This is a genomic window from Salipiger bermudensis, from assembly GCF_017309175.1.
GTDB lineage: Bacteria > Pseudomonadota > Alphaproteobacteria > Rhodobacterales > Rhodobacteraceae > Salipiger > Salipiger bermudensis.
In genome coordinates this window covers 1-56,638 of record NZ_JAEKJV010000003.1, presented here as the reverse complement: position 1 = coordinate 56,638, position 56,638 = coordinate 1, and the positions used below count along the sequence as shown (strand labels likewise).

At 64.8% G+C, this 56,638-nt stretch carries 53 protein-coding genes (1 of these 53 cut by a window edge); 27 read left to right on the top strand and 26 right to left on the bottom strand.

The genetic code is table 11. The annotated features are described in order from the left end of the window. The 5 genes from JF542_RS05115 to JF542_RS05095 all read right to left on the bottom strand — a co-directional run. Positions 1-207, bottom strand: the 5' portion of a protein-coding gene (locus JF542_RS05115) for a helix-turn-helix domain-containing protein (protein ID WP_207074988.1). 60 nt of this gene lie to the left of the window's left edge; 207 of the gene's 267 nt are visible here — the first part of the coding sequence; its start codon is at positions 205-207; its stop codon lies beyond the left edge, outside the window. Between the two features lie 259 nt (positions 208-466). Then, entirely contained in the window at positions 467-1,684 is a 1,218-nt protein-coding gene (gene argE, locus JF542_RS05110) for an acetylornithine deacetylase (RefSeq protein WP_207074987.1), read from the bottom strand. Beyond that, positions 1,681-3,171, bottom strand: coding sequence for a tripartite tricarboxylate transporter permease (locus JF542_RS05105; RefSeq protein WP_007803039.1), 1,491 nt, complete (start codon positions 3,169-3,171; stop codon positions 1,681-1,683). The genes argE and JF542_RS05105 overlap by 4 nt, the downstream gene beginning before the upstream one ends. A 12-nt stretch (positions 3,172-3,183) precedes the next feature. Then, positions 3,184-3,678 carry a tripartite tricarboxylate transporter TctB family protein gene (locus JF542_RS05100; protein ID WP_007803040.1) on the bottom strand — a complete coding sequence of 165 codons (495 nt, stop codon included), beginning with the start codon at positions 3,676-3,678 and terminating at the stop codon, positions 3,184-3,186. Positions 3,679-3,799: 121 nt separating this feature from the next. After that, entirely contained in the window at positions 3,800-4,771 is a 972-nt protein-coding gene (locus JF542_RS05095) for a Bug family tripartite tricarboxylate transporter substrate binding protein (RefSeq protein WP_207074986.1), read from the bottom strand. A gap of 121 nt (positions 4,772-4,892) precedes the next feature. On the opposite strand from JF542_RS05095, the gene JF542_RS05090 reads away from it, so the two are divergent. Then, a complete protein-coding gene (locus tag JF542_RS05090) occupies positions 4,893-5,804 on the top strand; it encodes a LysR family transcriptional regulator (RefSeq protein WP_007803042.1) in 912 nt (303 codons plus the stop codon). A gap of 65 nt (positions 5,805-5,869) precedes the next feature. Here JF542_RS05090 and JF542_RS05085 read toward each other — a convergent pair whose 3' ends face one another. The 10 genes from JF542_RS05085 to JF542_RS05040 all read right to left on the bottom strand — a co-directional run bounded on the left by JF542_RS05085 (position 5,870) and on the right by JF542_RS05040 (position 15,906). Next, positions 5,870-6,550, bottom strand: coding sequence for a GntR family transcriptional regulator (locus JF542_RS05085; protein WP_207074985.1), 681 nt, complete (start codon positions 6,548-6,550; stop codon positions 5,870-5,872). A gap of 43 nt (positions 6,551-6,593) precedes the next feature. Then, positions 6,594-7,202 (bottom strand): hypothetical protein, encoded by a 609-nt coding sequence (locus JF542_RS05080; protein WP_207074984.1) that lies wholly within the window; start codon positions 7,200-7,202, stop codon positions 6,594-6,596. Between the two features lie 18 nt (positions 7,203-7,220). After that, positions 7,221-8,465 (bottom strand): TRAP transporter large permease, encoded by a 1,245-nt coding sequence (locus JF542_RS05075; RefSeq protein WP_207074983.1) that lies wholly within the window; start codon positions 8,463-8,465, stop codon positions 7,221-7,223. A 12-nt stretch (positions 8,466-8,477) separates the two neighbouring features. Further along, positions 8,478-8,945, bottom strand: a complete 468-nt coding sequence (locus JF542_RS05070; protein ID WP_207074982.1) for a TRAP transporter small permease — start codon at positions 8,943-8,945, stop codon at positions 8,478-8,480. A 10-nt stretch (positions 8,946-8,955) separates the two neighbouring features. Continuing rightward, the gene (locus JF542_RS05065) at positions 8,956-9,924 is read right to left on the bottom strand and encodes a TRAP transporter substrate-binding protein (RefSeq protein ID WP_207074981.1); all 969 of its coding nucleotides are present in this window, start codon (positions 9,922-9,924) and stop codon (positions 8,956-8,958) included. Between the two features lie 52 nt (positions 9,925-9,976). Next, positions 9,977-10,666: an isochorismatase family protein gene (locus tag JF542_RS05060; RefSeq protein WP_242533593.1), complete on the bottom strand. Its 690-nt coding sequence runs from the start codon at positions 10,664-10,666 to the stop codon at positions 9,977-9,979. A 472-nt stretch (positions 10,667-11,138) separates the two neighbouring features. Beyond that, complete coding sequence (locus JF542_RS05055; RefSeq protein WP_242533613.1) at positions 11,139-11,870, bottom strand: GntR family transcriptional regulator; 732 nt, start codon at positions 11,868-11,870, stop codon at positions 11,139-11,141. A gap of 61 nt (positions 11,871-11,931) precedes the next feature. Continuing rightward, positions 11,932-13,644, bottom strand: coding sequence for an amidase (locus JF542_RS05050; RefSeq protein ID WP_207074978.1), 1,713 nt, complete (start codon positions 13,642-13,644; stop codon positions 11,932-11,934). Beyond that, positions 13,641-14,861 (bottom strand): CaiB/BaiF CoA transferase family protein, encoded by a 1,221-nt coding sequence (locus tag JF542_RS05045; protein ID WP_242533592.1) that lies wholly within the window; start codon positions 14,859-14,861, stop codon positions 13,641-13,643. The genes JF542_RS05050 and JF542_RS05045 overlap by 4 nt, the downstream gene beginning before the upstream one ends. A gap of 85 nt (positions 14,862-14,946) precedes the next feature. Beyond that, the gene (locus tag JF542_RS05040) at positions 14,947-15,906 is read right to left on the bottom strand and encodes a Bug family tripartite tricarboxylate transporter substrate binding protein (RefSeq protein ID WP_207074977.1); all 960 of its coding nucleotides are present in this window, start codon (positions 15,904-15,906) and stop codon (positions 14,947-14,949) included. A 167-nt stretch (positions 15,907-16,073) separates the two neighbouring features. Between JF542_RS05040 and JF542_RS05035 the strand changes: the two genes are divergently transcribed. From JF542_RS05035 to JF542_RS05015, 5 genes are all read left to right on the top strand, one after another. Beyond that, positions 16,074-16,937 carry an HpcH/HpaI aldolase/citrate lyase family protein gene (locus JF542_RS05035; protein WP_207074976.1) on the top strand — a complete coding sequence of 288 codons (864 nt, stop codon included), beginning with the start codon at positions 16,074-16,076 and terminating at the stop codon, positions 16,935-16,937. 59 nt (positions 16,938-16,996) lie between these two features. Continuing rightward, positions 16,997-17,446, top strand: coding sequence for a tripartite tricarboxylate transporter TctB family protein (locus JF542_RS05030; protein ID WP_007803057.1), 450 nt, complete (start codon positions 16,997-16,999; stop codon positions 17,444-17,446). 14 nt (positions 17,447-17,460) lie between these two features. Next, complete coding sequence (locus JF542_RS05025; RefSeq protein ID WP_207074975.1) at positions 17,461-18,972, top strand: tripartite tricarboxylate transporter permease; 1,512 nt, start codon at positions 17,461-17,463, stop codon at positions 18,970-18,972. A gap of 531 nt (positions 18,973-19,503) precedes the next feature. Then, positions 19,504-19,914 carry a dihydrodipicolinate synthase family protein gene (locus JF542_RS05020; protein ID WP_207074974.1) on the top strand — a complete coding sequence of 137 codons (411 nt, stop codon included), beginning with the start codon at positions 19,504-19,506 and terminating at the stop codon, positions 19,912-19,914. 5 nt (positions 19,915-19,919) lie between these two features. Next, positions 19,920-21,209 carry an NAD(P)/FAD-dependent oxidoreductase gene (locus tag JF542_RS05015; RefSeq protein WP_207074973.1) on the top strand — a complete coding sequence of 430 codons (1,290 nt, stop codon included), beginning with the start codon at positions 19,920-19,922 and terminating at the stop codon, positions 21,207-21,209. A gap of 314 nt (positions 21,210-21,523) precedes the next feature. On the opposite strand, the gene JF542_RS05010 is transcribed toward JF542_RS05015, so the two are convergent. The 6 genes from JF542_RS05010 to JF542_RS04985 form a co-directional block, all read right to left on the bottom strand. Further along, entirely contained in the window at positions 21,524-22,300 is a 777-nt protein-coding gene (locus JF542_RS05010; RefSeq protein WP_207074972.1) for an SDR family NAD(P)-dependent oxidoreductase, read from the bottom strand. Continuing rightward, complete coding sequence (locus JF542_RS05005; RefSeq protein ID WP_207074971.1) at positions 22,297-23,253, bottom strand: NAD-dependent epimerase/dehydratase family protein; 957 nt, start codon at positions 23,251-23,253, stop codon at positions 22,297-22,299. Before JF542_RS05005 ends, JF542_RS05010 begins: the two co-directional genes overlap by 4 nt. After that, positions 23,250-24,692, bottom strand: a complete 1,443-nt coding sequence (locus JF542_RS05000) for an amidohydrolase family protein (RefSeq protein WP_207074970.1) — start codon at positions 24,690-24,692, stop codon at positions 23,250-23,252. The genes JF542_RS05005 and JF542_RS05000 overlap by 4 nt, the downstream gene beginning before the upstream one ends. A gap of 2 nt (positions 24,693-24,694) precedes the next feature. After that, on the bottom strand, positions 24,695-25,996 hold the full coding sequence (locus JF542_RS04995) for a TRAP transporter large permease (RefSeq protein WP_207074969.1): 1,302 nt from the start codon (positions 25,994-25,996) through the stop codon (positions 24,695-24,697). Next, positions 25,993-26,583 (bottom strand): TRAP transporter small permease subunit, encoded by a 591-nt coding sequence (locus JF542_RS04990; RefSeq protein WP_224885899.1) that lies wholly within the window; start codon positions 26,581-26,583, stop codon positions 25,993-25,995. Before JF542_RS04990 ends, JF542_RS04995 begins: the two co-directional genes overlap by 4 nt. An 82-nt stretch (positions 26,584-26,665) precedes the next feature. After that, positions 26,666-27,709 carry a TRAP transporter substrate-binding protein gene (locus JF542_RS04985; protein WP_207074968.1) on the bottom strand — a complete coding sequence of 348 codons (1,044 nt, stop codon included), beginning with the start codon at positions 27,707-27,709 and terminating at the stop codon, positions 26,666-26,668. A 303-nt stretch (positions 27,710-28,012) separates the two neighbouring features. On the opposite strand from JF542_RS04985, the gene JF542_RS04980 reads away from it, so the two are divergent. Both JF542_RS04980 and JF542_RS04975 read left to right on the top strand, forming a co-directional pair. Further along, positions 28,013-28,753 (top strand): maleate cis-trans isomerase family protein, encoded by a 741-nt coding sequence (locus JF542_RS04980; protein WP_207074967.1) that lies wholly within the window; start codon positions 28,013-28,015, stop codon positions 28,751-28,753. Between the two features lie 25 nt (positions 28,754-28,778). Continuing rightward, positions 28,779-29,468, top strand: coding sequence for a GntR family transcriptional regulator (locus tag JF542_RS04975; RefSeq protein WP_207074966.1), 690 nt, complete (start codon positions 28,779-28,781; stop codon positions 29,466-29,468). 72 nt (positions 29,469-29,540) lie between these two features. Here JF542_RS04975 and JF542_RS04970 read toward each other — a convergent pair whose 3' ends face one another. Then, positions 29,541-29,696 (bottom strand): hypothetical protein, encoded by a 156-nt coding sequence (locus JF542_RS04970; protein ID WP_207074965.1) that lies wholly within the window; start codon positions 29,694-29,696, stop codon positions 29,541-29,543. Between the two features lie 283 nt (positions 29,697-29,979). Between JF542_RS04970 and JF542_RS04965 the strand changes: the two genes are divergently transcribed. The 9 genes from JF542_RS04965 to JF542_RS04925 all read left to right on the top strand — a co-directional run bounded on the left by JF542_RS04965 (position 29,980) and on the right by JF542_RS04925 (position 39,699). Then, positions 29,980-31,773 carry a sensor histidine kinase gene (locus JF542_RS04965; protein WP_207074964.1) on the top strand — a complete coding sequence of 598 codons (1,794 nt, stop codon included), beginning with the start codon at positions 29,980-29,982 and terminating at the stop codon, positions 31,771-31,773. Beyond that, positions 31,770-32,399: a response regulator transcription factor gene (locus JF542_RS04960; RefSeq protein WP_207074963.1), complete on the top strand. Its 630-nt coding sequence runs from the start codon at positions 31,770-31,772 to the stop codon at positions 32,397-32,399. Before JF542_RS04965 ends, JF542_RS04960 begins: the two co-directional genes overlap by 4 nt. A 477-nt stretch (positions 32,400-32,876) precedes the next feature. Continuing rightward, positions 32,877-33,392, top strand: coding sequence for a nuclear transport factor 2 family protein (locus JF542_RS04955; RefSeq protein ID WP_007803074.1), 516 nt, complete (start codon positions 32,877-32,879; stop codon positions 33,390-33,392). Positions 33,393-33,464: 72 nt separating this feature from the next. Further along, entirely contained in the window at positions 33,465-34,538 is a 1,074-nt protein-coding gene (locus JF542_RS04950; protein WP_207074962.1) for a sugar ABC transporter substrate-binding protein, read from the top strand. Positions 34,539-34,610: 72 nt separating this feature from the next. Beyond that, positions 34,611-36,152 carry a sugar ABC transporter ATP-binding protein gene (locus tag JF542_RS04945; protein ID WP_207074961.1) on the top strand — a complete coding sequence of 514 codons (1,542 nt, stop codon included), beginning with the start codon at positions 34,611-34,613 and terminating at the stop codon, positions 36,150-36,152. After that, on the top strand, positions 36,152-37,129 hold the full coding sequence (locus tag JF542_RS04940; protein ID WP_207074960.1) for an ABC transporter permease: 978 nt from the start codon (positions 36,152-36,154) through the stop codon (positions 37,127-37,129). Before JF542_RS04945 ends, JF542_RS04940 begins: the two co-directional genes overlap by 1 nt. Before the next feature lie 4 nt (positions 37,130-37,133). Continuing rightward, a complete protein-coding gene (locus JF542_RS04935; protein ID WP_207074959.1) occupies positions 37,134-38,108 on the top strand; it encodes an ABC transporter permease in 975 nt (324 codons plus the stop codon). Between the two features lie 33 nt (positions 38,109-38,141). Then, on the top strand, positions 38,142-38,918 hold the full coding sequence (locus JF542_RS04930; RefSeq protein WP_207074958.1) for an SDR family NAD(P)-dependent oxidoreductase: 777 nt from the start codon (positions 38,142-38,144) through the stop codon (positions 38,916-38,918). A gap of 31 nt (positions 38,919-38,949) precedes the next feature. Next, entirely contained in the window at positions 38,950-39,699 is a 750-nt protein-coding gene (locus JF542_RS04925) for an SDR family NAD(P)-dependent oxidoreductase (protein WP_207074957.1), read from the top strand. A 97-nt stretch (positions 39,700-39,796) separates the two neighbouring features. Here the strand turns inward: JF542_RS04925 and JF542_RS04920 are convergent, their stop codons facing one another. Then, positions 39,797-40,276, bottom strand: a complete 480-nt coding sequence (locus JF542_RS04920; RefSeq protein ID WP_207074956.1) for a nuclear transport factor 2 family protein — start codon at positions 40,274-40,276, stop codon at positions 39,797-39,799. A gap of 476 nt (positions 40,277-40,752) precedes the next feature. Between JF542_RS04920 and JF542_RS04915 the strand changes: the two genes are divergently transcribed. Continuing rightward, complete coding sequence (locus JF542_RS04915) at positions 40,753-41,850, top strand: alkene reductase (RefSeq protein WP_207074955.1); 1,098 nt, start codon at positions 40,753-40,755, stop codon at positions 41,848-41,850. Positions 41,851-42,012: 162 nt separating this feature from the next. Here the strand turns inward: JF542_RS04915 and JF542_RS04910 are convergent, their stop codons facing one another. Together JF542_RS04910 and JF542_RS04905 are read right to left on the bottom strand one after the other, a co-directional pair. Further along, positions 42,013-42,828 carry an IclR family transcriptional regulator gene (locus JF542_RS04910; RefSeq protein ID WP_207074954.1) on the bottom strand — a complete coding sequence of 272 codons (816 nt, stop codon included), beginning with the start codon at positions 42,826-42,828 and terminating at the stop codon, positions 42,013-42,015. Positions 42,829-42,832: 4 nt separating this feature from the next. Beyond that, positions 42,833-43,651 carry an IclR family transcriptional regulator gene (locus JF542_RS04905; protein ID WP_207074953.1) on the bottom strand — a complete coding sequence of 273 codons (819 nt, stop codon included), beginning with the start codon at positions 43,649-43,651 and terminating at the stop codon, positions 42,833-42,835. A gap of 462 nt (positions 43,652-44,113) precedes the next feature. On the opposite strand from JF542_RS04905, the gene JF542_RS04900 reads away from it, so the two are divergent. From JF542_RS04900 to JF542_RS04885, 4 genes are all read left to right on the top strand, one after another. Then, positions 44,114-45,700 carry a GMC family oxidoreductase gene (locus JF542_RS04900; protein WP_007803086.1) on the top strand — a complete coding sequence of 529 codons (1,587 nt, stop codon included), beginning with the start codon at positions 44,114-44,116 and terminating at the stop codon, positions 45,698-45,700. A gap of 94 nt (positions 45,701-45,794) precedes the next feature. Continuing rightward, a complete protein-coding gene (locus JF542_RS04895) occupies positions 45,795-46,901 on the top strand; it encodes a substrate-binding domain-containing protein (RefSeq protein WP_207074952.1) in 1,107 nt (368 codons plus the stop codon). Positions 46,902-46,969: 68 nt separating this feature from the next. Continuing rightward, on the top strand, positions 46,970-48,478 hold the full coding sequence (locus JF542_RS04890) for an aldehyde dehydrogenase family protein (protein ID WP_207074951.1): 1,509 nt from the start codon (positions 46,970-46,972) through the stop codon (positions 48,476-48,478). A gap of 101 nt (positions 48,479-48,579) precedes the next feature. After that, positions 48,580-49,668 carry a substrate-binding domain-containing protein gene (locus tag JF542_RS04885; RefSeq protein ID WP_207074950.1) on the top strand — a complete coding sequence of 363 codons (1,089 nt, stop codon included), beginning with the start codon at positions 48,580-48,582 and terminating at the stop codon, positions 49,666-49,668. Positions 49,669-49,687: 19 nt separating this feature from the next. Here JF542_RS04885 and JF542_RS04880 read toward each other — a convergent pair whose 3' ends face one another. Continuing rightward, positions 49,688-50,173, bottom strand: coding sequence for a MarR family winged helix-turn-helix transcriptional regulator (locus JF542_RS04880; protein WP_207074949.1), 486 nt, complete (start codon positions 50,171-50,173; stop codon positions 49,688-49,690). Between the two features lie 182 nt (positions 50,174-50,355). Between JF542_RS04880 and hmgA the strand changes: the two genes are divergently transcribed. From hmgA to JF542_RS04855, 5 genes are all read left to right on the top strand, one after another. After that, positions 50,356-51,723, top strand: coding sequence for a homogentisate 1,2-dioxygenase (hmgA, locus tag JF542_RS04875; protein ID WP_207074948.1), 1,368 nt, complete (start codon positions 50,356-50,358; stop codon positions 51,721-51,723). 80 nt (positions 51,724-51,803) lie between these two features. Further along, positions 51,804-53,045 carry a fumarylacetoacetase gene (gene fahA / locus JF542_RS04870; protein WP_207074947.1) on the top strand — a complete coding sequence of 414 codons (1,242 nt, stop codon included), beginning with the start codon at positions 51,804-51,806 and terminating at the stop codon, positions 53,043-53,045. Positions 53,046-53,062: 17 nt separating this feature from the next. Beyond that, positions 53,063-54,031 (top strand): MBL fold metallo-hydrolase, encoded by a 969-nt coding sequence (locus JF542_RS04865; protein ID WP_007803098.1) that lies wholly within the window; start codon positions 53,063-53,065, stop codon positions 54,029-54,031. A 229-nt stretch (positions 54,032-54,260) separates the two neighbouring features. Continuing rightward, the gene (gene maiA, locus JF542_RS04860; RefSeq protein ID WP_207074946.1) at positions 54,261-54,890 is read left to right on the top strand and encodes a maleylacetoacetate isomerase; all 630 of its coding nucleotides are present in this window, start codon (positions 54,261-54,263) and stop codon (positions 54,888-54,890) included. Positions 54,891-55,315: 425 nt separating this feature from the next. After that, positions 55,316-56,524 carry a helix-turn-helix domain-containing protein gene (locus tag JF542_RS04855; RefSeq protein ID WP_207074945.1) on the top strand — a complete coding sequence of 403 codons (1,209 nt, stop codon included), beginning with the start codon at positions 55,316-55,318 and terminating at the stop codon, positions 56,522-56,524. Positions 56,525-56,638 lie beyond the last annotated feature (114 nt).

Below are 56,638 nucleotides of genomic sequence, written 5' to 3'. Positions count from 1 at the left end.
GAGAGCGAGGTCGAGTTCCAGCGCGGCGACGACCGCCAGCAGGAGGCTCAGTTTCGGCTCATGCGCGGCGGTTTCGATCCGCGAGACCTGCCGCGCATCGGTGCCGGCAAGGCGCGCCAGATCCGCCTGCGACCAGCCCTTCGCCTTGCGGAGGCGGCGGATCGCGTGACCAAGCGATGTCGCGTCGCGGAATGTGGTCGCATCCATGGGACACCCTTATGCCATCCGTGTAGGAGCTTCAGGATATGCCATTCTTGTAGTAAATGCAATATACAACACGTATGTTGTATTTGTCGGATATGCCAGAGATGGCAACTTCCGGCTGCGCGCGCGAGCCAGTGCCCAGCCGCGCGAAGGTGCTCCGGACCCGCGCAACAAACCTGCGATCCCGGCTCTTCACCGCCGACTTGGGCGTCAGGGCTGCGCCGGGGTCGCGGAATTCGCCACCCCGGCCCGCTGTTTCAGGTCAGCTCTGCGCCTCGGTCGGGGCGGTGCTGAGTTCCGCGACGACACCTTCTAGGAAGGCGACGCAAGCGTCGAGCTGGTCAAGCGCCACGAACTCGTTGGGCTTGTGCGCCTGCTCGATCGAGCCCGGCCCCACGATTACCGAGGGGATGCCGCCGATCAGCTCGAAGATCCCGCCCTCGGAGCCGTAGGAGACCTTGCCGCCCCACGCCTCCGGCATCAGCCGGGCGTAGCGGGCAAAGCCCGCGGTGTTGCGCGCCTCGCCCATCGGAGGGTAGGAGAAAATCTTTTCGAAGGCGATGCCGGTTCCGGCGGTCTTGGCGGACATCTCGGCGCTGACCTCGGCCTCGATCCGCCCGAGCAGCTCGGCCATGTCGGCTTCCGGGTCCATGCCGGCGATCGAGCGCAGCTCGAAGGTGAAGCTGCAGCTGTCCGGCGTGACGTTGGTCGCGACCCCGCCCTCGATCATCGTGGCCAGCATGGTCGCGTGCGGCACGGTGAAATCGCGGTCGAACGGACCCTCGGTCTCATACCGCTTGCCGCGCTCCGAGATCATCGCGATGGCGCGGGCGGCGTATTCGACCGCGTTGACGTGTTCGGGGGCGAAGGACGAGTGCCCCGATGTGCCGGTGACATGCGCGCGCATGGCGATCTTGCCCTTCTGGCCGGTCACCAGCTCCATCATCGACGGCTCGCCGATGATGGCGAACTCGGGCGGCACCGGCAGCGCTGCCAGATGCCGCGCGATCGCCGGCGCCCCGAGGCAGCCGACCTCTTCGTCATAGGAGAAGCAGAAATACACCGGGCGCGAGAGCTGCGCGGCCGCCAGCTGCGGTGCGACCGCCATGGCGCAGGCGGCAAATCCCTTCATGTCGCAGGCGCCGCGCCCGTAAAGCTTGCCGTCGCGGATCTCGGCGGTGAAGGGGTCGCTCTGCCACTCGGGCTCGTCCGCCGGAACCACGTCGGTATGGCCCGACCAGACCACGCCCGCGACCCCTTCGGGCCCGAAGGCTGCGACGAGGTTGGCCTTGGTGCCGGTCTCGTCGGGAAGGATGGTGATCCGCGCCCCCAGCCCTTCGAGAAAGGCGGCCATGTGGTCGATCAGCGGACGGTTGCCGTTGCGGGACACCGTGTCGAAGCCGATCAGGTCCGAGAGGTGCTGCGCGGCGCTGGCCTGCCGGTCTTGGGCGGCGGGCTGTGTCTCGCTCTGCAGGGTCATTGGGCTACTCGTCTTTCTGTCTTGGATTTCAGGATTTCGCGGCGCACCGTGATGAACAGGACGAACACGATGAGCGCGGCAAACACCCAGGTGATTGGCGACGACAGTAGCACTGCCGGCTCCCCGCGCGAGATCGCAAGTGCGCGACGAAGATTTTCTTCCAGCATCGGGCCGAGGATGAACGCGATGAGGAACGGCGCTGCCGGGATATTCAGCAGGAACATCCCGAAGCCCACCACGCCCATGACCAGCAGCACCGCCACGTCGAAGGGGCTCGAGGCGATCGAGTAGATGCCGAAGATGCACAGCAGCAGGACCAGCGGCGTCAGCAGCGTCTGCGGGATGTGCGAGACCTTGGCGAACATCCGCATCGTCGCCTTGCCGGCGAAGAACAGCAGCACCGACGAGACCAGCATGCCGATCAGGAGCATGTAGACCTCGTGGATGTTGGTCTGGAACAGCAGCGGCCCGGGCGTCAGGCCCTGGATCATGAAGGCGCCCAGCATGACCCCGGTGATCACGTCGCCGGGCACACCGAGGGCCAGCAGCGGGATCATCGTGGCACCGCAGGCCCCGTTATTGGCGGATTCCGACGCAGCGATGCCCTCGAGCTCGCCCTTGCCGAAATTGGCGCCGTTCTTCGAGCTGCGCTGCGCCTCGCCATAGGAGAAGAAGGCCGCCGAGGACGGCCCGATGCCGGGAATGGCGCCCAGAACGGAGCCGATCACCGACCCCTTGAGGATGCTCTTGAGCGAGCCCATGAACTCTGCGCGTGTCACGTGCTGCGCGCCGAGGGTGGCGGCCTCTTCCTTCTTGGCGGCACGCATCACCACCAGCTTGATCAACTCGGGCAGGGCGAAGAGGCCAATGAGCACCGGCGCGATCGACAGGCCCGCCTGCATGTCCGGGGTGAAGGCGAAACGGAACGAGCCGTACATGTCCTCGCCCACGGTCGCCAGCAGCAGACCCAGCGCCGCCGAGACCAGCCCCATCAGCAGCGAGCTGCCCGAGACGCCGGCCACGGTGGTCAGCGCGAACAGCATCAGCATGAAGAACTCGGGCGGGCCGATGCGCAGCGCCAGAACGGCGAGCGGCGCGGCGAAGAAGATCAGCGACAGGTTGGAGATGAAGTCGCCGGTGACCGACGAATAGAGCGCCATGTTGAGCGCCTTGCCAGCCTTGCCCTGCTGCGCCAGCGGGTAGCCGTCGAGCGCGGTGCAGGCGGCCGAGGCGGTGCCCGGCGTCTTGATCAGGATCGCCGAGACCGAGCCGCCATAGGTCGAGCCCTTGTAGAGCGCGACCAGCAGCAGGATCGAGGGCACCGGGTCCATGTAGAAGGTGAAGGGCAGCGCGAGGGTCACGGCCATGGTGCCGGTCATGCCGGGGATGGCGCCGACGATGACGCCGCCCCAGATGCCCGCGACCATGATCAGCAGGTTCTGCAGCGTCGCCACGGCGACCAGCGCGGAGAGGATTTCATTGAGCATGGGGATCTCCGATCAGAAGCCGAAGGGCTTCGTCAGCACGCCCTTGGGAAACTGGGTGCCGAGCGCGGAATTGAAGAACAGCTGCAGCAGGATCGGCGCGCCGAAGGCGAGCAGGGCGATCCAGATGCGGTGGCCGCGCTCGCCGGTCATCAGCACGATGCAGAGCGTGAGCAGCATCGTCGAGACCAGGAAGCCGAGCAGCGGAATGGCCACGAGGAACAGCACGAAGGCCAGCATCAGCCCGGCGAAACGGCCCGTCATGCGGGCGGGGCTGCTGCCATCCGTCTCAAGAGGCGGCTCGTCGGCCTGCGGGCGGGTGACGGCGAAGAGCAGCGCCAGGGCGCCAAGCGCGATGCCAGCGAGCGAGACGGTGCGCGGCCACATGTCCGGCGGCGGGGCGAAGCCGGGAATGAAGGCGGGGCGCGGCACGAAGGCCGGAACGAGGACGAAGGCGGTCAGCGCGAAGAAGGCGACAATGATCAGCCCCCGCAGGACGGGCTTGGGCATGCGACACTCCGGGAAAGAGGGGGCCCCGGTGGCGCGGGGCGGAACGGTGGCGCGGCCCGTCTTGTCGGGGCCGCGCCGATCGGTCGTCAGGTCAGCCGGGCCGCGGCGCGGCCCGGGGCGCTCAGTTCGACAGGTAGCCGAAATCCTGCGCCAGGCCGTGGAACAGCTCGTACTGGCTCTGGGCGTAGTCGCTCATGTCGACATCGCCGATGGTCGAGATCGAGCCGCGGCGCGCCGCGAGGTCGAGCCATTTCTCGTCGGTGGCGACCTCGGCCAGCACGTCCTGCCACTTGGCGGTCACCTCTTCGGGCAGGTCCTTGGGACCGTAGAGCGCGCTCCAGCCGGCGATCTGGCCGGCCTTCTCGTAGCCAAGCTCGGCCGCGGTCGCGACGTCGGGCAGGGTGTCCATGCGCTTGGGCGCGAACACCATCAGCGCCTTCAGGTCACCGCTTTCGATATGCGGCATCAGCGAGCCCGCCGCCATGGCGACGAAATCGACGTGGCCGCCGAGCAGTGCGGTGGCCAGCGCGCCGCCACCCTTGTAGGGCACCAGCGTCGCGGCGGTGAGCGGGTCGAGATCGTTGTCGGCCAGCAGCGCCTGCGTGGTGAAGCCGTCGATCGCGGTCGCGCCGGAGGCGGCGTAGGTCATACGGCCGTTGCTGTCCTCGATCGCGGTCACCAGCTCTTCGGCGGTGTCATAGGGGGCATCGGCACGCACCGCGAGGATCATCGGCGTGGCTTCGAGCGCACCGAGGAAGGTGTAGGCGTCCCACGGCACGGCGTTGCCCGGGGTCACGGCGGGCGACAGCGCCATGCCGACGCGGGCAAGCAGCAGGGTGTAGCCGTCGGCATCCGCCTCGGAGACCGAGCGGGCACCGTTCATGCCGCCGGCGCCGGGCTTGTTCATCACGGTGACCGGCTGGCCGAGGAAGGGCTGCGCGGTCTCTGCCAGCGCGCGGCCGGCGAGATCGGAGGCACCGCCGGGGCCATAGGGGACCACGAGGGTCACCGCCTGATCGGGATACTCCTGGGCCGCGGCGGGCCCGGTTGCTGCGATCACGGCGAGGGCGATCGTTCCAAGAAGTTTTTTCATGTTTGCCTCACATCTGCGCCGGCAGGGCCGGTCTGTTGGATGCGCCGCACCATTCACAGTATGCGAAGATTGACAATAGATCGCCTCTGTTTGCATAAATTGCATACTGAGGGAGCAAGCTATGTTCAAGACACGCGAATTGGAGGCTTTTGACGCCTATATGCGGCTGGGCGGGGTCAAAATGGCCGCGGAAGACCTTGAGACGAGCCAACCGATGGTGAGCCGATTGCTCTCGGCGCTGGAGGAAAAGGTCGGCTTCGACTTGTTTCTGCGCAAACGGAATCGCCTTGCCCCGACGCCCGAGGCGTTCCGATTCCACCAGACCGTGGTGCGCCATCTCGCCGGGTTGCGCAGCCTCGAGCAGGAGGCGGTGGCGATCTCCAACGGACAGGTCGGGCACCTTGTGATCGCTGCCCAGCCGATCTTCTGCGACACCTTCCTGCTCGATGCGCTGCAGAGCTTTCGCGAGAGCCATCCTCTCGCGACCGTGCAGATCGTCGATGTCGGCATGGCCGAGCTCCTGCGCATGATCAGCGAGCAACGCTGCGACCTGGCCTTCGGGATCACGCTCAACGCCGAGGCGTTTGGCGGCGATGCGCGCGCGCTGGCGCACTGCGAAGCGCATTGCATTTTGCCGAAGGGTCATCCCCTTGGTGACGTTGAGGAAATTCCTCTGCCACGGTTGCGCAAGGAGTGGTTTATCGACCTTGCCGAGGGCAGCCCGTTGCGCCAGCGCGTCGATCACATGATGGAGACCATCAATGTCGACCGCACCATCGCCGCGGAGCTGCGAACGCTGCACGGCGTGGTGCGCCTCGTCGAACGTGGCGTTGGTGTCGCGATCGTCGATCCCGTGGCAAGCCAGCTGCTCGATCCCGGGAAGGTCTCGTCGCACAGGCTGCTTCCGGCGATCACCTGGGACATCGCTCAGTTCGTTCCGCGCGATCGCCCCCTGAGCACCGTCGGGCTGGCCTTTGCCGAGGCGGTCTCGTCCGAGATCGACCGGCTCAAGCGCGCGGGCGTGGTAAGCTGAGCGCCGTCATCGCGACTGTCTCGTTGCCCTCAAGAGAGGATCCGTCGTCGCCGCTGTATCCCGGTTCAGACGTTGCCGGAGAAGGGGCTCTCGCCGATATGCTCGTCATAATAGCGCAGCACGGTCGGTATGCTGACAAGGATATGTTCACGCATGGTTTCGGCGGCGCCGGGGATATCGCCGCGGCGAAGCTCGGCAACCAGCTGGACATGGTAGTCCAACGTGCCGTTCTGACGCGCGCGGCCCTTCAGGGATGAAAAGCGCAGCGGCTGGCAGATCATGTTCATCTGGAGGATCGCGCGCTTCAATGGCAGGTTCGCGGCGTGGTCGAGAATGGCAGTGTGAAAGGCGATGTTGCCCTCGAGATGGGCATCGACATCTTCGTTCACCATCGCCTCGCGCATGACCGCGTTGTGCCGTTCCAGCTCGGTTATGAGCCCCTCGAGATTGCCGCGGGTCTCGAGCGCAAGCACGGCTTTCGCCTCCAGATCGGCGCGGAGCTCGTAGAGGTCGCGGACCTCGCTGCGGGTCATCTTGCGAACCCGGAAACCACGCCTCGGAATGTGGACCACCAGCCCCTGAACCTCGAGCAGTCGCAGCGCTTCGCGCACCGAGGCGCGTGACGCGCCGACCCGGGCCTCGAGATCCTGTTCGCCCAGGCGGTCGCCGGGAACGTAGCTGCCCTCCACGATCAGGCGACGGATGCGCTCCATGACTTGATAGGTGAGAGTCTTGTCGAGGGGCATACGGTTGCGAGATCCTGCAGGCTGTGCGCGCTAGGGTAGACGGTCAGGTTCCGGCAGGCAAATCGCCTGGAGCCCGTTTCGTGAAGAAGGGCATTTTCCCCGACAGGACAAGGGCCTGATCCGCACAAAACATGTCGGCGTAGTGGAGGATGTGCTCCAGTGGACCCTGCCCGCGGAAGGGCGCATCGACCGCGTGCGTCGCGACGGCTGCGATGATCGCTTCGTCTAGGCCGATCTCGGCCAGCATTAGCGAGGCCAAGACACCGTGCGGCAGCCTCTGAGAGACGATCGTGGCGTCTACATTGCCGTCAGGCCCCGGGCGGTAGAGGAGCGCCTTGTCGAGATCGTGGAGCAGAAGCGTGGCAATCAGGGCGTCGCGATCAATCTGAGCCAGCCAGAGCGCTTCGGCAGAGGCGCGCAGCGCCAGGCCGGTCTCGCAGACCTCGCGTGTGTGGCGCAACAGCCCGTAGCCGGTGCTGGGCGCGAAGACCATGTCTTCGAACCGCGTGAAGTCCGACGAGGCAAGCGCCGAGCCCCAGGCCTTGACGACCTGCGCGCGCAGCGGGCGCGGCAGCTCGGAGAGGCGAGGGAGCGCCGCAGCAAGCGCGGCTTCGGTCTCGGGGGCAACCTCGACGATACGATAGCTTTTCATGGGTATACGCTCCTTCGGTCAGACCATCAGCGGAAGGTAGGTGACGACGGCGAGCACCACGAACATCGCCGCGAGATACCAGACCATGTATGGAAAGGTCTCCTTGATCGGGGTGCGGGTGATGCCGCAGACGGTCATCAGGACCGTCGCGACCGGCGGGGTCTGCTGGCCGATGGCGAGGTTGACGCAGGTAAGGATGCCGAAATGCACCGGATCGATTCCGAAGGAGAGCACCACGGGCATCAAGACTGGCACGACCACGATGATGGCGGCCGTTGCCTGAAGAAACATGCCCGCTACGAGCAGAAGGAGGTTGATGTAGAGGAGCAGCAGCCACGCGCTTTCGGTCGTGTCGCCGAGTTGCGCCGCGAGGCGCTGCGGCACCTGTTCGTTTGCCAGCACCTGTCCGAGAATGGCCGAGGCTGCGACGATGATCAGGATCGAGGCGGATTGGTGGGACGTTGACACGAGCAATCGCCACAGCGTGGCGAGTGAAAGCTCGCGCAGCACGAAGCCGTAGAGCAGCGAGGCGATGACACCGATCGCCGCGGCCTCGGTGGGGGTCACGATCCCGCCGATCAGACCCCCGATGACGACGACCGGAATAAGCAGGGGCACCAGCGCCCGGCGCAGCGCCGCGAGCAGGGCTGCGACCGCGAAGGCCGCGTCCCGGGGATGGTTCTCGCGGCGAGCGAAGAGCCGGTTGGTGATCATGAAAACGATCCCGAGCCCTATTCCGGGCGCGAGACCGGCAAGAAAGAGGTCGCGGATCGAGGTATTGGAGACGGCCCCGAAGATCACCATGGCGATGGATGGCGGGATGATGATGCCGATGATCGCCGAGGCGGCAGTGACGGAGACCGAGAATGCCCTTGGATAGCCCGCGCGTTCCATCTGCGGCACGAAAAGCTTGCCCATCATGGCGGCATCGGCGACGGCTGAGCCGCTCATCTCGGCCATCAGCATCGAGGAAACCACATTAACGTGGGCAAGCCCGCCCGACATCCAGCCCACGAGCGCGCGGCTGAGATCGATGAGGCGGGCTGCGATCGACGTGCTCGACATGATCTCGCCCATCAGGATGAAAAGCGGCACGGCGAGGATGACGAAGCTTGCCGAACCCGAGAACAGCGTGACCGGCAAGGTGGGCATCCCGATGCCAGCGAGGGCCATGAAGCCGGTGGCCGAGAGAAGCATGGCGAAGGCCACCGGCAAGCCGATGGCGATCAGGAAGATCATGGTCAGGATGAGGGCAATGGCCAAGTCGGGCTCCGTTCAGTCGGTTTGGTCAGGCGCGGCGGGGCGCAATGCGTTCCACAGAAAAGCCACCGCCATGAGTGCGAAGGAAACCGGCAGGGCCGACAGGAACACCCCTCGCGGCATGTCGACGGAGCGCAGGCTGGAATGTCCGATTACGGTGAGCACTTTCCATGACTGCCAGGCGACGAACAGGCAGTAGGCCGACAGCGCTGCCTGAAGCGCCCGGTCTAGGATGCGGCGAAAGCGGGCGGGCAGGCGCTCGCTCAGGAAGGGGAAATCAAGGTGAAGCCCTTTTCGGGCGCAGGCGTAGCTTCCGAGGAAGATCATCCAGACAAGAGTGTAGGCGGCCACCTCATCGCTCCAACCCAGCGACTCGTTGAGGACGTATCGGAACCACACCGCGAGCCCCAGAACGATCACCGTGCCGGCGAGGAGAAGCGCCAGCACGGTGTCCGCGATCCGGTCGATCAGACGCAGGATCATCGGTGTTGCCTCAGTCGGCCTGCGCCGCTCGGATGGCATCGAGCCACTCGGAGCCGTTCTCGGCAATGTAGTCATCGTAGACCGGCTGGACTGCCGCCTGGAAGGCGATGAAATCGATCTCGTTGACGGCAGCCTCGGTGGCGATTTCGTCGATCGCGATCTGGTCCTGGGTCGCGGCCTCTTCGAAGGACGGTTCGATGATCACCTCGGCGGCTTCGGCGAAGGCGGTTTTCGCCTCGTCGCTCAGCCCGCTCCAGAAGGTCTGGGAGGCGACCAGGAAGCTCGGTGCGTAGTTGTGGGCGGTCAGGGAAAGATGATCCGAAACCTGGTAGAGCTTGGAGCCTGCAAAGCCGTAGGCCGCCGCTTCAGCGCCGTCGACAACCCCGGTCTGCAGGGCGGTGTAGACCTCGGACCAGTCGATCGGGGTGGGGTTTGCCCCCAGCATGCGGAACACCTCCTGTCGGACCTGTCCCCCGGGGAGGCGGATCTTGAGGCCTTCCATGTCCGCGGGTGTCGTGATCGCCACAGGCGACATCACGTGGCGGAAGCCGTTTTCGTAGATCCCGAGGACCTTGGTCGATGTCCCCGCTTCGGCCGCACCGACAATCTCGGACTTGAGGTCGCCCGTGATGGCGCGTTGCACGTGGGCGCGGTCCTCGAACAGCCAGGGTAGGTCGAAAATCCCGAGCCGGTCATCGGCTTCAGTCATCGGCGTGACGAGGTTGCCCATTTCCAGCGTGCCAAGCTGAAGCTGTTCGAGCGTTGCCTGTTCGTTGCCGAGCTGGGCCGAGGGGAAGAAACGGAACTCGAACGCGCCGGGGAGCCGCGCCTCGACCTGCTCGGCGAAGAGTCGGGCCTGCGAGGCCTGCGGCGAGTTCTCCGCGGTGACGTAGGCAATGCGGACGACTTGTTGGGCAAGGGCAGCACCGGGTAGCAGTACTAGCGCGGCAAGTGCCGTCGCGAGAAGCGTCTGTTTCATCAAAGTTCCCTGTCTGTTGGTCTTTTAGAATTTCGCGTGCGCCGGCTCGGCCTCACGCCGGGGAGGTCATTTCCTCAAGTGCAGCGACGATGTCGTCGACCGGCATGACGTCGGCGAACTGCCGGTCCATGTCGAAGAGGCTGATGGCGTGGGAAACCGGAATGCGGTCGAAAACCGCGTCCTGGGCCACGATCGTCCGGAAATTGTAGGAGGCGCTGTCAAATACCGTCGCGCGGATGCAGTTGGAGGTGGCGCCGCCGATCACGATCACGGTGTCGATGTCGCGGTCGTTGAGATACCCAAGCAGCGGCGTTCCGTGAAACCCCGAGGGCTTTTTCTTGACGAAGGTGACATCCTGTTCCGCCGGCGACATCAGGTCGCTCAGCTCGGCCCCCTTGGTATTCTCGAGGCACCAGTGTTGGGAGTCGAGCAAACTGCGCTTGCGACCGTAGACACCGATGTCCTTGCCGTTGGCGGCAAGCTCGAAGAGGGTGAAGAAAACCGGCACCCCCATGGCCTGCGCGCGCGCCACGAGATCGGCGCCCCGCTGCAGAGCGGCGCGTCCAATGGCGCCACAGCTGGACGGCCAGTTCGAGTCTCGCCCCTCTTCGCCGACCATGTATTTCTGGCAGTCGATTGCGACGATCGCCGCGCGTTTGCCAAGGCCCATCCGGTTCCCGAAACGTCCCTTCTGCAGAACCGCCTGATCGGCGTCGTCGAGATATCGGGTCCAGGGCTTCATCATGCATTTCCTTTTGATGTCGTGGCGAAGAGTCTCTCGGGGAGGTTTGTCGCCATGACCGGATGGCAGACATTTTCCCGACAATTTTCAAGAGTGGAGCGATACATTTGGTCGTGAAAATCTCGGCGACTTCACGAGAAGATCGAAAAATATGCAAGAAAACTGCAATTTGGTGAAGTTTTAGCGATACTTTGCGAGCTCACTTTCGCTCCGTGATGACATGCAAACACGCCAATTGAAGAAATATTGTCGTGAAAAAGCTTTGAAGCAGAGCGGGCCACGGAGCCAGGACGTGAAGGCATGACGCGACGGCCTGGCCCCGTCACGTGGTCGGCGACCGTGAGACCCGCTCGTCGTCACGGCGCCTTTAGCGGTTCTGCCACCGGCTGGGCGCCTCGCGGTCGGACTGTGAAACGCGGTGGCTTCCCGCTCGCTCCGGGGCTGCCCGAGCTGGCATTCGCAGTCCGTCGCGCTAGGGCTCGTAGCGAGCTTCGCGATAGGCGGTCAGAATATTGTCGAGATTGCTCATGACGTGGGCGCGTTTGGCCTTGGCGGCGTCCTGAAATCTCCGCTCGGCAAGCGCGTCGAGGATGATGCCGGTGTAATCCAGCGTCTGACTCTCGCCCAGTTTGCGCAGCAACAGGTTGTATCGCACCGGTTCTATAGCGTCGTTGAGCCGGTCGAGAACCTCGCGCAGGGGCGTGTTTCCAGAGAAGTTGGCGATCAGATCGTAGAAGCTCCGGATGCTCTGAAGGTAGGCCCTTGGATCGTTGGCATCGCGCGCGCGCGTAAGTTCCGCACGGGCCGTGGTGAGCTCGTCCACCAGCGGAGACAGGTCCTCGATACCGGTCAGTTGCAGGATCGCAAGCGCCTCGAGTTCTCCGCGCAGCATGAAATGGTCCCGCAGTTCGCGATCCTCGTAAAGCTTGACCCGAAAGCCACGCCTGGGAACGTGTGAAACCAGTCCACGCACCTCGAGCAGGCGCAGGGCTTCGCGCACCGGGCCGCGGCTGATGCTGAAGCGCTGCTCGAGATCTTGCTCGCGCAAGGGTTGGCCGGGACGGAAGGTCCCGTTCATTATGAGTTCGCGCACCTGAGAGGCGACGAAATACGGAATTGTTCCCGGAACGCCTTCCGCCATCAGCGCTTCATCGCCATTTGCATTTTTGTCCTGCCTAAACTTGGCCCGTGGTCGGGCATTCATCTTCAATATGGCCACCCATGTCAAAGCGCGAGATGGCGCAGTCACCAACTCGCGGGGCGTTTCAGGCCTGTTGTTCCGGGAGAATGGGCCAGCCCATTTGCAGCGAGAGCTGATGTGCAACGGCCAGCAACCGCCCCTCATCGAGCGGGCGCGCGATGAGCTGTGCGCCGACGGGCATGCCGTTTGCATCGACGCTGATAGGCATCGAGAGCACGGGCACACCGAGATAGCTGAAGGTCCTGGTCAACCGGGTGATGGCGGCGACCACGCCGAAGACGGAATCAGGTGCCTCCATGTCGGCATCGGTGCGCAGTGGCACCGGCAGCGGGACGGTCGGACAGATCAGTACATCAGTCTCTCCGAGCGGGCCTTCGAGGAACGAGCGAAGCACAGTTGCCCGAAGGGAAAGCGCCTCGAGGTAGCGCACGGCGGGCACATGAAGTCCGGGTTCGGTGCGCGAGAACACGGCTTGCGAAAAGCGCTCCGGAGACTGGCGCATGGCCTCGCTGTGAAGCGTGGCGGCCTCGACCTTCGAGATAATGTCGCCCAGTGCGTAGCAGGCCTCCATTTCCGGGAAGTCCCGGGCGGGCGCGGCTTCGAACATATCCGTGCAGCGTGCCGTGAAGCGATCAAACACCTCTTGGATCCCCGGATCGCAGGGCACGCCAAGGCTCAGTGCAGCAACACGGCTTTGCATGACCCAGGGTGCGTCGAAAAGGGCCAGGTAGTCCGGGACCGGCACGTTGAGGCTGGTGGGGTCGCGGGGGTCGTGGCCCGCGACTGACCGGAGCAGCAGCGCGCAATCCTCGGCGCTACGGGCGATTGGGCCGATAGAATCGAGCGAGAAGGCGCGGGGGAAACTGCCCGCCCGCGACACCAACCCGTAGGTCGGCTTGAGCCCGAATACGCCGTTCATCGAGGACGGCAGGCGGGTCGAGCCACCTGTGTCCGATCCGAGCGCGCCGAAGATAGCGCCCGTGGCCACCGCGACCGCCGAGCCGCTGGAAGAGCCGCCCGAGATACGACTCGGATCCCACGCGTTGCAGCAATCGCCGAAATGCGGGTTTTGGCCGGTTGGGCCGCAGACCATCTCGTTCATGTTGAGACTGCCGATATTGACAGCACCCGCCGTGTCATAGCGTGCGATCACGGTCGCGTCCCGCTCGGCCGGGGCTGCATCGCGTCGGACGGCGGTCCCCACGGTCATCGCACGGCCGGCCTGTTCGAAGCAGTCCTTGTGCGCCAGCGGGATGCCGTGCAGCGGTCCACGATGCAGGCCCTGCGCGGCGGCGTCATCAAGGCTTCTGGCCTTGGCGCGGGCGCTCTCTTCATAGGTTTCAATGAACGCGCAATGGCGGGGCTGGCTTGCATGCGCGGCAGCTAGCGCCGCTTCGGTCAGGGCCGTGGCCGACGTTTCGCCCCTCGCAAGGGCCGCAGCCGTGCCGCTGAGCGATGGCGCGGCCATCATGGACAAGGACGCGCCCTCTGCCTCTGCCGCAATCGCGGAGGCCGGCCGTGTCTGGCTGACCTCCGTGGATGCCGTTCCGGCGATGCTGCGGCTCTGTGCCCCGCTCTCGGCGAGCAGGGCAAGGTAGTCTCCCGGCTGATCGTCATGGCCGAGCTTGCCGTCCGCGACATTGCGCACGGCGCTGTTGAGCCGCGCGAGTTCGGAGGCGAGCCGGTCCGGGGCAGTGCGGGACTCAATATCATGCAACGCGGAGCTGGCATGTGCGATCCAACGCTCGGTGATGGGGTCTTGTCCGTGGGTGGTCATTCGACGGCTCCCGTCTTGTGCAGCGCTTCGATCGCTTCGGGGTCCAGGCCGAGCTCCGCGAGGATGTCGTCCGTGTGCTGTCCGAAGAGCGGCGCGGGGGTGCCCACCGCGGGAGCGGGCAGGGCGCGGCTGTCGGAGGCGAATTTCACCGCGCCGGCGAAGCCGCGATAGTGGCCGATGACGGGGTGCTCGAAGTTGCTGATCATGCCCTCGGCGGCGACCTGCGGGTCGTCGAACATGTCCTCGACCTGGCGCACGACGGCGGATGGAACGCGCTGGCCAAATCGCTCCTGCCATTCCTCGGCGCTGCGCAACGCCAGCGCTTCGTGCAGGCGCGCCGTGAGAAACTCTGCATTTTCGGCGCGTTTGCGCACGGTGTCGAACCGGGGATCGGTGAAAAGCTCGTCGAGCCCGGTCAGCTCGCAGAGCGCCTGCCAGAAGTGCGGCGTATTGGCGGAGATGTAGAGTGTGCCCTCGCGCGTCGGATGCAATCCGGTGATGCCCCCCGACCGCATGTCCCGGTTCACGTCCCGATCTTCGGATTCGGCCCAGACCAGTCGGGCCGATTGCATCGCAAGCGCACTGCGTAGCAGCGAGACGCCGACATAGCATCCCTTGCCGGTCCGTTCCCGCTGGAAGAGCGCCGAGCTCACCCCGCTGCTGAGCATCGAGGCGGCGTAATAGTCTACCACAGAGCCGTAGAGTATCTCCGGAGCACCCGGCGCCCCCTGCAGGGCGCAGAGGCCGGACATTGCCTGCAAAACCTGATCATAGCCGGCCTTTTCGCGGGCAGGCCCCTGCTCGCCATAGCCCGAGACTGCGCAGTAGATCAGCCTCGGGTTGTGGGCAGAGAGCGTCTCGAAGTCGATCTTGAGCCGTGGCGGCACGTTGGGGCGGAAGTTGTGCACGAAGACATCCGCCTTGGCGACCAGTTGCATGAGCGTGTCGAGCCCTTCTGGCTTCTTGAGATCCAGAACGATTCCGCGTTTGCCTCGGTTGACCCCGAGGAAGGCGCGGCTTTCTTTGTCCAGAGTGGAGGGATACTTGCGGAGGTTGTCGCCGGTGGGTGGCTCGACCTTGATGACCTCAGCCCCCAGATCCGCCAGGAGGGCGCAGCCGTATGGGCCTGCGATATAGGCGCTGAGGTCGAGGACCCGAATGCCCTGGAGTGGTGCCTGCGGCACGGCGGTCGGGCTCTCGGTTTCGGTCATGGTCATGTGATTCATTCTTCCTCCAGGGGGATCCTTGGCTGCGCGTCTTGGGCGGGATCCGGCCACCGTCCGGATCCCGCCTGTTTCTCGGTCAGTCGCCGATGCCGAGGGTCTCGACGATGGTCGTCCATTGTGCGTAGTCGTCGAGCAGTGTCTCGGTCAGGGCGGCCGGGCTCGAAGGGGTCGCCTGCGCGCCCGCATCGGCGATGAACGTCTTGAAAGCCTCGTCTTCGAGAGCGGTCTCGATCGCGGCGTTCATGGTGTCGACGATGGCGTCGTCTGTCGCCGCCGGCGCGAAGACGCCCCACCAGACTTCGGTCGAGTAGTCGATGCCGCTTTCCATCACGGTGGGCATGTCGGGAGCCGACTCCATCCGCTCTTCGGTGGTGTAAGCGAGGCGCGGAAGCCCCTCGGCGGGCGATCCAGTCAGCGAAGCGACGGTGGTGATGATAAGGTCGAGGCGCCCGCCGGCGAGATCCACCTGTGCGGGGGCGATGCCCTGGTAGGGTGTCAGCTCCATTTCGATGCCGGCGGCCTGCTCGAACAGCGCGGTGGCCATGTGCGAGCTGTCACCGATGCCGGCGCTGCCGTAGAACAGTTCACCCGGCTGCTCCTTGGCCATCCCGACCAGCTCCTCGACGTTGGAGGCGCCGAGGTCTTCGCGCGTGACGATGACGAAGGGCGCGGTCGCCACCCGGGAGACGCCGGCGAAATCCGTCGTCACGTCGAAGGGCACTTCGCGGACCGCAGCGCTTGTCGCGATGGAGCCGGAGGTGAAGAGGAAGGTGTAGCCATCTGCCTCCGCTGCGGCGACATAGGCCGCGCCGATCGAGCCGCCCGCGCCGGCGCGGTTCTCGACGATGACCGATTGGCCCATCGAGTCCGACAGTTCCTGCGCAAGGTAGCGCGCGATGATGTCGTTGCTGCCGCCGGGAGCGAAAGGGACCACCAGCGTGACGGTATCGTTCGGCCATTCCTGTGCTTGGGCGCCTGCCGCGGTGAAGGCCATGGCGGATGCCGCCGTAAGGGCAAGGAGGGTTCTCTTGTTCATTGTCTTCATACTCATCCCATTGGATTGCAGTTGATTTTTTAGGCAAAGGGCCGGTGGTGCCGGGCTCTTCGCTAGGCCGGATATTGCAAACGTGGTGTGATCATGTCTATCAGTTTGTAGATTGTAGACAAACTACACTCTACAAAAAACTGGAGGGTGCCAATTTCATGCGCAGCAAACTTTTTGTCCCAGCATCGCGGCCCGAGCTCTTTGAAAAGGCGGCACGCAGCGAGGCGGATGCGATCTCGTTCGACCTCGAGGATGCGGTCGACGAGGCGCGCAAGCACGAGGCCAGGGCGGTTTTGTCGGCGCATCTGGAAGCACCCCGCACCCACGACAAGCTTGTGCTAGTGCGGGTGAACGCGCTCGCGACCGAGCATTTCAAACAGGATGTCGAGGCGATCGTGCGCACCGGGCTCGACGTGATCAATTTACCCAAGATTGAGTCCCCCGAGGAAATCCTTGCCGCGCTGAGCCACATCGAGTTCTGCGAGGCCCGCCACGGGATCACCGAGCCGATCCGGATCCTCGCCAATATCGAGACACCGGCCGGCCTGCAGAACGCCAGCGCAAGTGCTGCAGCGCATCCCCGCGTGATGGGGCTTCAGATCGGTTTCGGTGACCTCTTCGCGCCGCTGGGCATCCGCCAGAGCAACAGCTTCGCCATCGCCCAGACCCGCTGGAGCGTCCGTATCGCTGCCGCGCAGGTCGGGATCGACGCCTTTGATGGTGCCTTCGTGAACATTTCGGCACCCGATGACTTCGTTGCAGATGCCCAGGCGGCACGCGCGATGGGCTTCACCGGAAAGAGCTGCATCCACCCGAGCCAGTTGCGGCTCGCCAACGAGGTCTTTCGGCCCACGCCGGACGAACTGGCCCATGCCGTCGATGTGACCCGTGCCGCGGCAGACGCAGGTGCCCGCGCAGTGGGGGCCTTCGTGGTCAACGGCCAGCTCGTGGACGGCCCCTTCATCACGCGAGCGCAGCGGATCGTCGAGCAGGCGCGCCGTGACGGCCTTCTCGTCGATTGAATGAAATGCTCCGACCGGCCCCCATAAAGCCGGCGGAGGACAACACAGCAGGGATTGCGATGTACTCGAAAGACTACACGGACATTGTCGGCGGGCTGGTGCTCATCTGCCTCGGGCTCGTCTTTTCGGCCTATGCCGCGACGCATTACGATATCGGGACGATCCGGCGCATGGGCCCGGGCATGTTTCCCACCATCCTCGGCGTGGCGCTGGCCATATTCGGGGCGGCGCAGATCGTCCCGGCGCTCAGGCGCGCCGGAAACAAGCCTGATATTCGGGTTTGGACGCCGATCTTCGTGCTCGGGGCCTGTGGGGTCTTCGCGCTGATGCTGCGCAGCTGTGGCCTGATCCCGGCCGTCATCACCCTGACCGTCGTGGCGTCACTCGCCGAGCTCGAGATCCGCCCCCTTCGCATGGCGGCGATCTCGGCGATCCTCTGCCTCGCATCCTGGCTGATCTTCGTCGTGGCTTTCGGTCTGAACGTACCGATCGCACGCTGGCCGTTCTGAGAGCGGACATGACCATGGGATTTCTTGACAACATCACGCTGGGGCTCTCGATCGCCCTGAGCTATCACAACCTGCTCTACTGTTTTCTCGGCGTTCTTCTGGGGATGGTGATCGGGGTCATTCCGGGCATCGGGGTTCTGGCAAGCATCTCGATGCTGTTTCCGATCACCTTCTATCTCGACCCGACAACCGCGCTGATCATGTTGGCTGGGATCTGGTATGGTTCGAGTTATGGCGGCAGCACCGCGGCCATCCTTCTCAACATTCCCGGAACACCGTCGAACGCGGTGACGGCACTCGACGGTTATCCGATGGCGCGTGCGGGGCGGGGGGGCGTTGCGCTCTTCATGACCACGATCGCCTCTTTCGTCGGCGGCTCGATCGGGATCCTCGTAATGACCATGTTCACGCCGGTCATCGCTCCCTACGCGCTGCGCTTCGGCTCGGCAGAGTATTTCTCGCTGATGGTCTTCGGGCTCGTTGCCGCGTCGACGATCTCCGGCGGCTCGGTCGCGAAAGGGCTCGCCATGGTGGTCGCGGGGCTGATGCTCGGCACCATCGGGGCAGACATGTATACAGGGGTGCCGCGGTTTTCCTTCGGATTCTTCGAACTGACCGAATCCGTCAGCCTCGTTGCCCTGGCGATGGGAATGTTCGGCATCTCCGAGGTCATCGCCACAGTCCGTCGCATCAAGCCCGGCGACATCGACGTGGACAGTGTCGGTCTGCGGGCCATGCTCCCGACCCGCGACGACTGGCGGCGGTCCTGGCTGCCGACATTGCGCGGGTCCGGCATCGGCTCCTTCTTCGGCACGCTTCCCGCGACCGGCCCCGCGGTGGCAGCGTTCATGGCCTACGCCGTCGAGAAGCGTAGTTCGTCCGACCCCGAGCGCTTTGGGAAGGGGGCCGTCGAAGGCATCATGGCGCCGGAAGCAGCCAACAACTCCGCCGACCAGACCGCTTTCATCCCGACACTGTCGCTTGGCATTCCCGGCAGTCCGACCATGGCGCTGATGCTCGGTGCCCTTCTGGTGCACGGAATCACGCCGGGTCCGGCGCTGCTGACCGAGAGCTCGGACCTGTTCTGGGGGCTGGTGATGAGTTTCTGGGTCGGGAACCTGATGCTGCTCATCCTGAACATTCCGCTCATCGGCCTCTGGGTGCGGCTCTTGATGCTCCCGTATACATGGCTCTACCCGGCCATCATCATGTTCATCTGCATCGGCACCTATACGGTCAACAACTCGATCTTCGACATCTGGTTGGTGCTGGTCTTCGGGTTTCTCGGCTATGTGATGCGGATCTTCGACTGGCCCGCGGCGCCTCTGCTGCTCGGCTTCGTTCTGGGACCCTTGATGGAAAATCACTTCCGCCGCGCAATGCTGCTGTCGCGCGGAGACTTCGCGACCTTCGTGGAGAGCCCCATCGCCGCGACCTCGATAATCTTGACTGTGGTGGCTTTGGCCTGGGGACTCTGGTCGAGCCAAAGGAACAGGAAACGGCGAGCGGCGGCGCTTCAGCGCTGAGGCTGCGAATGCCCGTGGAGCAGGCCTCGCGACGGTTTGAAATGCCCCGCTTCCGCTGCGCCTCGACCATGTTCAACTTAGCGCTGCCCCTCCAAACCGTCGGTCGCTCGAAGGCGCTTGCCGTGGGGGCTGTGCTCTCGGCGGGGGCCGTGGCGAGCGTCCTGTTTCTGCTTGCAGGAGCCATGAGGACGCGGAGGCAGTACTTGTACGTCTTCCCATGCTGCGGGGACATGAGGCGAGAACAGCGCGAGGCAAGGGTGTCTTGGCGACCACGCACACGGGTGTGCTCGCGCCCGGGCTCGGAGACGCGATACCCGCGGCCAGAGCAATCGGGAAGGCGGGGCCACGGGGCCGATGCTGAACGCGCCCTACGAGATCTCCCCGGCGTAGCAAAGCGCGATCGACGACATCCACATGGTGCATCATGCAGGTGGACCTGCCGATCATGCGCTATGAAAATCCGATACGCGCGCCTTGCCTTTTGTGCCAGACATCATTGCAAAGCGCGTTGAAGGTGGCATCATCGACGAAATGAAAGCCTCAAGCACCGATCTCTATCACTTCGACCAGATCATGCAGCGCGTCGGCCCATCCCTTGGTGCCCCGAGCGGGCAGGACACACTCTTTCTCCAGCAGCTTGCGAGCGGCATGGTCGGCGACGTGCTGATCTCCGCGGGTCGGATGTCGGAGGGCCCGGCGCAGGTTCAGGCAGGCAAGGCAGACGAGTCGCTTGCGCTGCAACGACGCCTCGGGCGGCTCATGGATGGGCTGTCTGCAGAGGAAAGCCCTGGCCCCTTGCGGCACGCGCTGGAGCTGATCGGGACCGACACCGGCGGGTCGGCGCTCATGACGCCACCTCTCTCCGATGCGCTGAAGCAGCGCCTCGCGCGGGTCGTGGCCGCGCTGCGCGACAGCAGCGTGACCCTGCCCGAGGCGGCCTGACGCCCATGGAGGAAACCGCCGGCAACGCGCTCTATCTCAACCGGAACGGCCCCGAGCCGTCCTGGCCCGTGCTCGCGGGCCCCAAGACCGTCGATGTGGCCATCGTCGGAGGCGGGCTGACCGGCCTTTCTACGGCGCTGCATCTCGCCGAGGCCGGCGTTTCGGTGGCGGTCTTCGAGGCGCATGTGCCGGGTTGGGGCGCCTCTGGGCGCAACGGAGGGCAGCTCAACCCGGGGCTCAAGTTCGATCCCTCGTGGTTCAACGAGCGGTTCGGTGAGGATCAAGCTCGCAGCATCGTCGCGTTCGGCTGGTCCACGGTCGACGCCACCGCCGCGCTGGTCGACAGGCTTGGCATCGACTGCGATCTGCGCCGCAACGGGACGCTGCGGGCGGCGGCCTCAGAGCGTGACATTGCGGGGGTGCGGCGAACCTATGATGACATGCGCGCTCTCGGAATGCCGGTCGACTGGTTCGAGGGTGAAGCGCTTGCGGCGCTGACCGGCCATCAGCACTATCCCGCGGCTTTGCTCGACAGGCGTGGCGGAGATGTCGATCCGCTAAAGCTCGTGCGGGGCCTCGCCGGGAGTGCGGCGCGGGCCGGCGCCGAGATCTTTGCCCGGTCACGCGCCAGCGATCTGGCCGAGCAGGACGGAGGCTGGCGGTTCACGGCAAATGGTCACGAGGTTCGCGCGGCCAAAGTTCTGATTGCCTGCAATGGCTATGCGGATCGCCTGTGGCCGGGACTGGCAGAGGCATCCGTCCCGGTCTTCAGCTCGGTGCTCGCCTCAGAGCCGCTGCCCGCGGATCTGGCGGCGCGCGTGATGCCCGGGCGGCAGGTCCTCTACGAATCCGGGCTGGTGACGGTCTATTGCCGTGTCGATGCCGCCGGCCGGATGGTGATCGGTGGCCGTGGCCCGATGCGCCCGTCGTCGGACGCCGCAAGCATGGGCGCTGTGCGGCGCCATGCGGAGCACCTCTGGCCCGCGCTTGCATCGGTCGAATGGGACTATGCGTGGAACGGCCGGGTGTCGATCACGCCAGATCACTTGCCAAAGCTGCATGCGCCGCGGGCCGGGTTGCTGATCGCCTATGGCTACAACGGGCGCGGCGTCGCGCTTTCGACAGCTCTTGGCGCCCATCTCGCAGAGAGCCTGACGGGCAGTGTCACGACCGAGACGCTGCCGCTGCCCGTGTCGGACATGAAACGCATGGCGTTCCATCGCTTCTGGCCAATCGGCGTGCAGGGCGCAATCGCCGCATCGCGCTTTCGCCAGATGATTGCCGACTTGTTTTGACGCTCGCGAACGAGGCTTGCGCGATGTCTCTCAGGCGACACCTCGAGGGCGTCTGCGGCCCAGTGCCATGGCTGTGGGTTCTGGCGTGGCGACAGCATTTGTCGGAGAGGCGGCCGCTACGGCGATCACCGTCGCATACCATGGCGGGCGTCGGCCAGATCAAGCGCCTTCGCCGGTGCGCGCGCTGCCCGCTTTGGTGCCGGGTAAGCCGGTGTTGGCGAGATCTGCGGAGAAGACGCCGGGTGTGGTGTTCAGGCCGTCCCGGATGATGATAACAAAGTTGGGAAATGCCCGGATCTTTGTTCACGCGTGGATCAGGCGGCCATCCAGCCGCCGTCGACGAACAGAGTGTGTCCGGTGAGATAGGTCGCCTCGTCACTGGCGAGGAAGAGCGCGGCGCGGGCGACATCGTCGGGGGTTCCGAGGCGGGGCCACGGGGTGCGTTGCTTGGAATAGTCGATCCAGCGCGGCTCGACCGCGCGGCCGCCCTTGCCAGTGAGGATCTTGCCGGGAGCGATGGCGTTCGAGACGATCTGATGGGGGCCGTAATCGGCGGCAATCTGGCGGGTCATGTAGGCGATGCCGGCCTTGCTGACACCATAGGCAAAATCCTCGGGCGCTGAGACGTGGCCGTGCTGGGAGGAGATATGGATCAGGCGGCCACGCACCTCCTCGCGGATCTCCTGCGTCATCATCTGGCGAACGGCGGCGCGCGCGCAGAGGTAGGCGCCCTTGAGGCTCACATCCATGACGCGGTCCCAGTCGGCCTCCTCGGTCTCGACCAGAGGCTTGCCGGCGCGCAGCACGGCGTTGTTGACGAGAATGTCGAGGCCGCCGGTCTGGGCGGAGGCCCGGTCCACAAGCGCCTCGACCGCGTCGGCGCACGAGACATCGGTCTTGACGAAGACGGCGGATCCACCCTCCTCGGCCACCACCTCGCAGACGGGGCGGCCGCCCTCGACGGCCTCTTCGGTGATGTCGGCGACAAAGACATGGGCGCCTTCGGCCGCGTATTTTCGGACGATGGCGCGCCCGATGCCCGAGGATCCTCCGGTTATGATGGCGACGCGGCCCGCAAGGCGCTGGGTCATGAGAGGGTCTCCTTCGGCGAATGTGCGATGTGCCCGAGCCAGTCGGCGGCGGCTCGGGGCAGCGGGGTGTGCGAGCCGGGCACCAGCCGGCGCAGGCGCTGGATGGCGAGCGCCGGGCGGTCGGTGGGATAGCCGTAGCGGATCGTCGGGGCAGCGGCGTCGATGTGCCAGCTCAGCGGCAGATGCGCGGCCAGCGCTGTGCACCAGTCCGGCAGGTCGGTCACCTCTCCAGCCCCGATATGCACGATGTCAGGCAATGCGGCGTCACTGCTCACCAGTGAAGCGATGGCCGAGGCGGCGTCGCGGGAATAGCACCAGTCGGCGGGCACTGCGCGGGGTAACGTGACGGGGCGCCCCTCCAGCGCCGCCAGAAGGATCTGGTGATGTGGGCTGGTGACCTTCCGGCTGTCTGACGCACGTTCGTGAGGGCCGAAGATCGGGCCGAGGCGCAGGATGGACAGATCGATCCCGGCCGAAGGCGCGAGGCGGCGCAGGCTCATCTCGGCGGCATATTTTCCTATCCCGTAAAGGCTTTGCGGCATGGGGGTGGTGCGGTCCTCGTGGTAGAGCCCGTCGGCTTCAGGTGCGGCGTTGCCGTAGACGGCGATCGAGGAGAGCTGAAGCAGCCGGCGGATGCCGGCGGTCTTTGCGGCTTGCAGCAGACGCACGCTGCCAAGCAGATTGACGTCGAGCACGAGGTCCGGGTTGGCCTCTTCGAAAGCGGCGTCGGGGGTGAGGGCTGCGGCGTGGATCATGTGGGTCAGGCGGCGCCCGGTCAGCGCGGCATCGAGGGATGCCTGTTCCCTCAGGTCTGCGGTGACGAAGTCAAAGCCCGGCCAATTGTTCCGAGGCGGGTGAAGGTCGAGGCCGACCACGGGAATGCCGCGCGCGCAGAGGGCTTCGGCTATGGCAGAGCCGACAAAGCCAGAGGCGCCGGTGACGAGGACGGTCATCGGGGGATCTCCTGTCGGATGGCTTCGGCGATCTCTTCGGCATGCACGCCGGCATCCGGCCCGGCCAGCCGGGCGGCGGCGGCCATCTCCGCAACCTCGGCCGTGGGCGCGGGCGGCTCGCCGGCGCGGTATCGGATCTCTCCGCCGACCATGGTCAGGAGCGTGTCCGCTCCGGTGCACCGGCTGAGGATCAGATCGAGCGGGTCGCAATCGGGATCGGTGTAGGGGCCGCGCGCGCGGGTCGGGTCGAGCGCCACCAGATCGGCGCGCTGGCCCGGGCCGATCGTGCCGGTGTCGGGCTGAAAGATCGCCTGAGCGCCGATCTCGGTGCCCATTGCGAGGGTCAGCCGGTTGGCTTTGGCAGCCGCGCCCGTGCCCCGGGCGAGAAGGCCGCCGAGGCGCAGTTCGGACAGGTAATCCTCGGTATCGTCCAGCGCGCAATTGTCGGTTCCGAGCGCCACGGGAAGTCCCGCCGCACGCCAGTCGGCCAGCGGCGGCGCACCGTTGAAGAGCCGCATGTTGGCACCGGGGTTCGACACGAGTGTGAGTCCGTCGCGCAGAGCATCTTCCACGTCGTGCGCGCTTGCTTGGGTGAAGTGGGCCGCGCTGACTTGGGTCTCGAAGACGCCGAGGGCTTCGAGGTGCTTCAGGACCGCGCCGCTGTACAGCGTCTTGGCGACGGCCCGCTGCGCGGGGGATTCCAGCAGATGGAAATGGATGCCGGTGCCGGTGCGCGCGGCATGGGCGGCGATGGACTGCCATGCGGCATCTGACACCCATTGCGGTCCGGCCGGGCCAAGGGCAATCGAGATCGTCGGGTGGCCGGCATATTCGGACAGGAGCCGATCCGTCAGAACCAGCGTTTCCTGCAAGGGCAGGTAGGCGGGCCGTGTTTGGTTCAGGAGGGCTTGTGCCTGCGGGGACAGGCCATCGCGGAAGCCGCTTTCATCGGTCGGCGGGTAGACCAGGCCGCCCTGATCTGCGAAGCCCACGCAAACCGTCGCGCGCAGCCCGGTCTCTTCATAGGCGCGGATGACACCGCGCAGCTCGGCCTCGTAATCGCCTGTGGCGTATGAGTAATTTGCGTGGAGCGTGGCGGTGACGCCATTGCGGAGCATCTCCTGCGCGGCGAGCCGGGTCAGCAGGTAGGCATCGGGTGCCTTGCGTCCGCGCCGTCGTGCGATCCAGGGTTCCAGCTGATCGTCGGGATAGCCCAGTTGCACCTGGCTGAGGCCGCGCCCATGCTGGTGGGCGTTCACGAAGCCGGGCAGCAGGATCGCATCGCCGAGCGCCGTGAGGCCCGCGGCGGGGAAGCGCGCGCGCATGTCGTCGGGCGTGCCGAGCGCCACGATGCGGCCCGCGTCCACCGCCACGGCCCCGGGGCGCAGCGGTGGGCGCTCCGCTCCGGGGATCACGCAATCGGCTGTCAGAAGCTGCATGGTCAGAACAACAGGTTCGGCAACCAGAGCACCAGTCCCGGCCAGAAGATCAGCAGGATCGTGAAGGCCAGCATCAGCAGGACGAAGGGCAGGGAGCCCCAGATCACGTCCATGATCGACCCGGTCCCGCGCACGCCCTGAACGATGTAGAGGTTCATGCCGATGGGCGGCGTGATCAGCCCGGTCTCCATCATCAGGACAAGGAAGATGCCGAACCAGACCGGATCGATGCCCAGCTGCACGACCAGCGGAAAGACCACCGGCAGAGTGGCGATCATCATCGACAGCGTCTCCATGAAGCAGCCGAGGATGAGGTAGAAGAGGATCAGCAGGAACAGCACCTGGATCGGGCCGGCGCCCAGATCGACCACGAAGCGGGTCAGCGTCTGGGGAATGCCGAGCATACCGATCACGAAGTTCAGGAAATGCGCGCCGACCATGATCAGCAGGATCATCGCCGAGATCCGGACGGTGGAGATCATCGCCTCGTGCAGGAGCGGCAGGGTCATCTTGCGCTTGGCCAAGGCCACCAGCAGCGCGCAGGTGACGCCGATGGCGGCGGATTCCGTGGGCGTGGCCCAGCCGCCGTAGATGACGCCCATGACGATGGCGAAGATCAGCAGCGGTGGCAGGATTTCCAGCAGGGACTTCAGCTTTTCGCGCATCGGGCGGTCGGGCAGGCTTGGCCCCGCGACGCCGGGGTGCAGGACAGAGATCACCGCGATCAGCGCCATGAAGGCGACGGTGAGGGCGATGCCCGGCAGGATGCCGGCGGCAAAGAGTTGGCCGATGGAGGTGTTGGTCATCGAGCCATAGATGATGATGTTGATCGACGGCGGGATCAGGATGCCCAGCGTGGCGCCCGCGGCGATGGTTCCGGCGGTCAGGCGTTCGTCGTACTTGCGCTCCGACAGGATCGGGATGGCCACGTTGCCGATGGTGGCGGCCGTCGCGACCGAGGATCCCGAGACCGCTGCAAAGAAGGCAGAGGCGCCGATATTGGAATGCAGCAGCCCGCCGGGCAGCTTGCGCATCCAGTCCGACAGCGCGCGGTAGAGCCCGTCCGCCACGCCGGAGCGCACCAGGATTTCGCCTAGGAAGACAAAAAGCGGGATCGCTGTGAGGATGAAATCGTTCTGACCGCTCCAGATCTGGTTGCCGAAGGTCATCAGGATCGGCCAACCCATGGTGAGCATGGCGCCGGTGAAGGCGGTGAGGAACATCGCAACGGCTACCGGAAGGCCGATCAACATCAGGCCCAGCATCATCATGAAGCCGAGCGCCGCTTCTCCGATCCCGATCATTGTGCACCTCGTGCCGTCACGCCGGCCTGTTCTTCATGGATGAGATCGTCGAGCGACTTGGGCCCGTAGAAGCGGTTCAGCCGGTCACGGTCGCGCAGGAACAGGATCGCCGCGTGCAGGAAGAGCGCGGTCGAGACCACGGCAAACACGGCCAGTCCGAAGACCCAGAGGCTTTGTGGCATCCACAGCGGGGTCATGAGGGGCGTTCCGGAAAGTGACTTGAATTCAATGCTCTCCATCAGCGCGGCCCAGCCGCGCCAGGCCATGAAAAGCGCCATCAGCATGGTGCCCAGCGTCGCCAGCAGGTTCAGCACCGACCCGACGCCGGGATTGACGCGCTCGGTCAGAATCTCAACGCGGGTGTGGGCTCGTTCGATCGCGGCCAGCGAAAAGCCGAAGGCCCCGGTGATGGCCAGCGTGTACCCGCCGAGCTCGTCGCCGCCCTGAAGCGAGACATTGGCGAAGCGCCGCAGCAGCACCTCGGCGGTGATGGTCAGGGTGAGCAGCAGCAGCGCGTAGCCGGCCACCAGCGCAAGGAACCGCGCGACGGGGGTCATCGCCTGCGCGATCCTGTTTTCTCCGGACATTCTGAGTCTCCGAGGCCTGCGTGAATGGGGACGCGGGGGCGCCGGATCGGCGCCCCCGCACAGGGTCTTGCTCTGGACAGGCTCAGTTGATGGTCAGGCCTGCGGCGTTGCCCGCGGTCTCGTTCCAGGTTTCCGTGCAGGACGGGTCGACATTGTTGCAGGTCTCCTTCCAGATCGGCAGCACGACGGTCTCGGCGATCTCCTTGATCTTCGCGCGGTCGTCGTCGTTGATCTCGACCAGCTCCATGTCGAACTTCGTGTGATCCGAGCAGCTGTCGGCACCGGTGTTGCAGGCCACCGCGTCACCGTTGGCCGACACGGCGAGCTCCCACAGCTGGTCCTCGAGCGATTTGAACTCTTCTTCCAGCGCGGCCTGTTGCTCGGCCGTGAAAGAGTTCCATGTGTCGAGGTTGATGAAATGCCCCTGCACCGAGCCGGAGACCGACAACGGCAGCTGATGGGTGGTCACCTCGGGCCAGTTGCCGGTGTTGCCGGACGTCGGGGAGGTCACGCCGCAGGTCACGACGCCGCGCTGCAGGGCCGGGTAGACCTCGGAAAACTGCAGGGTCACGGGTGTCGCGCCCAGAGATTCCAGCATGGCGGACATCGACGGGGTGAAGCTGCGGACCTTCATGCCCTCAAGATCGGCCAGCGTCTCGATCGGCTCGTTGCAGTAGAAGACCTGCGGGCCGAAGGGCCAGAGGGTCAGCGCCTTGGCGTTGAACTTCTCCTGCAGGCGGGTGTCGAAGGCGTCGCGATAGGCATCGACGACGGTGTGCAGGCTGTCCATGTCGGTGGCGACGCCGATCAGGTCGATGCCCTCGAAGAACGGGTCATCGCGCGACGCCATGCCGATTTGTACCGACATCACGTCAAAGGCGCCGCTGCGCAGCAGGCGCAGGGCGTCAGGGGCCTTTACGCCCACCACATCCATCGGGTTGTAATTGACTTCGAGGTCGACGCCGGCGTCCTCGCCGAGGGTCTCGAAGAAGGCCTGCTCGATCGAGACCTGCTTGGTGTTCTGCGAGAAGTTGCCAGCGATACGGAGCGTATCCTGTGCCGAGGCGAGGGCCGGGACGCTGGCCAGAGCGGCGGCGGCCAGGGCTGTGGTGAACCTGTTGCGCATTATTGTCTCCCTGAGATTGCATTCATTTTGTGACTGATTGGAGCGTTTCAGGAAGCCAGTGCCGCGATCAATGGAAATCCCGGCCTGCCGCCCAGGTTTCTGCAGATCTACTGTTTTTGGCGCAAATTTAGGCGAAAATAGCGGCAAAATGCCGGTGATATGTCCGTTCCGTGCATTTTTTGGCTTTGCTGCGTTGACGTGGTTGCTCTGGCGTGGCGCAAGTTGTCAGGACAGATCTGAACGCGGAGCTGCAAGAAATGAATGCAATTCTTCCGCAACCTCCGCAGTGAATGGAACTTCTGAATGCAGACAAGCGCTTCTTCCGGTCCGACCATCATCGGCATGCTGACCCCGTCATCCAACACGGTGGTCGAACCCTACACCGCGGCGTTGGCGTGGCCGCTCTTCCCGGATGTCTCGGTGCATTTCGGTCGCCTGCAGGTTACGCGGATCGCGCTCGATGAAGGGTCCGACAAGCAGTTCGGGACCGATCCCGTCCTTGAGGCGGCGGACCTGCTGGCCGACGCCAAGATCGACGTCATCGCGTGGAATGGCACTTCGGCCAGCTGGCTGGGGTTTGACAGCGATGACCGGCTCTGCGCCGCGCTGAGCGAGCGCACGGGCGCCAAGGCGACCACGGCGATCAAGAGCCTCAACACGCTGCTCGAGGCGTTCGGGGTGAAGACGTTGGGCCTTGTGACACCCTATACACCGGATGTGCAGCAGCAGATCATCGACAATTACGCGACCATCGGGATTGAAACCGTGGCAGAGCGGCACAGCAACCGGTCGGACAATTTTTCGTTTTCGGAAGTCTCCGAAGAAGAGATCGCAGGCATGTGCCGCGAAGTGGCCGAGGCAAAGCCCGACGCGATTGCGATCGTCTGCACCAACATGCGCGGTCCCTTGGTGGCGGCCGAACTGGAGCGCGAGCTTGGCATTCCGGTGCTTGATTCCGTGGCCTTCACCCTGTGGGGCTGCCTGAAGGAGGCCGGGACGGACATGACGCCGCTGTCGGAATTCGGCATGATGTTCGCAAAATGACCTGCGCGCAGCACGAGGAGGCGGGATGGGGGACCTGGAGGTGAGGGATGATCTGCTACCGGCGGACGAGGGCGAGGCCTCTCTGCACGAGACCCTTGTGAGCCGGATGCGTCAGTTGATGATCGAGGGCACTCTGGAAAACGGGCAGCGCATCCCCGAGGCCGAGCTTTGCCGCATGTTCGGAGTGTCGCGCACGCCGCTGCGCGAGGCGCTCAAGGTGCTGGCGGTGCAGGGGTTCGTTCAGCTCCGCCCCAACCGCGGAGCGATCGTCGCGCCAATCGATCCGGACCAGATCCAGCCAATCTTCGAGCTGAAGGGGGCGTTGGAACGGCTGATCGGTCTCACCGCCGCCGAACGGGTCACGCAAGAGGACCTCGACGCGATCGGCGCGCTGCACCACGAACTCGGCGCGGCGCTCGAACTGGGGCAGATGGATGAGTACACCCGGTTGAACTATGCCTTCCACAAGAGGCTGGCGCAGATCTCAGGCAATGCGCTGTTGTGCGAGACCTACGAGGGGCTGCAGCAGCGGATCTGGCGTTATCGCTTCGTTGTGAACGAGGATTTCTCACGCGTGGCGGATAGCTTCTCGGAGCATGAGCAGATCATGATCGCCCTGCGCGCAAAGACCCCGCTGGATCTTGCCGCGCGCCTTGAGGCGCATAACCGGAGGACCTGCGAAGCGATGCTGAGGGCGATCCAGCAGATCCCTTGAACGGTCTGCGGGGCAAGTTTCCTCGCGATGCGCACCTCGATCGTCCATGGTTTCTTTCTGTAGCCGAGTGGTCTAGGGCCGGACGGCATGCGGCCTGCCGCCTTCGAGATCGAACCACTGCGGATCCGCGTCCTGAAAGCACAGGTTGACCAGCATCAGTCCGGTCAGGATGTCGACCGCAGCAACCGTGCCCGGCTTGATCTCGTCGTGCTCGCTGCCGTGGAACACGCGTCGGTGTTTCGGGCCGGACCGCCACCGGAAAGTCGATCTCGCCGGTCACGCCGCGATCTGCCTGGACTTGACGCCCGATGGAGAACCGGCATTCTGTCGGCGACCGGTGTGACTGGTCCACAAGCATCGCCCCCTTTTCGGAGCGTTGCGTGCGGTTCACTCGCGGTAGATTTTTGAATTCGACCTTTTGGGGGCAAAGCTGCGCAGCTTCGCCGAGACAATAAGACAGACCATGTCAGCCCGCGCCTGCAGGTGTGCCCTTTTTGGCATTGTCGCGCTGTTGTGGTGGTCTGCGGCCTGGGCTCAGGAAGGCCGGCCATCGTCCCAGCTCAGGGTCCTCGCGATCTACTCCGGGTCCAGCACGCTCGCGGCCAACGTCGCGGTGGAGGAGGGCATACGCTCTGTCTTCTCCGGGGCCGAGAGGACCTCGAGATACGAGATCTACGAGGAATACCGCGACGCGCAGCGCTTCCCCGGTGCCCTCGACACGCAACGCTTCATCGACGCGCTGGATGCGAAATACCGCGACCAGACCATCGACCTGATCATGACGATCGGCCCGGAGGCGGTGCCCCTGGCTGTCGGGATCAGGGAGCGCATCGCGCCCGGTGTGCCGGTGGTCTACGGGGGCATTCTCGAGGCCACCCGGCAAGCGTTCGCGGAGGTCGAGGGCCTGCATGCGGTGGTGTCGAGATTTGACCTGCGCGGCACCTTCGAGCTGGCGCGGCACTTGCAGCCGGAGGCGCAGCGCGCGGTGATCTTCACCGGATCGGCCGAGTTTGACCGAAGCTGGAAATCCTTCGCGGAAGCGGCGCTCGCCGATGTCTCCGATATCGAGATCGCGTTCGTCTCCGATCTGTCGCTGGAAGGCTTCCGGGACCGGGCGGCGGCGCTCGATCCCTCGGACATCCTGATCGGGCTGACGATCTTCGAGGATGCCGACGGACGCCGCTTCGTGCCGGCGGATGCGCTGGCCACGATTGCCGAGGTGTCCGCCGCACCAACCTACGGCGTCTACAGCTCCAATATCGGTCGCGGGGTGGTGGGCGGCAGCTTTTCGACCTTCGAGGACACCGGCGCCGCGATCGCGGAAAAGGCGCTCAGGGTCCTCGAGGACCCGTCCGGCGCAAGGCAAGCGGTGTCGGTGCCGGTGTCGGCGGTACTCGATTGGCGGCAGCTCAGGCGCCACGATCTCGATCCCGAGCTGCGCCCGCCCGACAGCCGGCTGCTCTATTACGATCCGGGCATCTGGGAACGCTACCGGTTGGAGATCCTGCTGGCGCTGGCGATCATCCTGCTCCAGGCCAGCACCATCGCCGCCCTGATCATCATGGAGCGCCGCCGGCGCCGGAATGCCGAGGAGCTTGCCCGGCGGCGCATGGAGATGGCGAGGCTGTCGCGCATCGCCCAGCTCGGCGAGCTGTCCGGTGCGATAGCGCACGAACTGAACCAGCCCCTGACCTCAATCCTCGCCAATGCCGAGGCAGGCTCCGCGATGCTCGCCCAGCCGGCTCCGGACCTCGCCGAGCTGGCAGAGGTGTTGCGCGACATCGCCCATGACGACCAGCGTGCGGCGGACGTGATCATCAATCTGCGGCGTCTGATGACGAGCGACAGTGCTGGCCTCGAGGACACGGATCTCAACAAGGTGGTGAGATCGACCGTCCGGCTTGTCAGCAGCGAAATTCTGTCGCGCAAGATCGCGCTAGAGTTGAAACTGTCCAGCAATTCCCTCATGGTAAAGGGAGATGTCCAGCAATTGCAGCAAGTGCTGCTCAACCTCGTCATCAACGCGGCGGATGCGATGGCCGACCAGAAGACCCGGCATATGATCATCGAGACCGGACTGGGTCCGAAGGATCAGCGCGTGCTCTCGGTGACCGACACCGGGCCCGGCCTGCCCGAGGCCTTGCGGGACAATCCCTTCAAGCCCTTCGCGACCTCCAAGGTCCAGGGCATGGGACTGGGGCTGTCGATCAGCCAGACCATCGCCGAAGCGCATGGCGGATCGCTGCGCTTTGTCAGCAGCACAAGGGACGGGGCGCGGGTTGCGCTGTCCCTGCCGGCGCCATGAACGCGCCATCCGAAGAGCCCTTCGTCGTCCATCTCGTCGATGACGACGAGAGCGTGCGCCGTGCCCTGGCGCGGCTGATCCGGGCCGGCGGATTCGACGTGCATCCCCATGCGAGCGGCGAGTCCTTCCTGGACGATTTCGAGCCGGCGGTTGCGGGGTGCGCCATCCTCGACATGTATCTGCCCCGGCTCGATGGCTTCGAGCTTGCCGAGCGGGTCGCGGCGCTCCAGCCGGAGTTTCCCGTCGTGTTCCTGACCGGACGCGGCGACATCGGCATGGGGGTCAGGGCGATGAAGGAGGGGGCGTTCGACTTCCTCACCAAGCCGGTGCAGCCGAGCATGCTGCTGACAACGCTTGCCGCCGCGAAGGCGCTGGCCCGACAGACGCAGGCCGAGACGCACTGCACCGCGCGCTACGAGGAACGGCTGCAGAGCCTGACTCCGCGCGAGACGGAAGTGCTCGACGCGGTGGTCTCGGGCAGCCTCAACAAGGAGATCGCCCATGATCTCGGCCTTGCCGAGAAGACGGTGAAGGTCCACCGGGCGCGGGTGATGAAGAAGATGGGCATGCGCACGATTGCCGAGCTCGTGCGCGCCAGCGTCACGCGACGGATCGACGCCCCCTGAAATGGGCGAAGAGGGCTCCCGTTTCGACGAAAACCGGTCGCGCCAGGTGAGGTCATGATCGCGCACCGGAAATGACGTTGTGGCGAAGCTCTGAACGTGAGGGCTTCCTGACCATGAGGACAGTCAGCGAGACGACCGGTAAGAGGGGCTCATCACGTGCCCGGCGTCATGTGTCGTGTCACTCCGGCCAGGGCGGCGATATAGGTCAGCGGTTCACACACTTGCCCCGCTTCGCCGCTTACTGAATGTGGCCGATTCTTCGCTCATCGCGACGAAATTTTACATTTTTCCAAACAGTAAGAAAATAAATTTACGATAATTTACAGTTTATTATCCCAGATGCGGCTGCGGCAATCATGCCGCCAAGGTTGCGACTAAAAGTTATGTATTGACGAACAGCTTCGTTAAATGACAAAGTTTGTTCTACCAGCGCAGGTGACGTGACCCCGTCCAGCGCCGGTAAAACGGGAGGAATTCATGACGGAACAGTCCAATATCACCGCCTCGGCGGTGAACGATCTTGCACGCCTTGTCGCGCTCGAAGAGATCCGAGCCCTCAAGGCCCGTTATTTCCACGCGGTGGACACCAAGGACTGGCCCGCCATCATTGACATCTTCACCGAGGACGCGCGCGTCGACTTTGGTGGCGAGTTGCAGCATCACGTCGGGCACCACGGCGTCACCGAGGCCGATGCGGACCCGGATGCCTGGGTTGTCATCGGAGGCGCAGCCACCGCGAAGGTCATCGAGCAGGCGGTCGGGAGCATCGTGTCGGTCCACCAAGGCCATGATCCGCTGATCACGCTTCAGTCGGCCGATGCGGCTTCGGGGCGCTGGACGCTCTATGACAGGCTCGAATACGGCCACGAGGTCATGCACGGCTTCGGGCATTACGACGAGACGTACCGGAAGATCGGTGGCCAGTGGCGGATCGCCAGCCTGACCCTGACCCGGCTGCGCGTGGCCTGGGAGGACACACGCAGGACAGGATGACGCGCCCAGGCGCTGGCTCGGAGGGGGCCGCGCAAAGGCAGCGAAATACGATTTCCAAGAGGGAGGAGACCAATGGAAAACGGCAAGAAACTGCGCGCTGGCGCGGTAACGATGGCGCTTGCGCTCGGCGGCAGTGCCGCGCTGGCAGAGCTGCCCGACAGTGGATCGATCGTGATGTTCGGCCAGTCGCGCGAAAACCCCTATTTCGGGCAAAACGCCGTGGGGGCCGCCGATGTGGCAAAACAATTCGGCTGGGACCTGACCTACGTCGAATCCGCGACCCAGGAACAGCAGGACGCGGCGATTCAGCAGCTGCTGGCCACGGGTGGCGATCCCCTGGGCATCGTGCTGAACCCGGTCTCGGGTGCTGCGGCCGTCGCCTCTGAGCTGGCGATCACGTCGGCGGAGATCCCGCTTGTGCTGCTCAATCAGGTGCCCTCGGCCGAGCAGGGTGCGCTTTTCGTCGCCTATGGCGGCGTGAACGACTACCTCTCGGGCGTCAATGCGGCTCAGCTGCTGGTCGCGGGCGCGGAGAAAGCGGGCGTGACCCTCGGCGACGGGCTCGTGGTCAACACCGTTGCCGGACACACAGCGGCTCAGCAGCGCGTGCAGGGTTTCCGCGACGAGATGGCGCGCAGCTTTCCCGATGGCGTGTCGATCCTCGCGGACGTCAATTCGGGCGGCTTTCTCGAGAACGAGGGCTATTCCATCGGCTCCCAGATCATTCCCGCCAATGCAGGCAAGTTCAACTGGGTCTACGGTGTGAACGATGCGCTCGCCTACGGGGCCATGCGCGCGGCAAAGGAAAGCGGGCTGGAGCCGGGCAAGGACGCGCTCTTCGTTGGCGGGACCTGCATGAACGCGACCACCAACGAGGCGGTGATGAACGGCGAGCTGGTCGGGACCTCGATCCAGTCGCCCTATATCGAGGGCGCTGCCGCAATGTGGGCACTGGCGGCCTACCTCAATACCGGTGAGGTCGTGGATGGCGAGACGAACCTGTCGCCCGATACGCCTCCGTCGATCGACGAGCCGCCGCACAAATGGAACTTCATGCCGAACACGATGCTGGATGGTTCACCTGCGTCCTACGAGCAGACCAAGATCTGGGGCAAGAGCGCCTCGGAACTCTGCGACTACAACTGAACTTCAACTGACATTTTCCCGAAGTGAAGCGACGAGGCCGCCGGCCCGAGCCAGGACCGGTGTGCCCGTCGCATGGCGAAAGCGGATATGATGAACATGACAGGACAGGGGCCGGGAGACGTGGTCCTCGAGATGAAGAGGATCTCCAAATCCTTCGGCGCGGTAAAGGCGCTGCGGGGTGTGGACTTTGAATTGCGCAAGGGCGAGGTGATGGCCTTGCTGGGTGAGAATGGCGCCGGAAAAAGCACGCTGGTCAAGGTGCTCGCAGGTCTGCACACGCCTGACAGCGGTGAGACCCGCATCGACGGCAAGCCGTTCAGCCTCGGCAGCGCGCGCCTGTCACACGCGGCGAGCATTGCCGTCGCCGAACAGGAGCTGAGCGTCATCGGAGCGTTGAGCGCTGCGGAGAACATCTTTCTCGGCGGCGTGCCGTTCCGCGGCCCTTGGACCCGCAAACGGTTGGCCAAGAAGGCGCGGCCCTATCTCGAGGCGGTCGGCTTGCATCACCTGGATCCGTCCACGCGGGTCGAAACACTCGCGGTTGCCGAGCGTCAGCTGATCGAGATTGCCAGACTTCTGGCGACGGATGCGCGCATCCTTATCCTCGACGAGCCCACTGCCGCGCTCAACGATTCCGACATCGAGCGGGTCAAGGCGATGGTCGTCCGCCTTGCGCGGGCGGGGCACAGCATCATTTACGTCACCCACCGTCTCGGCGAGGTGTTCGAGATCGCCGATCGGATCACCACGCTTCGCAGCGGTCAGAGCAGCCCGCCGGTGAATGTGTCGGACATGACGCTTGAAAAGGTCATCGAGAAGATGATCGGGCGTCCGCTGGAGGAGATGTTCCCGCATCGCGCCTCAAGTCTGGGCGCGATCGCGCTCGAGATGCAGGGCGTGACCACGCCTGCACTGCCGCTGCCGCAGAACCTTCAGGTGCGCAGGGGTGAAATCCTGGGGATCGCCGGGCAGATCGGCTCAGGCTCGGAGGCTCTGCTGCGGGCGATTGCCGGTGCGGATATTGTCGAAGGTGGCAGTATCGAGGTGCATGGCAGAGCGTTCCCGCGGGCCCATAGCCTGCCTGAGGCAATGAAGCGCGGCGTCGCCTACTGCTCGAGCGACCGAAAACTCGATGGCATCTTTGCCGAGCTGCCGGTCTCGACCAATATCATCTCGCCCTCGATGCGGCGCGTGTCGCCCGGCGGGCTGGTCAACCGGCGCCGAATCCGTGCGTTGACCGCCGAGGTGTCGTCCCAGATGGCCATCGACGGCAGTCGGGCCGAGTACAAGGTGGGTGCGCTGTCGGGGGGTAACCAGCAGAAGGTCGCCCTTGGCAAGTGGCTCGGCATCGCGCCGCGCGTGCTGCTGGTGTCCGAGCCCACCCGCGGCGTCGACGTCGGCGCCCGCGCCGAGATCTACGGCCATCTGCGGCGTCTTGCGGAAGAGGGGATGGCGATCATTTTCGCCTCGTCGGACATCGACGAGGTCCAGGGCCTCGCCGACCGGGTCGTCACGATGTACCGCGGTCGTCAGGTGCGCGTCGTCGATCCCACCCGCGTCACCAGCCACGAGCTGGTGCGCGACATCACCCACCCGGAAGAGGAGGCGGCTTGATGTCGGATTCAACCATGCAGATCAGTCAGATACACCCCCCGCGCAGCCGAAGGCTGCTGAAGCTCATCCTGCTCGCGGCCGCTGTGGTCGCCCTCGTGGCGCTTGGCGGCTGGTTCAACCCGGCGTTCCTGACACCCGAGAACGGACTGGCGATCCTGAGAGCGGCCGCAATGTCCGGCATCGTCGCGATGGGGGCGACCTTCATCACGATCTCGGGGCGGTTCTTTTCGCTCGCGCTCGGTCAGACGGCGATGTTCGCCGGTGTCTTCATGGCCGTGTTGATGGCGCAGGGGCTGCCGTTCGGGCTGGCGGTGGCTGTCATGCTGCTGGCGGTCGTTGCGATCGGCGCGGTGCAGGGGGCGATCATCTCGATGGGCGCGAACCCGATCATCACGACGCTCGGGGCAGGGGCGCTTCTTGCAGGTCTCGCCGGCCTGACGACCGGCGGGCGCAACATCGCCATTGAAAGTGCCGTGGTCGAGTGGATCGGGAACGGGCGCATTCTTGGCGTGCCGACACAGACCTGGGCCTTCCTCGTGTCCGTTGCGGTGGCTTGGTGGGTCATCAACAAGACCCGCTTCGGGCGCGAGACCATCCTGATCGGCGCAAACCGCGCGACGGCGGGCGCCTCGGGTTTGAACGTGTCGCGGATCACGATCCTCGTCTTCATCATCGCAAGTCTCGCCGCCGCCATGATGGGCGTCTTCGAGGCGGCGCAGTTCAGCAAGGCGCGGGTGGCCGGCTTCGGAGCGGTGGATTTCGACGTCATCGCGGCGGTGCTGATCGGTGGCACCGCAATCCAGGGCGGCAAGGGATCTCCGTTCCGCGCGGCCTTGGGGGCGGTCTTCATCGCCACTTTGCAAAACTACATGCTGCTGCTCGCCTGGTCGTCGGGTGTGCGGACGCTGATCACCGGGGCCTTCATCGTGCTGATCGTCGCGGGCTTCCACATCGCTGGCCGCCGGAAAGGAGCCTGAAACCATGACCCTCCTCAAAAATCCACTCTTGCAGCGCGTTCTGCTTCTGGTGATCGTCTATGCCACCATGGCGGCGAGCGTGACCAACTTCGGCACCACCGGCAATGCCTATGCGATCCTTGAATCCTCGGCCATGCTGGGCATCGTCGCGGCCGGGCTTGCGGTCAACATGATGGCAGGTGAGCTGGATCTCTCGGTCGGCTCGGTCGCCGCATGCGCGGGGCTTGTGGCGATCATGATGTCGGGCCACGGGCTTGTGATCGCGATCATCGCGGCGGTCGTTCCGGCGGTGCTCTACGGCATCCTGCAGGGCTATGCGATCGCGCGGCTTCAGATCTCGTCTCTGGTGTTCACGCTGGGCACGTTTATCGGCATTCGTGGCCTTGCCTATGTCATCTCCGACGAACGGACCTTGTCGCTGGCTCTCTCGGACCTCGGCATCTCGATGGCGCTGCGCGAAAGGATGCTTCTGATCTTCTCGCCCTTCAGCCTGCTGATGATCGGCGTTCTGGTGCTGACGGGCCTGCTGCTGCGCTACAGCCGGCCGGGGCGCGAGATCTTCGCCATCGGCGGCTCACGCAAGGAATCCCGGGCGGCGGGCGTGCCGCAGACCCGGCCCCTGGTCCTGAGCTTCGCCACCTCCGCGGGTCTTGCGGCGCTGGCCGGGGCGCTGGCTTCGCTCAAGGGCGGCAGCGCGACACCGGGCAGCTACGAGACGGTTCTGCTCGCCGCAGTGACCGCCGCGCTGATCGGAGGCGTGAGCCTCTATGGCGGGCGTGGCAGCATGCTGGGCGTTCTGATCGGGGTGCTGACGCTGCAAGTGCTCTTGTCGGGGCTGCAACTTCTGGGCGCGCCCAACTGGGCAGCGAACCTTGCCACCGGATTGATCCTGCTTGCCTTCCTCGGGGTGGACCTCGTGAACGGACAGTCGCCGGTCGCCGATGCAGTGCGGCGCTATTCGCTGAGGGCGCGGGCCTGACGGCCCGCCCAAACCAACTTCACGGAGACAGACATGACTGACACGACCACAACGGGCCGGCTGGCTGGCAAGACTGCCGTCATCACCGGCGCCGGTTCAGGCATCGGCCGCGCGGCCGCCAGCATCTTTGCCCGGGAGGGCGCTAACGTCGCGGTCTGGGACATCGTGCCGGAGCGCATCGCCGAAACCGTCGAAGCCGTCCGGGCGGCTGGCGGCACCGCCGAAGGATTTACCGTCGACATCTCGGACAGCGCCAGCATCGCCGAGGCTGCACGTGCCACCGAGAACAGCCTCGGCCCGGTCCGGGTGCTGTTCAACAACGCGGGCATTCTCGACGATTATGCAGATGCGCTGACCACGGACGAGGCGCTCTGGGACCGGATCATGGGCGTCGATCTCAAGGGGATGTGGCTGGTCTCGAAGGCGCTGCTCCCCGGTATGATCGACGCGGGTGGCGGCGCCATCGTCAACGTTGCCTCTATCGCGGCCTTTATCGCGGGCGGAGGGGGCATCGCTTACACGACAGCCAAGCATGGCGTCGTCGGCTTCACCCGGCAGCTTGCGCTGGAATACGCTCCCAAGGGGATCCGCGTGAACGCCGTCGCGCCCGGCGCGGTCGAGACCGGGATGACCTCGGAGATCCTCAACAACGAAAACCTGCCGGTGGTCCACGCCCTGCGTCAGGCTCCCGCCGGCCGTCACGCCCAACCCGAAGAGTTGGCGAATGTGGCACTGTTCCTGGCGAGCGAAGAGGCGAGTTTCGTTCACGGGGCGGTGCTCTTGGCCGATGGCGGCTGGACCATCAAGTAGGCGGCCGCGTGTGGCAGGGGAAGGAGAAGACATGGATGTGACAGGAAAAGTGGTTCTGATCAGTGGCGCGGCGCGCGGTATGGGCGCACACGAGGCGCGCCGTTTCGCCGAGGCGGGGGCCCGCGTGATCCTCGGGGACGTGCTCGACGATGAGGTGCGAGCGTTGGCGGAGGAACTGGGTGATGCACGTGCCTTGGCGGTGCCTCTCGATGTGAGCCGGTCCGAGGACTGGGAGGGTGCGGTTGCCGCCGGGGTCGCCCGGTTCGGGCAGATCGATGTCCTGGTCAACAATGCCGGTATCCTGCGGTTCTCGGATATCGAGACCTGCAGCGACGAGGAGTGGGAGAAAGTGCTCTCAATCAATCTCGGCGGGGCCTTCAAGGGGATACGCGCCGTGCTTCCCGTTATGAAAAGAAAAGGCTCCGGATCGATTATCAATATATCCTCCACTGCGGGCCTCAAGGCATTTGGCGGCGTATCTGCATATGTGGCTTCGAAATTCGGGATCCGGGGTTTGACCAAGGCCGCCGCAGTGGAATTGGCGGGCCACGGCATTCGAGTAAACTCGGTTCATCCGGGGAATATAGATACGGATATGGTTGAAGATCTGTATCCGAATTTTAACCATGTCCCGATGAAGCGCATGGGTCAGCCGGATGAAATTGCAAACCTCGTGATATATCTGGCCAGCGATGCCAGTTCATTCTCCACCGGTGCGGAATTCGTTGCCGACGGCGGAGAGACAGGCGGCATGCCGGATCTGTTCGCGCAGGCCTCCTGACGTCATTGTGTCGAGCCGAGAAAAAAGGCGCCGGACCTGATGTGGTCCGGCGCCCTTCGGCGTTCTCGGTGGCGCCCGGAGGCCGGGCGCCACGGGCTCACGCGTCGGTGCTGCCCCAGGGCACGTCGAGCCGGGTGTGCGAAATCTTCCAGGCGCCGTTCTCACGCACGTATTTGTCGACGTAGAGCCCGACCAGAAGCAGCGGATGCTGGTCCGCCTCGCGTCCCGTGACGAAATCCAGAAGGTAGCACTGGCCCTCGGCGCTGTCTGGGCCGGTGATGCGAATGTCATGGTTCGTCACCGCGTGCATGAAGGGATGGCTGTCTTTCTGCTTCCAGTTATAAAGGTCGAACGCCCCTTTAAGCCCTTCTTTTATCGCGTTAATTCCTTGCATGTCCCCCACTGTGACGGACAGGACGGCGTCCTCGGTGAAGACGTCGTCGAAGCCGTCGATCTTGCCGGTGTCGAGCACGTTGCTGTAGCGCACGCGCAGAGCCCGGATTTCCTCGATGTCCAGGAGGCGACGCAGTGCGGCCTCGGTGCTCTGGGTGTCTCTCGTCAGGGTGTCGGTGGTCATGGGTCTATCCATTTCTGCGGCATCGCTTGGGGTGAAAATCCGCTCGGGGACGGCCAGGCTGCGCGATGCCTCCTCCTCCCTGCCGTCCGTCCGGGCGTGATCTCCGGAAGGGCCGCTACGACGTCAGGCCGACCGTCTCTGCGGGCATGGCCAGCGACGAGTTGTCGTGCCGCTTCCGGGTGGGCCGAAAAAAGGGGTTTTCGCGGTCCTTATTCAGAACACATAAAACGAAACGAGTCGTCAATGGAAAACACTTGTGCTTGGCCTTGAGGTGCCGAAATTTCTGATGTCGCAGTTGAAATGGAATTTATCTTCCTAACGAAAGGTGAAAGCCTCCCATAAGCGTGCCAATGTCTGGAAGCGAGAAGTTTGTGTCACGTGTACGGATTCGGGATTGACTAACGCTCGTGCTGAAATAATATCGCCGGCAAGCTTCGCTCGCGATTGTGCGGAGCGCTCTTCGAGGGAGGAATTCGATGTATGAGAAATTGCTGTCGCCCGCCAAATTTGGCCCCTGGGACCTGACGAGTCATATCGTCATGCCCCCGCTCACGCGGAATCGCGCCGAGGCGGATTTCAGTCCGAACCAGCGCGCGCCCGAGTATTACGGTCAGCGCAATAGCGCAGGCCTTGTGATCTGTGAGGCGACCCAGGTGAGTCCCGAGGCCACGGGCTACCCCCGCACGCCGGGCATCTGGAGCGAGGCGCAGACCGAGCGCTGGACCGAGATCGTGTCGCAGATCCACGCGGGCGGCGCAAAGGCGCTGATCCAGCTCTGGCATTGCGGCCGCATCGGGCACCCCGACAACCAGCCTGACGGCTGCTTCCCCATGGGGCCGTCGGCGGTCCAGCCCGGGCTGCCGATCTACACCGACACGGCAGAGGATCTCGTCGAGAACCCGGTGCCCAAGGAGATGACCGAGGAGGATGTCCAGTGGGTGATCGACTCCTATCGCAGCGCCTGCGCCAACGCCAAGAAGGCCGGGTTCGACGGGGTCGAGCTTCATGCGGCGAACGGGTATCTCGTGGATCAGTTCGCCTCGACCAACACGAACCTGCGCACCGACAAGTGGGGCGGGTCGCTCGATGATCGGCTCAATTTCATGCGCGCGGTGCTGACAGCGATGATGGAGGTCTATCCGAAAGAGTGCATCGGTGTGCGCATGTCGCCCTATGGCACGTTCAACGACATCCAGGACGAAGACCCCAACGCCAAGTACGAAGCCATGCTGAAGCTCTGCGAAGAGATGGGTGTCGGCTATGTGCACGTCATCCGACCGGTGGTGAGCGGCAACATCCAGATGGAAGCCTCGGGTCGGGATGTCGAGGTGATCGACACCGCGCGGCGCCTCTACTCGGGTCCGCTCATCGCGGCTGCCGGATACACGCCGGAGAGTGCCGAGAAAGAGCTCGAGGCCGGCCGGGTGGATCTCGTCGCCTTCGGGCGCGCCTTCGTCAGCAATCCCGACCTGGTGCGCCGCGTGGCCGAGGGCATCCCCTTTGCCGAGGGCAACCCGGATACCTATTACACCCCCGGCATGACCGGCTACATCGACTACCCGATGGCGAGCTGAGGCGCATTGCGCTCGGGCGGAGGGCTTTGGCGTAGGCAGCCCTTCGCTTGCTCCTCGATACGTCGGAGCACTGGCCCGACGCGCATGTGAACAGCAGTCAGCTGCGGTCGCCGATTCTTCGGCGGCCGCGGTTTCCATTCAGGCGGCCCGCCAAGGGCCGCGTCACCTTGAGTGCGTGTAGCCGAGCTCGGTCGACAGGCCTCGGGCGGCCTCGATCAGCGCGGGAATGAACTCATCCTCGGCGTGAGCTTCGAGGTAATAGTCCTGCCCGATGATGGTGATCGCCATGACCAGCTGTCCGGAGTGGTCAAAGACCGGCGCGGAATAGGCCGAGATCCCGGGAACGGGCGGCTGTTCGACCGTGGCATAGCCCTGCTCGCGGATCTGGTCGATTTCCTTGCGCGACATGAAGCGCGCCGTCCCGACCCGGCCGCTGTCGGCTCGCTCACGCTTCTCGCTGGCGATGGCATCTCGGACGATGGCATCGGGCAGGAATGCCGTGAAGATCCGGCCGCTCGCTGTGCCCGCCATCGAGTAAACCGTGCCGGGGCGAGTGTTCATGTTGAGTTGCCCGCCGCTCTCCTTGACCGAGACGACGGTCGGCCCGAACGAGCCCCAGACCACGAGTGCAACGTGCAGGGCGGTGCGTTCCGACAATTCGGTGATCGCATCGCCGGCCAATGCCATGGGGTCGGTCGTGCGCATGCTGGTGATGCCGAGATCGAGCGCGAAGCGTCCAAGCCGGTAGCGCCCCGTGTCGGCGTCCTGCTCGACCAGGCCCGTCTTGCGGAAGCTGACCAGATAGGCATGCGCCTGCGCGGGGGCAAAGCCGGCCACCTGCGCGAGGTCTTTGAGCATCATCGGCTCGACTTCCTCGACCAGGGCCGACAGCAGACGTGCGCCGATTTCGATGGATTGGACGCCGCGCCCCTCGGATTTCGGCTCGGTCGACTTTCGCTTGCTCGTGGTGGGGGGCATCGTGTCAGCTCCGTTCTGTAAGCTGGGCGTCGTGCGTCTCGGCAATGCCGCCGGCCCTGATCCGCTTGCGCATCAGTTCGGACAGCTCCAGCAGGCCGACCTGGGCAGGCGATCCGTGCGAGACCGGCAACCGTTCGTCCGGGCCGATGAGGCCCGCGGCGAACTGCAGAGTGCCTTCGGCATCAAAGATCGGCACGGAAATGGCGTTGGTCCGCGGGATCGGGGTGCCTTCGGCGATCGCGTAGCCATATTCCCGCGTGGTCTCGAGTTGGGCTTCGAACTCCGCGCGTTCCAATATCGTGCCGATCGATCCCGGCGGAGTATCCCTGTCGAATTCCGCCGCGATCTGCGTCTCGATCTCGGGCGACTCGCCGAAAGCCGCAAAAATGCGTCCCGTTGCGGTTCCGGCGACCGAGAAGGTGGTGCCCTGCCGCACGTTCAGCGCGCTTTGCCAGGCGCTCGCATTGATCTGGACGATGGTCGGCCCGCCCGTGCTCCAGGCCGCGAGCACCGACATCACGCTGAGGCTGTCAGACAGTTTCTTAATCTCTTCCGAGACTTCGAGCACCAAAGGGCTGCTGCGCAGCCACCCGATGCCGAGCCGCATGGCAAATGATCCGGTGCTGTAGAGCCCCGTCGACGGGTTCTGGTGCACGAGGCCGACGTGGCGCAGGCTGGTCAGGTACGCATGGCATTGCGCGGGGGCGAGGTCGGCAGCGAGGGCGAGCTCCTTGAGCATCATCGGCTGACAGGTTTCGACAAGAGCCCGGAGAATCCTTCCGCTAACCTCGATCGACTGAATGCCGCGCGCGCCCTGACGCATACATGCCTCTCCTTTCCTATCGCCGCGTCCTGAGGGGACGGGCCCACGCCGAATGATCGGCTTGAAGCTTGATACCGCGATTGCGCGCGACGGAAAACTCTTTTCGCCCGAACTGTGGTGGTGTTCTTCGCGGTGAGGTGACCGATTCGCCAGAAATCCGGCGCCGAACGGACCTGACGCAGAGCGGCCTCAGCACTTGCGAGGTCGTCAACTGCTGACCGAAGACGGTTCGGCGCCAGCGATTTGAGGGCTGTAACAGGCGGGTTTTGCCGAAGATCAGCGCCCTTATGCAAAGGATCTGCCGGGAGCCTCCAGTTCAGAGGGCGCGAGATAATAGATTCATTATTGACTAAGAGTTTTGTGGATGGCAAATATTGGGGCAGAGGAGGCGCCCCGTCGAAAACGCCGGGGCGCAGAAGGCAAAGGCCCGGCCATCTTGCGTTGGCGGGGCGGGAGGAAAAAATGGCTGACTACATCATCATCGGTGCAGGCTCCGGCGGAGGCGTGCTTATCAATCGCCTGAGCCAGGACGAGAACGCGGAAATCGCAGTGATCGAAGCGGGCGGCTGGGACCGCAGCCCCTGGATCCACATGCCGATGGGCTATTTCCGGCTTATGCAGACGCTTGCGCTGGATTGGGGCTATCACACCGTCCCGCAGAAGAACGTCAACAACCGGGTGATGTTCGTCCCGCGCGCCCGCAGCGTCGGAGGCTGTTCGACGGTGAACGGCATGATCTACACGCGCGGCCACCGGAGCGACTACGACCGCTGGGCGCAGATGGGCAACCGTGGCTGGGACTACGACAGCATCCTTCCCTACATGATGCGCGCCGAGAACTGGGGCGGTGGCGGCAAGGAAGAGGTCCACGGATTTGACGGGCCTCTCGCCACGACCCGCAATCCGATTCAGGCAGAGCCCTGCGTTGCGTGGCGCGATGCCTGCATGCAGGCGGGCTATCCGTTCAATGAAGACCTCAACAGCGGCGAGCAATACGGCGTCGGCCCCTGCGATGGCACCGTCCGCGACGGGATCCGTTCGAGCGTTTCGCGCTGCTACATCACCCCGATCAAGAAGCGCAAGAACCTGACCTTCTACACCAACGCGATGGCCTCCAGGATCATCATGAAGGGCGGCCGCGCGGTCGGCGTCGAGTTCGTGCAGGGGCGTAGCAAGAAGACCGTCTATGCGGACAAGGAGGTCATCCTCTGCGGTGGCGCCTTCAACTCGCCGCACCTGCTTCAGATTTCCGGCATTGGCGATCCTGAGCACCTCAACCGCATCGGCGTGAAGGTCGAGCACGAGCTGCCCGGTGTCGGCCGGAACCTTCAGGACCACCTCGCGAGCTCGGTCAAGCAGGGCCTGTCCAAACCGGTGTCGCTTCTGGGTCAGACCAAGCCCTACGCCGCGGCCATGGCGCTGCTTCAGTACTACACCACCGGCAAGGGGCCGGTAGCCGGTCACGGCGTCGAGGTCATGTCCTTCCTCAATTCCCGGGAGGGGCTCGAGGCGCCGGACATCCAGGTTCATTTCAACAACATCATGTACAAGGACCACGGACGCGAGATCATCAATGTTGAGGGCTGCATGCCCTACTATAATATTTCGCGCCCGCAGAGCCGTGGCACGGTGATGGCAAAGTCCTCTGACCCGCTCCAGCTGCCCGAGCTTGATCCGAACTTCCTCTCGGAGCCGGAGGATCTGCGGGTCCTGCGTGAAGGTCTGCGCATGATGCGCGACATCCTTGCGCAGCCGGCCTTCGACAGCATCCGGGGCGACGAGTATGCGCCGGGCAAGGGCGTCGTGTCCGACGCCGAGCTCGATGAGTACATCAAGAACGACTGCAACAGCGTTTATCACCCGGTCGGCACCTGCAAGATGGGCTCGGACGAGATGGCGGTGGTCGATGACGAACTGCGCGTGCGCGGTATCGGAGGCCTGCGGGTCGTGGATGCCTCGATCATGCCGACACTGACCTCCGGCAACACCAACGCTCCGACGATCATGATCGCGGAGAAGGCATCGGACATGATCCGCGCCGCCGCCTGAGCGCAAGCCGCCTGCTTCAGACAACACCACCTCGCGCGGCCGCCACCGGTGGCCGTGAGCGAGGAGATACGTCCCACGACGGGGAGAGAATCCAATGATCAATTCCATCATCACCCGCTCGACCGCACGCCTCTTGGCCGGTTGCGCCGGCGCAGCCGTTCTCGGGAGCGCTGTACTTGCTCAGGATGCGGGCCCGGCCCGTGTCGATCAGGGGGTCGATATCGCGCCTTTCTGCGGCACCGACCCGATCCGCGTGGCGCTGGTCGACGGCTGGGGTGGCGACACCTGGCGCAAGATCACCTTCGCCGAGCTGCAGGATGAAGCGGCCGCCTGCCCGAACGTGACGGTCGAGGATCACACCGACGCGGGCGGCGATCAGCAGACCTACAACGCCGCCATCAACGGATATGCCACGCAAGGCTACGAGATCATTCTCGCCTTTACGGATTTTGGCGATGCGGCGATCCCGGCCTACCGGATGTCGAATGGCAACGGAACGACCATGGTGCCTTACTTCAACCAGCTCGCAGGGCGCCCGGGCTTCGACTACGCGGTGAACCCCTATCAGGACTCCTTTGCCATCGGGGAGCAATACGCCGAGTGGCTCGGCACGGCGCTCGAGGGAGAGGGCAACGTATTGATGCTCGGCGGTCCGGCAGGTGCGACCTCGTCGGCGGTATTCCTCAAGGGGTTCAAGGAAGGCCTAGCGGCCCACCCCGGCCTGACCCTGTTGGACGAGAACTTCATTGCCACCAACTGGAACCCGGCTGACGCGCAGAAGGCCGCCGCGGGGCTGATCGCCAAGTATGGCGACACGATCGACGGCATCGCCTCGGATTACGGTGTCACAACGCTGGCCACGGTCAAGGCGTTCGAGCAGGCCGGAATGGCGGTTCCCGCGCAGGCGACCATCGCCACCAGCAACGAGTTGAACTGCAAGTACACCGAAGCCGTCGCCGCGAATGAGGGCTGGAAATATCTCGCGCTCGACGGGTCCACGGCAGATATCCGCTTCGCGCTCCGCCAGGCGTTGGCGGCGCATAACGGGATCGAGATCGACGAGCCGCTCGGCGTGGTCCCCTACATCTATGCCGATAGCACCACCGACACGATGCCGAAATGTTCGGACACGGCGCCGCCGGATGCCGACCTTTCGTCTCTCCTGCCCGAAGAGAAGCTGCAGGCGCTCTTCGCCCAGTAAGCCAACCAGACGCGGGCACCCCCTTTTCCGGGGCGCCCGCCGCGACACCTTCAAAAGGGAGACTTCCCATGAACAAGCCCTTCTCCTTCGACAATCCGCTCGATTTCATCAGCACCGAAACCCGGAGCTTTCTCGGCCAGCGGCACAAGCTCTTCATCGGCGGCGAGTCCGTTGAATCTGTCGAGGGCGGCCGCCGCGACGTCGTCGATCCGGCCACCGGCAAAGTGATCTCGAATGTCGCCGACGCGACCGCGAACGACGTCGACCTTGCGGTCGCATCGGCCCGCAAGGCCTTTGATGGCAGCGTTTGGCGTACGACCAAACCGCTTGAGCGCGTGAAGCTGCTGTGGCGCATCGCCGAACTGATCGACAAACACGCGGTGCAGCTTGCGGAGCTTGATACGCTCGACGAAGGCTCGCCCTACGGCGTGGTCAAGAACGGCTACATTGCCGGTGCCGCAGAGCATTTCCGCTATTTCTCGGGTTGGGCCAACAAGATCAACGGCGACACGCTGCCCGTCAGCCTGCCCGGCGACTGGCACACCTACACCACGCGTGAGCCGGTCGGTGTCGTGGCTCAGATCCTGCCCTGGAACGTGCCCTTCCTGATGATGGCCTGGAAACTGGCACCGGCACTGGCCGCGGGCTGCACCGTGGTGGTGAAGCCGGCCGAGGACACACCGCTGTCGGCGATGCTTTTCGCCGAGATCTGCCGCGAGGCAGGCGTTCCCGAGGGCGTGGTGAACATCGTCACGGGTGACGGCAAGATCGGTGCGGCGCTGGTCGATCACGCCGACGTGGACAAGGTCGGCTTTACCGGCTCGACCGCGACCGGCCAGGCCATCGTGCGCGGCGCGTCCGGCAATCTCAAACGGGTGAGCCTCGAGCTCGGCGGCAAGAGCCCTGTCTTCGTCTTCCCCGATGCCGACATCGACGCTGCTATCCCGCAGGTGGCCGAGGCGGTCTACCTCAACAGCGGGCAGGCCTGTTCGGCGGGCACGCGGCTCTATATCCACGAGGATGTCTACGACCGGGTGATCGAGGGTGTCGCCGCCTATTCGGAAACGCTGAAGCTGGGTCATGGTCTCGACCCCGCGACGAACATGGGTCCGATCATCTCGGCCAAGCAGTTCGAGCGGGTGAACCGCCTGCTGGACACCGGCCTCAAGGAAGGCGCGCAGCTGGTCACCGGCGGCAATGCCGGTATGGATGGCTTCTTCGTCAAGCCGACCCTGCTGCGTGATGTGACCCCCGATATGTGCGTCTACCGCGAGGAGATCTTCGGCCCGGTGATCAGCGCGATGAAGATCGACTCGCGCAACATCGAGGCCTTGGCGCTCGAGGCCAACAACACCGAGTACGGCCTTGCGGCAAGCATCTGGACCAACGATCTGAAGTTGGCGCATGGGCTGGCCGGACGCATTCGCGCGGGCACCGTCTGGGTCAATGCCCACAACATGATCGACCCTTCGATGGGCTGGGGCGGTTTCAAGCAATCGGGCTGGGGCCGCGAGATGGGTCGCTCCGCGATGGACATCTACACCGAGCAGAAGACAGTCGCGATGAAGATCGGCTGATCGAACACGGGGGCGGCCATGCTTGGGCGCCCCCACTGTATGCCGCCGCCGCGTCAGGAGGAGACCGGCGCCAAGCGGCGTGTCAACGGGAGGAGAAGACAATGACCGGATTTGGCCGCAAGGCAGCTTTCGTCGCCGGAACCGCGCTGGTATCCGCGCACGTCGCGGGGGGCGCGATGGCTCAGGATTTCGCCTATGTGAACGATCATGCGGACATCGCACCGCTGTGTGGCGAGGAGCCGCTGCGCGTGGCGCTGATCGATGGCTACGGGGGCAATTCGTGGCGTCGCACGGCCTTTGCCGAGCTCGAAGACGAGGCCGGCAAGTGCGACAACATCGGCGAGGTCACCTACGCCGAAGCGGGCGGCGATGTGCAGGCCTACAACGCCGCTATCAACGGCTTCGTGGCGCAAGGCTACGAGATCATCATCAGCTACACCGATTTCGGCGATGCAGCGATCCCCGCCTATCGGAATGCGCAGATGGCCGGAACCACCATGGTGCCGTATTTCTCGGACCTCAGCGGGCGGGTCGGCGTCGACTATGCCGCAAACCCCTATGAGGATGCGTTCTCGGCGGGCAGGATCTTCGGCGAATGGGTTGGCGAGACCCTGGGCGAGGGCACGACCGTCTTCCTGGGAGGGCTGGCTGGCTCGGCCTCGTCGGTGACGTTCCTCGACGGCTACAAGGACGGGCTTTCGGGCTATCCCGGGATCGAGCTGCTGGACGACAATTTCATCGTCACCAACTGGAATCCCGCGGATGCACAGAAGGCCGTGGCCGGTCTGATTGCAAAACACGACCACATTGACGCGATCGCGTCGGATTACGGGGTGACAAGCCTCGCTGCCGTGAAAGCCTATGAGGCGGCTGGTCTGGACGTGCCGGCAATGGCCTTCATCGCCACCAACAACGAATATTCGTGCAAGTGGACGGACGCCAAGGCCGCAGGTGAAGCGTGGCCGCAACTCGCGCTCAGCGGCACGACGGCCGATGTACGCTTCGCGCTTCGCGCTGCGCTGGCGGCGCGCAACGGCATCGAGAATCCCGAACCCCGCGCCTTGGTGGCTTTCCCCTTCGCCAACAGCGAAGAAGGGCTCGACCCACTCTGCGACCCGGCGATGCCGCCGGATGCGGACCTGTCGTCCTCGCTGCCGATTGAGAAAATGGAGGCGCTGTTTTCGCAGTGAGTCCTGCGGGGCGGGGCGCTCAGCCTCGCCCCGGCCCCTCGGGCATGTCCTCCGCGATCCGGGTGATCCGCTCCAGAAGCTGCCGCAAGGCAGCCTCGGCCTCGGGGGTCAGCGCTTCGCGCAGCACGCGGTCGAAGGCGATCGCGGATTGGCCGATCCGGGCGTAAAGCGCGGATCCGTCTGAGGTCAGCATGAGGGTGTCAGAGCGCCGATCCCGGCTGTCCGCTTCGCGCCGGATCAGACCCTGGCGTTCCAGGGCCGCGACGGCCCGACTGACCCGGCTCTTTTCTTCGTGGGCGATGGCGCAGATGTCGCGGGCCGTGAGGCGCTCGTAGCGCCCGGTAATGGCCAGCACCCGCCACTCGGTTCGGCTGAGCCCGTGACCTTCTCGGTAGGCTGGCTGGAAGGCGCGGCCCGTCGCCTCTGCCGCCTGGTTGAGGATGAAGGGAAGAAATTGTTCGAGATCGAAGGAGGTCGTTTCGGACTGGCGATCGTCGGCGGGCAAGGGACATTCCTTCATTTGCGGCTGCGTGGGCGGAGAATGCCGACACAGACCTGCCAAGGCAACCGCACTCTTCGCCTCTCATAATTAGGTAATAGATAACAAGTTCGCATAGTGGTTGCATTAGCAACAAGATCATGTTCTGCTCTGGCGTGACCGCCAGTCGCTTGAAAAAGGAGACTCAGATGTCCCGACAGGACCTGCCCCAAGGAATGATCCGTGCGCCCGGTATCAGTGCCCTGCACGAGGGTTACATGCCCGGCTTCGGCAATGATTTTGAAACCGAGGCGCTGCCCGGTGCGCTGCCCGAGGGGATGAACAGCCCGCAGCGCTGCGCCTACGGTCTTTATGGCGAGCAACTCTCCGGCACCGCTTTCACCGCGCCGAGCCATCAGAACGAGCGCACCTGGTGCTACCGCATCCGGCCGGCGGTGAAGCACACCGGGCGTTTCGCGAAGATCGACGTGCCCTACTGGCAGAGCGCGCCGAACGTCGATCCCGACGTGATCAGCCTTGGCCAGTACCGCTGGGATCCGGTGCCGCATTCCGAGGCCAGTCTGACCTGGCTCACCGGCATGCGCACCATGACCACCGCTGGAGACGTCTACACGCAGGTCGGCATGGCGAGCCACATCTACCTCGTCACGCAATCGATGCAGGATGAGTATTTCTATTCGGCCGACAGCGAGCTTCTGGTCGTGCCGCAGGAGGGCCGGCTGCGCTTCTGCACCGAGCTTGGGGTGATCGATCTAGAGCCGAAGGAAATCGCCATTCTGCCGCGCGGCCTTGTGTACCGGGTCGAGGTGATCGACGGTCCGGCGCGCGGCTTCGTGTGCGAGAACTACGGCCAGAAGTTCGACCTGCCGGGCCGCGGCCCGATCGGGGCCAATTGCATGGCCAACCGGCGCGACTTCAAGACCCCGGTCGCCGCCTTCGAGGATCGCGAGGCGAAGAGCCGGGTGGTGATCAAGTGGCAGGGCCAGTTCCACGAGACCTGGATCGGGCACTCGCCGCTTGATGTGGTGGCGTGGCACGGCAACTACGCGCCGGTCAAATACGACCTGCGGACCTATTGCCCAGTGGGGGCGATCCTCTTCGATCACCCCGATCCGTCGATCTTCACCGTGCTGACCGCGCCCTCGGGCGTGGAGGGCACCGCAAATATCGATTTCGTCCTGTTCCGCGAGCGCTGGATGGTGGCCGAGAACACCTTCCGTCCGCCCTGGTACCATAAGAACGTCATGTCCGAGATGATGGGCAACATCTACGGCGAGTATGACGCCAAGCCGCAGGGCTTCGTGCCCGGCGGCATGAGCTTGCACAACATGATGCTGCCGCACGGGCCGGACAACGAAGCCTTCGAGAAGGCCAGCTTCGGCGAGCTCGAGCCGGGCAAGCTCGACAACACCATGAGCTTCATGTTCGAGACCCGCTTCCCGCAGCACCTGACCCGCTTCGCCGCAACCGAGGCACCGCTGCAGGACGATTACATCGACTGCTGGGACAGCCTGAAAAAGCGCTTCGACGGTACGCCTGAGGGCAACTGGGACTGAGGCCTGGAGCGCGGCGGGCCAAGGTGTCCGCCGCACTCACGCACTGATGAACAGGGGCCGCGGCCCCGGAAGGACTTTTGATGAGCTTGATGACGAGCTGGGTCGCGGGGGCCAATGCGCCGGACTGCGACTTCCCGCTGAACAACCTGCCTTATGGCGTGTTCGAGGATGGCAAGGGTGCGCGCATGGGCGTGGCGATCGGCGACTACGTGCTCGATGTGGGCGCCGTCGATCACGGGCTCGACCCGACGCTTTTCGCGGCGCCGTCGTGGAACGCGGTGATGGCCGCCGGCCCCGAGGTCTGGGCCGCGCTGCGCGCGCGGCTGATCGAGCTGCTGGGCGACGAGGCGCATCGCGCTGCGGTGGAGCCGGGTCTGGTGCCGCTGGCTGAGGTGGCGCTGCTTATGCCCTTCGCCGTGACCGAATACACGGATTTCTACGCCGCCAAGAACCACGCCTTCAACGTCGGCTCGATGTTCCGCGGGCCGGAGAATGCGCTGCCGCCGAACTGGCTGTCGATCCCCATCGGCTACAATGGCCGCGCGTCTTCGGTGGTGGTGTCGGGCGCCGAGGTGCGTCGCCCCTGGGGCCAGCTCAAGGCGCCTGACGCGGAGCTGCCCGAGTTCGCACCCTGCAGGCGCTTCGATCTCGAGCTCGAGATGGGCGCCATCGTCGGTACGCCCTCGGACGGTATGGTCTCGGTGGCGCAGGCGGACGAGATGATCTTCGGCTATGTGCTGCTCAACGACTGGTCAGCGCGCGATATCCAGGCCTGGGAATACCAGCCCTTGGGTCCGTTCCAGTCGAAGGCCACCGCCACCACGATCAGCCCGTGGATCGTCACCGCCGCGGCGCTGGCGCCGTTCCGCATCTCGACGCCCGAGCGTGAGCGTGAGCTGCTGCCATATCTCTCCGAACCCGGCCCGATGCTCTACGACATCGCGCTCGAGGTCGCGCTGGCTCCCGAGGGCGGTGAAGAGGTCGTGATCTCGCGCACCAACTATTCCGAGATGTACTACTCCGCCGCGCAGCAGCTTTGCCATCACACCAGCAGCGGCTGCGCCATGCGCACCGGCGACCTGCTGGGCTCGGGAACCATCTCGGGCACCACCCCGGACAGCCGCGGATCGCTGCTGGAGATGAGCTGGGGCGGCAAGGAGCCGCTTGCGCTGCCCGGCGGCGGGACGCGCAGCTTCCTTGAGGATGGAGACACGCTGACGCTGCGCGGTGCCGCGCAGGGCGACGGCTATCGTATCGGCTTCGGTGAGAGCACGGGCAAGGTTCTGCCCGCGGTGCCGCAGCCCGACTGGATCAAAGACTGAGGGAGGAGACCCCGACCATGACCGAGACCATCACAAAGACCAAGGCCTTCGCGTCGCAAGGCGACATGGAAGAAAAGACCATCAGCTTCACGCAGGTGGGCGAGGGGCTTTACGCCTTTACCGCCGAGGGTGATCCCAACACCGGCGTCATCATCGGCGACGAGAGCGTGATGATCGTCGAGGCGCAGGCCACGCCGCGGCTCGCACGGAAGGTGATTGAGTGCGTGCGCTCGGTGACCGACAAGCCGATCTCGCACTTGGTGCTGACGCATTACCACGCGGTTCGGGTGCTCGGCGCCTCGGCCTATGGCGCGCGCGAAATCATCATGAGCGACACCGCCGCGGCGATGGTCGAAGAGCGCGGGCAAGAGGACTGGGACAGCGAGTTCGGCCGTTTCCCGCGGCTGTTCCAGGGACACGAGGAAATCCCCGGCCTGACCCGTCCGACGACGACGTTCAGCGACCGCATGACGGTCTATCTTGGCAAGCGTCGCGTCGACATCATGCATCTGGGGCGTGCCCACACCGCCGGAGACGCGGTGATCTGGGTGCCGGATCAAGAGGTGATGTTCACTGGCGACATCGTCGAATATCACTCGGCCTGCTACTGCGGCGACGGGCATTTCGGAGACTGGCCGGAAACGCTGGCAAACATCGCAGCCTTCGAGCCGAAGGCCATCGCGCCGGGCCGTGGCGATGCGTTGGTCGGCGATGCGGCGGTGGCCGCAGCGCTCGAGAGCACGGCGGATTTCGTGCGCTCGACCTACAAGCCGGTGGAGCGCGTGGTGGCCCGTGGCGGCTCGCTCAAGGAGGCGTGGGACGCTGTGCGCGCTGAGTGCGATCCGAAGTTTGCCGATTACGCCATCTACGAGCACTGCCTGCCGTTCAACGTCGGTCGGGCCTATGACGAAGCCCGCGGCATCGACACGCCGCGCGTCTGGACCGCCGAGCGCGACCAGCAGATGTGGGCCGACCTTCAAGGCTGATTGCCCGCCCCGGCGCCAGCCTGCCGGGGCCACTGCAAGGCTCTTTCCGGCTTGTACGGGCGGCTTCCGGTCCAATCGGCTTGGGGTCGCCCGACAGGCCCAATGGGACCGCAACGACAAGTGTGCTCCCAAGATCTCTCCCCAGCGCGCGCTCCGTCCGGGGCAGCGCTGTTTCGGCCCCCGGCCTCTTGCCGGGGGCCTTTTTTGACCCCTTTGCCAGGAGACACCCATGACTGACGTGGTCCTCTACGACTACTGGCGTTCCACCGCCAGTTGGCGCGTGCGTATCGCACTGAACCTCGCGGATCTGTCCTATAGCGCTGTGCCGGTCGATCTCGTCGCCGGTGACGAAAGCGAGGACGCCCACGTGGCGCGCAACCCTCAGGCGCTTGTCCCGGTTCTCGAAATCGATGGGCTTCGACTGACCCAGTCCATGGCTATCCTCGACTACCTCGAGGACACCGGGCGACTGTCGCTGCGACCCGCGGATCCGGCTCAGGCGGCGCGCATGCGCGCCGTACTTCAGGCCATCGCCTGCGAAATACACCCGGTGTGCAACCTGCGGGTGGCGGCCCATGCCGCAAGGCTGACGGGGCGCGACGAGACTCGCGCCGAATGGATGCAGCACTTCATTCGTCCGGGGCTCGTCGCGATCGAGCGAATGCTGGATGAGGCGGGGCCGTTCTGCATGGGTGCGTCCCTGACGCAGGCCGATCTCGCTCTGATCCCGCAGCTCTATAACGCCGACCGTTGGGGGGTCGACACGTCTGATCTTCCAAAGATCACCCGCGTCGCGGCAGCTTGCGCCAATCTGCCGGCCTTTCAGGCCGCGCATCCCGACGCGGTCATGCCCGAGTAGTACGAGGGCGCTGGACCGGCATGAGAATGCCGCAAGCGCTGATGCAGATCGGCAGCCCTTGCAGGGGCGTTGGCAAGGGTCATGAAGGTTGTCCAGAGGAAGGAGGTGTCTTCCTTTCGGTGAGAGTGTCAGGCTGTCAGTAATTCGCCATATGGAAATTGATTCGCCGCATTGTGCCGACACTTTGCGATACAAGCCATGTCGACCAGCCGCGAAACTTTCGCGTCGGCGCCGAGGGCGTCGGCGCGCGACAGTGGAGCGAGGCGCCCATGTCCGGGCGCGTCTTCCATTGGCTTCGCGACATCCCTCAAGAGGCACCTCTCGGTTGCATTCGGGGGGCTGAGTTTTTTCGGAGCTCACCCTGTCCCTGATCCGGCTGGTGCAGTAGGTCGGACCACAAGGATCGGAATGAGGCGCAGGAAGAGATGAAAGCTGAGGACGATCTTGGCCGCGGCCTCAAATCGGTTGAGATCTTCGGCACCATCCTTGGAAGCATGACCGGACTGGGCGAGCGGCCGGGCCTGGTCGAGATCGCGGCCGCGTCCGGGCTTCAGCCAGCTCAGTTGCGACCGTATCTGACGAGCCTTCAACGTCTCGGGCTGCTCGAACTCGACGCCGATGCGAAAGGTCATGCCATTGGGCCGCTGGCGGCGCGACTGGGACAATGCCGGCTCGAGATGATTGGCCAGTCCTATGGTGTCCTGCCACTGGCGCAGAGGATCGCAGCAGAGCGTGACCTCTTGGTCGCGCTCGTCTTCTGGGCCGGGCAGATGCCGACCGTAGCCAAGGTCATCCCATCGCGCAGCTCGCTCAATCTCAACCTTCGGCCGGGAACGGTCTATAACGTGACCGGCACCGCCACGGGGCGGGTCTTTCTCGCGCTGTCGGACGATCCCCGCGTGGCCGACCGCGCCGAGGACGAATTCGAGGCCCGCACGGATGTCCCGGGCATTGGCGATGTGCCGGAGCGCGCCACGCTTGAGGCAATGATCTCCGAGATTCACGAGACCGGCTACAGCTTCGTTCAGGATGCCTATTTTCCCGGGATCAACGGTCTTGCCGTGCCGGTCCTCGATGAGGGCGAGCGGCTGCTTTGCGTCATGACCATCGTCGGAAGCACGTCGGGACTGCCTCGACGGTCTGTGGCGGATCTTGCGGAGGAGATCTCCAGAGACCTGCGCGCTGCGCGCGATGAGCCTGCGGTGTTCGCCGAGTTGCCTGCCGGGATTATGGAGCCAGCCGAGGAGGCTGCGTCGGTGCCCGAAGACCGCCGCGGCGTCGGATCGGCCGAGATTGCAGGGCGGCTGCTATCCGCCATGGCGCTTTCGCCCGAGCCGCGCAAGCTCAAGGACGTGTGCAGCGACGCCGCGCTCGTTCCGGCCAAGGCGCATGGCTACTTGGTCAGCCTGCGGCGCACCGGACTGGTGGAGAAGGTCCCCGGCTCGCCACGGTATCGTCTCGGGCCGGTGGCCGCAGAATTGCTGCTGGTACGCCTTCACAGCTACGATGCGTTCGAGAGTGCGCGAAAGCTGATCGGCGAGCTGTCCGGCGAAACCGGAATGATGTGTTTCCTGTCGGTTTGGGGTACCTATGGGCCCGTGGTCGTAGACATCGTCCGGGGCCGTGAGGTGTGAACCGGCATGCAAAATTGACCCCGTAGCGGGGTGATCGGCGTCCAAAAATGACCCCCTTACACTGATGTGGATGATGCCCCCGAGGTCATCGGGGAGCACAGTGTGGGATGTTGG

Bases quoted from the DNA above. Each gene is read 5' to 3' on its own strand.
- argE (WP_207074987.1), bottom strand. From the start codon at position 1,684: ATGACCCTGCAGAGCGAGACACAGCCCGCCGCCCAAGACCGGCAGGCC.
- JF542_RS05105 (WP_007803039.1), bottom strand. From the start codon at position 3,171: ATGCTCAATGAAATCCTCTCCGCGCTGGTCGCCGTGGCGACGCTGCAG.
- JF542_RS05100 (WP_007803040.1), bottom strand. From the start codon at position 3,678: ATGCCCAAGCCCGTCCTGCGGGGGCTGATCATTGTCGCCTTCTTCGCG.
- JF542_RS05095 (WP_207074986.1), bottom strand. From the start codon at position 4,771: ATGAAAAAACTTCTTGGAACGATCGCCCTCGCCGTGATCGCAGCAACC.
- JF542_RS05090 (WP_007803042.1), top strand. From the start codon at position 4,893: ATGTTCAAGACACGCGAATTGGAGGCTTTTGACGCCTATATGCGGCTG.
- JF542_RS05085 (WP_207074985.1), bottom strand. From the start codon at position 6,550: ATGCCCCTCGACAAGACTCTCACCTATCAAGTCATGGAGCGCATCCGT.
- JF542_RS05080 (WP_207074984.1), bottom strand. From the start codon at position 7,202: ATGAAAAGCTATCGTATCGTCGAGGTTGCCCCCGAGACCGAAGCCGCG.
- JF542_RS05070 (WP_207074982.1), bottom strand. From the start codon at position 8,945: ATGATCCTGCGTCTGATCGACCGGATCGCGGACACCGTGCTGGCGCTT.
- JF542_RS05065 (WP_207074981.1), bottom strand. From the start codon at position 9,924: ATGAAACAGACGCTTCTCGCGACGGCACTTGCCGCGCTAGTACTGCTA.
- JF542_RS05060 (WP_242533593.1), bottom strand. From the start codon at position 10,666: ATGAAGCCCTGGACCCGATATCTCGACGACGCCGATCAGGCGGTTCTG.
- JF542_RS05055 (WP_242533613.1), bottom strand. From the start codon at position 11,870: ATGAATGCCCGACCACGGGCCAAGTTTAGGCAGGACAAAAATGCAAAT.
- JF542_RS05050 (WP_207074978.1), bottom strand. From the start codon at position 13,644: ATGACCACCCACGGACAAGACCCCATCACCGAGCGTTGGATCGCACAT.
- JF542_RS05045 (WP_242533592.1), bottom strand. From the start codon at position 14,861: ATGACCATGACCGAAACCGAGAGCCCGACCGCCGTGCCGCAGGCACCA.
- JF542_RS05040 (WP_207074977.1), bottom strand. From the start codon at position 15,906: ATGAACAAGAGAACCCTCCTTGCCCTTACGGCGGCATCCGCCATGGCC.
- JF542_RS05035 (WP_207074976.1), top strand. From the start codon at position 16,074: ATGCGCAGCAAACTTTTTGTCCCAGCATCGCGGCCCGAGCTCTTTGAA.
- JF542_RS05030 (WP_007803057.1), top strand. From the start codon at position 16,997: ATGTACTCGAAAGACTACACGGACATTGTCGGCGGGCTGGTGCTCATC.
- JF542_RS05025 (WP_207074975.1), top strand. From the start codon at position 17,461: ATGGGATTTCTTGACAACATCACGCTGGGGCTCTCGATCGCCCTGAGC.
- JF542_RS05020 (WP_207074974.1), top strand. From the start codon at position 19,504: ATGAAAGCCTCAAGCACCGATCTCTATCACTTCGACCAGATCATGCAG.
- JF542_RS05015 (WP_207074973.1), top strand. From the start codon at position 19,920: ATGGAGGAAACCGCCGGCAACGCGCTCTATCTCAACCGGAACGGCCCC.
- JF542_RS05010 (WP_207074972.1), bottom strand. From the start codon at position 22,300: ATGACCCAGCGCCTTGCGGGCCGCGTCGCCATCATAACCGGAGGATCC.
- JF542_RS05005 (WP_207074971.1), bottom strand. From the start codon at position 23,253: ATGACCGTCCTCGTCACCGGCGCCTCTGGCTTTGTCGGCTCTGCCATA.
- JF542_RS05000 (WP_207074970.1), bottom strand. From the start codon at position 24,692: ATGCAGCTTCTGACAGCCGATTGCGTGATCCCCGGAGCGGAGCGCCCA.
- JF542_RS04995 (WP_207074969.1), bottom strand. From the start codon at position 25,996: ATGATCGGGATCGGAGAAGCGGCGCTCGGCTTCATGATGATGCTGGGC.
- JF542_RS04990 (WP_224885899.1), bottom strand. From the start codon at position 26,583: ATGTCCGGAGAAAACAGGATCGCGCAGGCGATGACCCCCGTCGCGCGG.
- JF542_RS04985 (WP_207074968.1), bottom strand. From the start codon at position 27,709: ATGCGCAACAGGTTCACCACAGCCCTGGCCGCCGCCGCTCTGGCCAGC.
- JF542_RS04980 (WP_207074967.1), top strand. From the start codon at position 28,013: ATGCAGACAAGCGCTTCTTCCGGTCCGACCATCATCGGCATGCTGACC.
- JF542_RS04975 (WP_207074966.1), top strand. From the start codon at position 28,779: ATGGGGGACCTGGAGGTGAGGGATGATCTGCTACCGGCGGACGAGGGC.
- JF542_RS04960 (WP_207074963.1), top strand. From the start codon at position 31,770: ATGAACGCGCCATCCGAAGAGCCCTTCGTCGTCCATCTCGTCGATGAC.
- JF542_RS04955 (WP_007803074.1), top strand. From the start codon at position 32,877: ATGACGGAACAGTCCAATATCACCGCCTCGGCGGTGAACGATCTTGCA.
- JF542_RS04950 (WP_207074962.1), top strand. From the start codon at position 33,465: ATGGAAAACGGCAAGAAACTGCGCGCTGGCGCGGTAACGATGGCGCTT.
- JF542_RS04945 (WP_207074961.1), top strand. From the start codon at position 34,611: ATGGCGAAAGCGGATATGATGAACATGACAGGACAGGGGCCGGGAGAC.
- JF542_RS04940 (WP_207074960.1), top strand. From the start codon at position 36,152: ATGTCGGATTCAACCATGCAGATCAGTCAGATACACCCCCCGCGCAGC.
- JF542_RS04935 (WP_207074959.1), top strand. From the start codon at position 37,134: ATGACCCTCCTCAAAAATCCACTCTTGCAGCGCGTTCTGCTTCTGGTG.
- JF542_RS04930 (WP_207074958.1), top strand. From the start codon at position 38,142: ATGACTGACACGACCACAACGGGCCGGCTGGCTGGCAAGACTGCCGTC.
- JF542_RS04925 (WP_207074957.1), top strand. From the start codon at position 38,950: ATGGATGTGACAGGAAAAGTGGTTCTGATCAGTGGCGCGGCGCGCGGT.
- JF542_RS04920 (WP_207074956.1), bottom strand. From the start codon at position 40,276: ATGACCACCGACACCCTGACGAGAGACACCCAGAGCACCGAGGCCGCA.
- JF542_RS04915 (WP_207074955.1), top strand. From the start codon at position 40,753: ATGTATGAGAAATTGCTGTCGCCCGCCAAATTTGGCCCCTGGGACCTG.
- JF542_RS04910 (WP_207074954.1), bottom strand. From the start codon at position 42,828: ATGCCCCCCACCACGAGCAAGCGAAAGTCGACCGAGCCGAAATCCGAG.
- JF542_RS04905 (WP_207074953.1), bottom strand. From the start codon at position 43,651: ATGCGTCAGGGCGCGCGCGGCATTCAGTCGATCGAGGTTAGCGGAAGG.
- JF542_RS04900 (WP_007803086.1), top strand. From the start codon at position 44,114: ATGGCTGACTACATCATCATCGGTGCAGGCTCCGGCGGAGGCGTGCTT.
- JF542_RS04895 (WP_207074952.1), top strand. From the start codon at position 45,795: ATGATCAATTCCATCATCACCCGCTCGACCGCACGCCTCTTGGCCGGT.
- JF542_RS04890 (WP_207074951.1), top strand. From the start codon at position 46,970: ATGAACAAGCCCTTCTCCTTCGACAATCCGCTCGATTTCATCAGCACC.
- JF542_RS04885 (WP_207074950.1), top strand. From the start codon at position 48,580: ATGACCGGATTTGGCCGCAAGGCAGCTTTCGTCGCCGGAACCGCGCTG.
- hmgA (WP_207074948.1), top strand. From the start codon at position 50,356: ATGTCCCGACAGGACCTGCCCCAAGGAATGATCCGTGCGCCCGGTATC.
- fahA (WP_207074947.1), top strand. From the start codon at position 51,804: ATGAGCTTGATGACGAGCTGGGTCGCGGGGGCCAATGCGCCGGACTGC.
- JF542_RS04865 (WP_007803098.1), top strand. From the start codon at position 53,063: ATGACCGAGACCATCACAAAGACCAAGGCCTTCGCGTCGCAAGGCGAC.
- maiA (WP_207074946.1), top strand. From the start codon at position 54,261: ATGACTGACGTGGTCCTCTACGACTACTGGCGTTCCACCGCCAGTTGG.
- JF542_RS04855 (WP_207074945.1), top strand. From the start codon at position 55,316: ATGAAAGCTGAGGACGATCTTGGCCGCGGCCTCAAATCGGTTGAGATC.